At 68.0% G+C, this 54,800-nt stretch carries 60 protein-coding genes and 4 tRNA genes (2 of these 64 only partly in view); 27 read left to right on the forward strand and 37 right to left on the reverse strand.

The genetic code is table 11. The annotated features are described in order from the left end of the window. The 13 genes from ACSMFO_RS19945 to rplJ all read right to left on the reverse strand — a co-directional run. Positions 1-469 carry the 5' portion of a hypothetical protein gene (locus ACSMFO_RS19945; protein ID WP_436460029.1) on the reverse strand. 422 nt of this gene lie to the left of the window's left edge, so only the first 469 of its 891 coding nucleotides appear in the window; the start codon lies at positions 467-469; its stop codon lies beyond the left edge, outside the window. Between the two features lie 183 nt (positions 470-652). Next, positions 653-1,174: a hypothetical protein gene (locus tag ACSMFO_RS19950; protein ID WP_240595835.1), complete on the reverse strand. Its 522-nt coding sequence runs from the start codon at positions 1,172-1,174 to the stop codon at positions 653-655. A 31-nt stretch (positions 1,175-1,205) separates the two neighbouring features. Next, positions 1,206-2,471: an MCE family protein gene (locus ACSMFO_RS19955; RefSeq protein WP_436460030.1), complete on the reverse strand. Its 1,266-nt coding sequence runs from the start codon at positions 2,469-2,471 to the stop codon at positions 1,206-1,208. After that, positions 2,471-3,673 (reverse strand): MCE family protein, encoded by a 1,203-nt coding sequence (locus tag ACSMFO_RS19960; RefSeq protein ID WP_038519878.1) that lies wholly within the window; start codon positions 3,671-3,673, stop codon positions 2,471-2,473. The genes ACSMFO_RS19955 and ACSMFO_RS19960 overlap by 1 nt, the downstream gene beginning before the upstream one ends. Further along, positions 3,673-4,851 (reverse strand): MCE family protein, encoded by a 1,179-nt coding sequence (locus ACSMFO_RS19965; RefSeq protein WP_073847302.1) that lies wholly within the window; start codon positions 4,849-4,851, stop codon positions 3,673-3,675. Before ACSMFO_RS19965 ends, ACSMFO_RS19960 begins: the two co-directional genes overlap by 1 nt. Continuing rightward, positions 4,848-5,834, reverse strand: coding sequence for an MCE family protein (locus ACSMFO_RS19970; protein ID WP_436460031.1), 987 nt, complete (start codon positions 5,832-5,834; stop codon positions 4,848-4,850). The genes ACSMFO_RS19965 and ACSMFO_RS19970 overlap by 4 nt, the downstream gene beginning before the upstream one ends. Then, positions 5,831-6,862: an MCE family protein gene (locus ACSMFO_RS19975; RefSeq protein WP_350573306.1), complete on the reverse strand. Its 1,032-nt coding sequence runs from the start codon at positions 6,860-6,862 to the stop codon at positions 5,831-5,833. Before ACSMFO_RS19975 ends, ACSMFO_RS19970 begins: the two co-directional genes overlap by 4 nt. Before the next feature lie 100 nt (positions 6,863-6,962). Then, complete coding sequence (locus ACSMFO_RS19980) at positions 6,963-8,300, reverse strand: MCE family protein (RefSeq protein WP_436460032.1); 1,338 nt, start codon at positions 8,298-8,300, stop codon at positions 6,963-6,965. Then, positions 8,297-9,133, reverse strand: coding sequence for an MlaE family ABC transporter permease (locus ACSMFO_RS19985; RefSeq protein ID WP_063274319.1), 837 nt, complete (start codon positions 9,131-9,133; stop codon positions 8,297-8,299). Before ACSMFO_RS19985 ends, ACSMFO_RS19980 begins: the two co-directional genes overlap by 4 nt. A 3-nt stretch (positions 9,134-9,136) precedes the next feature. Continuing rightward, complete coding sequence (locus ACSMFO_RS19990; RefSeq protein WP_125732839.1) at positions 9,137-9,889, reverse strand: MlaE family ABC transporter permease; 753 nt, start codon at positions 9,887-9,889, stop codon at positions 9,137-9,139. 38 nt (positions 9,890-9,927) lie between these two features. Continuing rightward, on the reverse strand, positions 9,928-11,097 hold the full coding sequence (locus ACSMFO_RS19995; protein WP_436460033.1) for an ABC transporter ATP-binding protein: 1,170 nt from the start codon (positions 11,095-11,097) through the stop codon (positions 9,928-9,930). A gap of 496 nt (positions 11,098-11,593) precedes the next feature. Then, the gene (gene rplL, locus ACSMFO_RS20000) at positions 11,594-11,980 is read right to left on the reverse strand and encodes a 50S ribosomal protein L7/L12 (protein WP_037332742.1); all 387 of its coding nucleotides are present in this window, start codon (positions 11,978-11,980) and stop codon (positions 11,594-11,596) included. Positions 11,981-12,028: 48 nt separating this feature from the next. Further along, complete coding sequence (gene rplJ / locus ACSMFO_RS20005) at positions 12,029-12,580, reverse strand: 50S ribosomal protein L10 (RefSeq protein WP_034304192.1); 552 nt, start codon at positions 12,578-12,580, stop codon at positions 12,029-12,031. Positions 12,581-12,909: 329 nt separating this feature from the next. Between rplJ and ACSMFO_RS20010 the strand changes: the two genes are divergently transcribed. Next, on the forward strand, positions 12,910-13,755 hold the full coding sequence (locus tag ACSMFO_RS20010; protein WP_038519893.1) for a hypothetical protein: 846 nt from the start codon (positions 12,910-12,912) through the stop codon (positions 13,753-13,755). Between the two features lie 164 nt (positions 13,756-13,919). Here the strand turns inward: ACSMFO_RS20010 and ACSMFO_RS20015 are convergent, their stop codons facing one another. The 6 genes from ACSMFO_RS20015 to ACSMFO_RS20040 all read right to left on the reverse strand — a co-directional run bounded on the left by ACSMFO_RS20015 (position 13,920) and on the right by ACSMFO_RS20040 (position 17,555). Further along, a complete protein-coding gene (locus ACSMFO_RS20015) occupies positions 13,920-14,684 on the reverse strand; it encodes an alpha/beta fold hydrolase (protein WP_038519895.1) in 765 nt (254 codons plus the stop codon). Between the two features lie 77 nt (positions 14,685-14,761). After that, positions 14,762-15,475 carry a 50S ribosomal protein L1 gene (gene rplA / locus ACSMFO_RS20020; protein ID WP_037332749.1) on the reverse strand — a complete coding sequence of 238 codons (714 nt, stop codon included), beginning with the start codon at positions 15,473-15,475 and terminating at the stop codon, positions 14,762-14,764. A gap of 81 nt (positions 15,476-15,556) precedes the next feature. After that, positions 15,557-15,991, reverse strand: a complete 435-nt coding sequence (rplK, locus tag ACSMFO_RS20025) for a 50S ribosomal protein L11 (RefSeq protein ID WP_005152062.1) — start codon at positions 15,989-15,991, stop codon at positions 15,557-15,559. 78 nt (positions 15,992-16,069) lie between these two features. Next, positions 16,070-16,924 carry a transcription termination/antitermination protein NusG gene (gene nusG, locus ACSMFO_RS20030; protein ID WP_038519897.1) on the reverse strand — a complete coding sequence of 285 codons (855 nt, stop codon included), beginning with the start codon at positions 16,922-16,924 and terminating at the stop codon, positions 16,070-16,072. Positions 16,925-17,002: 78 nt separating this feature from the next. Beyond that, positions 17,003-17,455, reverse strand: a complete 453-nt coding sequence (secE, locus tag ACSMFO_RS20035; protein WP_037332751.1) for a preprotein translocase subunit SecE — start codon at positions 17,453-17,455, stop codon at positions 17,003-17,005. Between the two features lie 27 nt (positions 17,456-17,482). Beyond that, positions 17,483-17,555, reverse strand: a tRNA-Trp gene (locus tag ACSMFO_RS20040). A gap of 206 nt (positions 17,556-17,761) precedes the next feature. Here ACSMFO_RS20040 and ACSMFO_RS20045 point away from each other — a divergent pair. Further along, on the forward strand, positions 17,762-18,991 hold the full coding sequence (locus ACSMFO_RS20045) for a pyridoxal phosphate-dependent aminotransferase (RefSeq protein ID WP_436460034.1): 1,230 nt from the start codon (positions 17,762-17,764) through the stop codon (positions 18,989-18,991). Beyond that, a complete protein-coding gene (locus tag ACSMFO_RS20050; protein WP_436460035.1) occupies positions 18,988-19,884 on the forward strand; it encodes a TIGR03619 family F420-dependent LLM class oxidoreductase in 897 nt (298 codons plus the stop codon). Before ACSMFO_RS20045 ends, ACSMFO_RS20050 begins: the two co-directional genes overlap by 4 nt. A 37-nt stretch (positions 19,885-19,921) precedes the next feature. On the opposite strand, the gene ACSMFO_RS20055 is transcribed toward ACSMFO_RS20050, so the two are convergent. Further along, complete coding sequence (locus ACSMFO_RS20055; protein WP_037332758.1) at positions 19,922-20,137, reverse strand: hypothetical protein; 216 nt, start codon at positions 20,135-20,137, stop codon at positions 19,922-19,924. Between the two features lie 118 nt (positions 20,138-20,255). Here ACSMFO_RS20055 and ACSMFO_RS20060 point away from each other — a divergent pair, with 118 nt between their 5' ends. Next, a complete protein-coding gene (locus ACSMFO_RS20060; protein WP_436460094.1) occupies positions 20,256-21,188 on the forward strand; it encodes an SGNH/GDSL hydrolase family protein in 933 nt (310 codons plus the stop codon). Positions 21,189-21,263: 75 nt separating this feature from the next. Here the strand turns inward: ACSMFO_RS20060 and ACSMFO_RS20065 are convergent, their stop codons facing one another. The 6 genes from ACSMFO_RS20065 to ACSMFO_RS20090 all read right to left on the reverse strand — a co-directional run bounded on the left by ACSMFO_RS20065 (position 21,264) and on the right by ACSMFO_RS20090 (position 25,302). Continuing rightward, on the reverse strand, positions 21,264-21,668 hold the full coding sequence (locus ACSMFO_RS20065; RefSeq protein WP_016331051.1) for a MaoC family dehydratase: 405 nt from the start codon (positions 21,666-21,668) through the stop codon (positions 21,264-21,266). After that, entirely contained in the window at positions 21,665-22,114 is a 450-nt protein-coding gene (locus tag ACSMFO_RS20070) for a MaoC family dehydratase N-terminal domain-containing protein (RefSeq protein WP_037332761.1), read from the reverse strand. Before ACSMFO_RS20070 ends, ACSMFO_RS20065 begins: the two co-directional genes overlap by 4 nt. A gap of 88 nt (positions 22,115-22,202) precedes the next feature. After that, a complete protein-coding gene (rpmG, locus tag ACSMFO_RS20075) occupies positions 22,203-22,367 on the reverse strand; it encodes a 50S ribosomal protein L33 (protein WP_005152047.1) in 165 nt (54 codons plus the stop codon). 45 nt (positions 22,368-22,412) lie between these two features. Continuing rightward, positions 22,413-22,485, reverse strand: a tRNA-Met gene (locus ACSMFO_RS20080). A gap of 49 nt (positions 22,486-22,534) precedes the next feature. Continuing rightward, positions 22,535-22,607 (reverse strand) — tRNA-Thr (locus ACSMFO_RS20085). A 79-nt stretch (positions 22,608-22,686) separates the two neighbouring features. After that, on the reverse strand, positions 22,687-25,302 hold the full coding sequence (locus ACSMFO_RS20090) for a putative bifunctional diguanylate cyclase/phosphodiesterase (RefSeq protein ID WP_125732123.1): 2,616 nt from the start codon (positions 25,300-25,302) through the stop codon (positions 22,687-22,689). 280 nt (positions 25,303-25,582) lie between these two features. Between ACSMFO_RS20090 and ACSMFO_RS20095 the strand changes: the two genes are divergently transcribed. From ACSMFO_RS20095 to ACSMFO_RS20120, 6 genes are all read left to right on the forward strand, one after another. Then, entirely contained in the window at positions 25,583-26,521 is a 939-nt protein-coding gene (locus ACSMFO_RS20095) for a GNAT family N-acetyltransferase (RefSeq protein ID WP_436460036.1), read from the forward strand. Positions 26,522-26,540: 19 nt separating this feature from the next. After that, on the forward strand, positions 26,541-27,389 hold the full coding sequence (locus tag ACSMFO_RS20100) for an SAM-dependent methyltransferase (protein ID WP_400566790.1): 849 nt from the start codon (positions 26,541-26,543) through the stop codon (positions 27,387-27,389). Positions 27,390-27,555: 166 nt separating this feature from the next. Then, a complete protein-coding gene (lon, locus tag ACSMFO_RS20105) occupies positions 27,556-29,958 on the forward strand; it encodes an endopeptidase La (protein WP_436460037.1) in 2,403 nt (800 codons plus the stop codon). 166 nt (positions 29,959-30,124) lie between these two features. Beyond that, positions 30,125-30,325 carry a hypothetical protein gene (locus ACSMFO_RS20110; RefSeq protein ID WP_436460038.1) on the forward strand — a complete coding sequence of 67 codons (201 nt, stop codon included), beginning with the start codon at positions 30,125-30,127 and terminating at the stop codon, positions 30,323-30,325. Beyond that, a complete protein-coding gene (locus ACSMFO_RS20115) occupies positions 30,322-30,825 on the forward strand; it encodes a helix-turn-helix domain-containing protein (protein WP_436460039.1) in 504 nt (167 codons plus the stop codon). Before ACSMFO_RS20110 ends, ACSMFO_RS20115 begins: the two co-directional genes overlap by 4 nt. Continuing rightward, entirely contained in the window at positions 30,822-31,982 is a 1,161-nt protein-coding gene (locus ACSMFO_RS20120; protein ID WP_436460040.1) for an alkaline phosphatase PhoX, read from the forward strand. The genes ACSMFO_RS20115 and ACSMFO_RS20120 overlap by 4 nt, the downstream gene beginning before the upstream one ends. Positions 31,983-32,026: 44 nt before the next feature. Here the strand turns inward: ACSMFO_RS20120 and ACSMFO_RS20125 are convergent, their stop codons facing one another. Next, entirely contained in the window at positions 32,027-32,677 is a 651-nt protein-coding gene (locus ACSMFO_RS20125) for a DedA family protein (RefSeq protein ID WP_378411427.1), read from the reverse strand. 153 nt (positions 32,678-32,830) lie between these two features. Between ACSMFO_RS20125 and ACSMFO_RS20130 the strand changes: the two genes are divergently transcribed. The 4 genes from ACSMFO_RS20130 to ACSMFO_RS20145 are packed head-to-tail and all read left to right on the forward strand — an operon-like array spanning position 32,831 to position 35,319. Further along, positions 32,831-33,964: a histidine kinase gene (locus ACSMFO_RS20130; protein ID WP_436460095.1), complete on the forward strand. Its 1,134-nt coding sequence runs from the start codon at positions 32,831-32,833 to the stop codon at positions 33,962-33,964. Further along, positions 33,955-34,599: a response regulator transcription factor gene (locus ACSMFO_RS20135; RefSeq protein WP_350573276.1), complete on the forward strand. Its 645-nt coding sequence runs from the start codon at positions 33,955-33,957 to the stop codon at positions 34,597-34,599. Before ACSMFO_RS20130 ends, ACSMFO_RS20135 begins: the two co-directional genes overlap by 10 nt. Positions 34,600-34,642: 43 nt before the next feature. Then, the gene (locus ACSMFO_RS20140; RefSeq protein ID WP_073847289.1) at positions 34,643-34,933 is read left to right on the forward strand and encodes an ArsR/SmtB family transcription factor; all 291 of its coding nucleotides are present in this window, start codon (positions 34,643-34,645) and stop codon (positions 34,931-34,933) included. Further along, entirely contained in the window at positions 34,930-35,319 is a 390-nt protein-coding gene (locus ACSMFO_RS20145; protein ID WP_436460041.1) for a VOC family protein, read from the forward strand. Before ACSMFO_RS20140 ends, ACSMFO_RS20145 begins: the two co-directional genes overlap by 4 nt. A gap of 60 nt (positions 35,320-35,379) precedes the next feature. Here ACSMFO_RS20145 and ACSMFO_RS20150 read toward each other — a convergent pair whose 3' ends face one another. Further along, a complete protein-coding gene (locus ACSMFO_RS20150) occupies positions 35,380-35,760 on the reverse strand; it encodes a VOC family protein (protein ID WP_037332786.1) in 381 nt (126 codons plus the stop codon). A gap of 47 nt (positions 35,761-35,807) precedes the next feature. Next, on the reverse strand, positions 35,808-35,951 hold the full coding sequence (locus ACSMFO_RS20155) for a hypothetical protein (protein ID WP_158073309.1): 144 nt from the start codon (positions 35,949-35,951) through the stop codon (positions 35,808-35,810). 96 nt (positions 35,952-36,047) lie between these two features. Between ACSMFO_RS20155 and ACSMFO_RS20160 the strand changes: the two genes are divergently transcribed. Genes ACSMFO_RS20160 through ACSMFO_RS20170 form a run of 3 tightly spaced genes read left to right on the forward strand, consistent with a single transcriptional unit; the run spans position 36,048 to position 38,380 of the window. Continuing rightward, positions 36,048-36,686 carry a TetR/AcrR family transcriptional regulator gene (locus ACSMFO_RS20160; protein WP_037332789.1) on the forward strand — a complete coding sequence of 213 codons (639 nt, stop codon included), beginning with the start codon at positions 36,048-36,050 and terminating at the stop codon, positions 36,684-36,686. Between the two features lie 39 nt (positions 36,687-36,725). Continuing rightward, entirely contained in the window at positions 36,726-37,940 is a 1,215-nt protein-coding gene (locus tag ACSMFO_RS20165; RefSeq protein ID WP_436460042.1) for a DUF4241 domain-containing protein, read from the forward strand. Positions 37,941-37,987: 47 nt separating this feature from the next. Beyond that, the gene (locus ACSMFO_RS20170) at positions 37,988-38,380 is read left to right on the forward strand and encodes a PPOX class F420-dependent oxidoreductase (protein WP_436460096.1); all 393 of its coding nucleotides are present in this window, start codon (positions 37,988-37,990) and stop codon (positions 38,378-38,380) included. On the opposite strand, the gene ACSMFO_RS20175 is transcribed toward ACSMFO_RS20170, so the two are convergent. Then, entirely contained in the window at positions 38,365-38,880 is a 516-nt protein-coding gene (locus tag ACSMFO_RS20175; RefSeq protein ID WP_436460043.1) for a GNAT family N-acetyltransferase, read from the reverse strand. The two genes, ACSMFO_RS20170 and ACSMFO_RS20175, sit on opposite strands and share 16 nt — an antisense overlap. 40 nt (positions 38,881-38,920) lie before the next feature. Between ACSMFO_RS20175 and ACSMFO_RS20180 the strand changes: the two genes are divergently transcribed. From ACSMFO_RS20180 to ACSMFO_RS20190, 3 genes are all read left to right on the forward strand, one after another. Beyond that, positions 38,921-39,490: a dihydrofolate reductase family protein gene (locus ACSMFO_RS20180; RefSeq protein WP_436460044.1), complete on the forward strand. Its 570-nt coding sequence runs from the start codon at positions 38,921-38,923 to the stop codon at positions 39,488-39,490. A gap of 99 nt (positions 39,491-39,589) precedes the next feature. After that, positions 39,590-39,961, forward strand: coding sequence for a hypothetical protein (locus ACSMFO_RS20185; RefSeq protein ID WP_436460045.1), 372 nt, complete (start codon positions 39,590-39,592; stop codon positions 39,959-39,961). Positions 39,962-40,021: 60 nt separating this feature from the next. After that, positions 40,022-40,780 carry a class I SAM-dependent DNA methyltransferase gene (locus ACSMFO_RS20190; RefSeq protein ID WP_436460046.1) on the forward strand — a complete coding sequence of 253 codons (759 nt, stop codon included), beginning with the start codon at positions 40,022-40,024 and terminating at the stop codon, positions 40,778-40,780. Here the strand turns inward: ACSMFO_RS20190 and ACSMFO_RS20195 are convergent. From ACSMFO_RS20195 to ACSMFO_RS20205, 3 genes are all read right to left on the reverse strand, one after another. Continuing rightward, positions 40,731-42,131 (reverse strand): MFS transporter, encoded by a 1,401-nt coding sequence (locus ACSMFO_RS20195; protein ID WP_436460047.1) that lies wholly within the window; start codon positions 42,129-42,131, stop codon positions 40,731-40,733. The genes ACSMFO_RS20190 and ACSMFO_RS20195 overlap by 50 nt on opposite strands. Continuing rightward, positions 42,128-42,700 carry a TetR/AcrR family transcriptional regulator gene (locus ACSMFO_RS20200; protein WP_436460048.1) on the reverse strand — a complete coding sequence of 191 codons (573 nt, stop codon included), beginning with the start codon at positions 42,698-42,700 and terminating at the stop codon, positions 42,128-42,130. Before ACSMFO_RS20200 ends, ACSMFO_RS20195 begins: the two co-directional genes overlap by 4 nt. 93 nt (positions 42,701-42,793) lie before the next feature. Continuing rightward, positions 42,794-42,875: transfer RNA gene (locus ACSMFO_RS20205), tRNA-Tyr, on the reverse strand. 119 nt (positions 42,876-42,994) lie between these two features. Between ACSMFO_RS20205 and ACSMFO_RS20210 the strand changes: the two genes are divergently transcribed. Continuing rightward, positions 42,995-43,486, forward strand: a complete 492-nt coding sequence (locus tag ACSMFO_RS20210; RefSeq protein WP_007030975.1) for a YajQ family cyclic di-GMP-binding protein — start codon at positions 42,995-42,997, stop codon at positions 43,484-43,486. Positions 43,487-43,535: 49 nt separating this feature from the next. Here the strand turns inward: ACSMFO_RS20210 and ACSMFO_RS20215 are convergent, their stop codons facing one another. Beyond that, the gene (locus ACSMFO_RS20215; protein ID WP_436460049.1) at positions 43,536-44,210 is read right to left on the reverse strand and encodes a hypothetical protein; all 675 of its coding nucleotides are present in this window, start codon (positions 44,208-44,210) and stop codon (positions 43,536-43,538) included. 184 nt (positions 44,211-44,394) lie between these two features. Between ACSMFO_RS20215 and ACSMFO_RS20220 the strand changes: the two genes are divergently transcribed. Together ACSMFO_RS20220 and rfbA are read left to right on the forward strand one after the other, a co-directional pair. Then, positions 44,395-45,543 carry a sialidase family protein gene (locus ACSMFO_RS20220; protein ID WP_436460050.1) on the forward strand — a complete coding sequence of 383 codons (1,149 nt, stop codon included), beginning with the start codon at positions 44,395-44,397 and terminating at the stop codon, positions 45,541-45,543. 53 nt (positions 45,544-45,596) lie between these two features. Further along, positions 45,597-46,478, forward strand: a complete 882-nt coding sequence (gene rfbA, locus ACSMFO_RS20225) for a glucose-1-phosphate thymidylyltransferase RfbA (RefSeq protein ID WP_360123120.1) — start codon at positions 45,597-45,599, stop codon at positions 46,476-46,478. Here rfbA and ACSMFO_RS20230 read toward each other — a convergent pair. The 3 genes from ACSMFO_RS20230 to htpX all read right to left on the reverse strand — a co-directional run bounded on the left by ACSMFO_RS20230 (position 46,468) and on the right by htpX (position 49,909). Further along, a complete protein-coding gene (locus ACSMFO_RS20230; RefSeq protein WP_436460051.1) occupies positions 46,468-47,784 on the reverse strand; it encodes an NtaA/DmoA family FMN-dependent monooxygenase in 1,317 nt (438 codons plus the stop codon). The genes rfbA and ACSMFO_RS20230 overlap by 11 nt on opposite strands. Before the next feature lie 3 nt (positions 47,785-47,787). Then, positions 47,788-48,858: an LLM class flavin-dependent oxidoreductase gene (locus tag ACSMFO_RS20235; protein ID WP_436460097.1), complete on the reverse strand. Its 1,071-nt coding sequence runs from the start codon at positions 48,856-48,858 to the stop codon at positions 47,788-47,790. Between the two features lie 184 nt (positions 48,859-49,042). After that, positions 49,043-49,909 (reverse strand): zinc metalloprotease HtpX, encoded by an 867-nt coding sequence (htpX, locus tag ACSMFO_RS20240; protein ID WP_436460052.1) that lies wholly within the window; start codon positions 49,907-49,909, stop codon positions 49,043-49,045. A gap of 133 nt (positions 49,910-50,042) precedes the next feature. Between htpX and ACSMFO_RS20245 the strand changes: the two genes are divergently transcribed. The 4 genes from ACSMFO_RS20245 to ACSMFO_RS20260 all read left to right on the forward strand — a co-directional run. Further along, positions 50,043-51,011 (forward strand): YncE family protein, encoded by a 969-nt coding sequence (locus ACSMFO_RS20245; protein ID WP_436460053.1) that lies wholly within the window; start codon positions 50,043-50,045, stop codon positions 51,009-51,011. Between the two features lie 24 nt (positions 51,012-51,035). After that, a complete protein-coding gene (locus tag ACSMFO_RS20250) occupies positions 51,036-52,223 on the forward strand; it encodes a BtrH N-terminal domain-containing protein (RefSeq protein ID WP_436460054.1) in 1,188 nt (395 codons plus the stop codon). Positions 52,224-52,286: 63 nt separating this feature from the next. After that, positions 52,287-52,748: an acyl-CoA thioesterase gene (locus tag ACSMFO_RS20255; RefSeq protein ID WP_436460055.1), complete on the forward strand. Its 462-nt coding sequence runs from the start codon at positions 52,287-52,289 to the stop codon at positions 52,746-52,748. Between the two features lie 135 nt (positions 52,749-52,883). After that, positions 52,884-54,800, forward strand: the 5' portion of a protein-coding gene (locus ACSMFO_RS20260) for a S8 family serine peptidase (RefSeq protein WP_436460056.1). The gene runs 9 nt beyond the window's last position; 1,917 of the gene's 1,926 nt are visible here — the first part of the coding sequence; it begins with the start codon at positions 52,884-52,886; its stop codon lies beyond the right edge, outside the window.

A 54,800-nucleotide genomic window follows, 5' to 3' on the forward strand; every position in this document is an offset into this window, starting at 1 on the left:
CCTTGACCTGCGCGGTCTTCGCGACGTCCAGCAGCGCCGTGTTGTTCGTCGAGCTGGACACGTCGTCGGCCTGGATCTTGAAGAGCACCGCGGTCGCGGCCAGCAGCAACCCGACGACGACCAGCGCGCCCGCCAGGATCAGCTGCTTCGAGCCCGGCTTCTTCTCGTCCTCCGAAGATTCGTCGACCTCGGCTTCGGCCTCTTCGAGGTCGTCCGGCTTCTCCTCGGCGACCGCGCGGGCCTTCGCACGCGGGGTCGGCTTCGCGACGACCTCTTCTTCGGCAGCGTCGGGCTCTTCAGCGACCTCGGTGTCCTCAGCGGACTCAACGGCCTCAACGGCCTCAACGGCCTCAGTGTCCGAGGCGTCCTCGGCGACCTCAGGCTCCGGCTCAGGCGTGGGCTCCGGCTCAGGAACCGGAGCCGGAGCCGGACGCGGCGACGGACGGCGAACCGGCGCCGGCTTCGCCACCGGCGTCTCGTCGACCTCGACCTCCGAGGCAGGCGCCTCCGAAACATCCGAAACAGGAGCGGAAGCAGGAGACGCACCGGGCCGTCGCAGACCGGCCACCCGGGGGCGGCGCACCGGCGGAGTGCTGCGAGGGGGCTGGCGACGGGAGGGGGGCACTACGTGGCTCCGTTCTAGGTGACGCTCTTACTGACCGGCCGCGACGAGGGGCACGTTGTCGATCCCGGACAGCTTCCACTCATCGCCGACCCGGGTCATCGAGACCTCCAGGCGCAACGCCTTCGAGCTCGCCTTGTCGCCCTGGGTGACCTGGGTGGAGATGGCGGCGAGGAAGCTCGCCTTGCCCTCGTGGTCGTCGAGTTCCTCGACCGCGATGTCCTGGATGGTGGTCACGACCTTGGTCTTCGCGTCGCCGAGCGCCTTGCGGTAGGTCGGCTCCAGCTGGGCCAGCTGCTGGCTCATCTTCTCGTCGGAGACGGCCTTCTGCTTGCTGAAGAACTCGTCGAGCTTCTCGAAGTCGACCTCGGTGTACGCCTTGATCGCGGTGCCGCCCGCCTTGACCACGTCGTCCCGCGAGCGCGCCAGGTCGGCGTTGTCGTCCGACGCGGCCACGGCCCACATGACACCGAAGATCGCCGCGGCGAGGAAGGCGGCCAGCGCGAACGCCGCCGCCCCCAGTACCAGGGTCCGCGATCGAGAAGAACTCATGACACTCCAGGGTAGGTATACGGTCTCGGGCTCAGCCGGGCAGGCCCAGCAGCGTGCCGAGGGTGGGCAGGCTGACCCCGGGGCTCTGCAGGACGCTCGGCATGCCCTGTGCCGCGCGCAGGCTGGCCAGTTCCTCGGCCGAGCGGCCGGCGTTCGCCGCGACGTCGCCTTCCGACGGGATCTGCGGGACCCCGTTGTACGGCACGTTCTGCGAACCGCGCACGTTGATCGGGCTGCCCTTCGGCTCGGCGCAGTACGCGTCGTCCTTCGGCGCGCGAGGCGTCGTGTCGGTGCCTTCGCGGTACTTGTCGAGGCCGATGTAGCCCTTGGTGCACGAAGGCGGGTTGAACAGGTTGAGCGCGAGGCCCAGGTGCGCGGTGCCGTCGTTGGCGACGCTGTTCGCGCCCGCGGCCAGCATCGGGTACGTCACCAGGCCCTGTTCGAGCCCGTCGAGCCGGGTCACCAGCAGGTTCGACGTCGTGAGCAGGTTCGCGGTCAGCGCGCCCAGCCCCGGTCCGGATTCGGCGAGCACCGAGCTGATCTGGTTCGCCACCTGCGGCGTGATCCCGATCAGCTTCCGGATGTCGGCGTCGGAGTTCTTCAGCGTGCCGGAGAGCTTGTTGAGGTCCGCGCTGAACGACTTCATGGAGCTCGACATCTCGTTCTGCGTTTCGAGGACCTGCCCGCCCTTTTCCAGCAGCTGGATCGTCTGCGGCAGGTACTCCTGCGCGGTCGTGGTGAAGCTCCGCGCGGTGTCGAGCAGCCGCTGCAGGTCCGGGCCGGTGCCGTTGAAGGCGTTGTACGACTCGTCGACGACCTTGCGCAGCGAGTCGGTCGGCACCGAGGCCGCGAGGCTGTCGAGGTCGCCGATGAGCTGCTCGGTGGGCACCGGCGTCTTGACCTTGTCGGCCGGGATGACCGAACCCGCGTTGAGGTACGGCCCCTTCTCGCCCTTGGGCCGCAGGTCGACGAACTGCTCGCCGACCGCCGACCGGTTCGCGACCACGGCGTCCAGATCGGCGGGCACCTGCGGGGCGTCCGGCGCGATGTTGAGGTCGGCTTCCAGCCCGGTCTTGGTCAAGCGCAGCTCGCCGACCCGGCCGATGTTGAAGCCGCGGTAGGTGACCTCGGCGTTGGTGAAGATGCCGCCGGATTGCTTGAGCTGCAGCTTCACCGTGTAGCCCTCGTCGCCGAAGACCTGGCCGAGCCCGGCGAACCGGATCAGCGCGTACACGATGGCGACCACGGAGATGATCGCGAACGCGACCAGCTGGATCTTCGTCCTACGGACCAGCATCAGCCTGCACCTCCCGAAAGCACGCCGAAGATACCGGCGGGTCCGGTCTGTTGCGGCTGCCCGCCACCCTGCGGCGCGCTCGCCTGGCCGCCGGCGACACCGCCGACGCTGTCCGGGATCGGCAGCGGCGGATTCGCCCCCGGTCCCTCCGTCCCGCCGGTGAGACCCGGCACCGGGATGACGTCCTGGAGCGGGTTCTGACGGCTGCGGCCGAGGTTCTTGAGGATCTCGTTCAGGTTCAGGTCGATCTTCGCGAACAGGTTGAAGTAGTCGCCCTTGACGCCGTCGTAGGCGGCGTCGCTGAACGGGAAGGTCAGCAGGATCTCCAGCGCCTTCGGCAGATCCGCGCCAGCTTCGCCCAGCTTCTGCAGCGTCGGCTGCAATGCCTTGAGGTCGGCGACGAGGTCTTCCTTGCTCTTGTTCACCGTGTCGACGGCGACACCGGAGAGGTGGTTGAGCGCGTTCAGCATGGTCACCAGCTGACCGCGCTGCTGCTCCAGGACACCGAGCCCGGGGCCGAGGTTGTCGACCGCGCCGACCAGCTTGTCCTTCTGGCCGTTCAGCGTGAGCGAGAGCCGGTTCAGCCCGTCGAGCGCCCGCGTGATGTTCGCGGACTGCTTGTCGAGGTTCGTGACCAGCTCGTTGGTGTTGTTCAGCAGCGCCTTGAGCTCCGGCGAGCGGCCGGTGGTGGCGTTGTTGAGTTCCTTGGTGATGGTGTTGAGCTGTTCCACCCCACCACCGTTGAGCAGCAGCGAAAGCGCGCCGAGCAGTTCTTCGACCTCGACGCTGCGGTTCGTGCGGGCCAGCGGGATCACCGCGTTGTCGGCGAGCTTGCCCTGTCCGTCGGGGGGTGCGGCCAGTTCGACGTACTTCTCGCCGAGGAGGCTCGACTGCTTGACGTTGGCGAGCGCGTTCGCCGGCAGTTTCACGTCGCCGTTGACCCGCAGGGTGACCTCGGCGTTCCAGCCGTCCTGGGTCAGGCCGATCGCTTCGACGCGACCGATGGCGACCTCGTTGACCTTCACCCCGGCCTGCGGGGTCAGGTCGAGGACGTCGCGGAACTGCACTTTGACGGTGTACGGGTGGTCGCCGAGCTCGGCGCCACCGGGCAGCGGGACGTCGTAGATCCCGCTGAACCCGCAGCCGCTCAACGTCAGCGCCGCGACGGTCCCGACGGCAACGAGGGCAAGTTTCCTGTTCATCACTTCGCCGCCGTTCCGTAGAGCTGACCCGCGATCGGGAGCGGCAGCGGCGGCAGCTGGCCCGCCTGCGACGACTGGATCACCTGCGCGATGGACGGCAACGGAACCAGCCCGTCGACCAGCCCGGCGACGCCCTTGCACGCGTCGCCCAGCGCGTCGAGCGCGTCCGGGGTCTGCTTGAGCAGGTTGCACACCATCACCAGCGGCGGCTGGGTGAGCTCGTTGAGGTTGGCCCGCGCGTCGAGCGTGCCCGACGAGGCGTTGTAGGTGTTGACCAGGTTCCCGAGGCCGACCGGGGCGACGTCGAGGATCTCGGCGAGCGCGCCGCGCTGGTCCACGAGCACCTTGGTGACGCTGGCCAGCTTGTCCACATTGGACTTGAGCCGGTCGCGGTTCTTCTCGATGAACGCCTGCACCGCGGTGAGCGTGTCCGACAGCTGCTTCACCGTCGCCGAGAGGTTTTCCCGCTCCCCCGCGAGGAATCCGCTGACGTCGGCGAGCTGCCGCTCGAAGTCGCGGACCTGCTTGTCGCTGTTCACCAGCGTCTTCGAGAAGGAGCCGAGGTTCTCGACGGTCTTGAACAGGTCGTCCTTGTTGCCCGACAACGTGCCCGCGGCCTGGCCGAGCTTCGTGATCGTGTCGTGCAGCGCCTGCCCGTTGCCGTCGAAGTTCTTCGCGGCGGTGTCGAGCAGGTTCGACAGCGAACCGTTCTTGTTGGCGCCGTTGGGCCCGAGCGACTTGCTGACCCGGGAGAGGCTGGCGGCGAGCTCGTCGACCTCCAGCGGCACCTCGGTGCGGTCGAGGCCGATGACGGCGCCGTCGGCGATCCGCGGGCCGCCCTTGTACGCCGGGGCGAGCTGCACGTAGCGGTCGCTGACCAGCGACGGCGACACGATGATCGCCTTCGCGTCCGCGGGCACCGCCACCGAACGGTCGTATTCGAGTTCGACGCGGACCTGGTTGCCCATCGGCTGGATCTTGGTGACCGTGCCCATGTCCACGCCGAGCATGCGGACACTGTTGCCTTCGTAGAGGCCGACGGTGCCCGCGAAGTACGCGGTCACGTGATTGCGGCCGGCGTCCTTGAGCGTCCACCACAGCGCGCCGGCGACGACCAGCGCGAGCACGATCGCGATGGTGAAGCCGCGCGCGAGGCTGGAACCGAGACGGGTACTCATTTCTCGTAGCACCCCTTGTCGTTGATCGGCCCGAACGACGGCAGGACCAGTCCGCAGATGTAGTTGTCGAACCAGCGGCCGTTGCCGATCGTGTTCGTGAACACCCGGATGAACGGCGCGAACCGCGCGATGCCCTGGCCGAGGGCGTCCTGGTTGCGCTGCAACATCGAGGTCAGCTGGTCGAGCTGGGCGAGCACCGGGTCGAGCTGCGCGTCGTTGTCGTCGACCAGGCCCTTGAGCTGGGTCGCGAGATTGCGCGAGCCGTCCAGCAGCGCGGAGATCGCCTCCTTGCGCTTGGCCACCTCGCCGAGCAGCTTGTTGCCGTCGGCCAGCAGCTTCTGGAACTCGGCGTCCCGGTCGACGAGCGTCTGCGAGACCTGCCGTGTGTTCGCGAGCAGGCTCGACAGCTGCGAGTCCCGTTTGGCGATGGTGTCCGAGAGGCGGGAAAGGCCCGTCAGGGCGCCCTTCACGTCGGCCGGGGTGTCGGCGAAGGTCTCCGTGATGACGTCGAAGCTCTTCGCCAGCTGCGTCGTGTCGATGTCGTCGACGGTCTGCGAAAGACCGCGGAAGGCGTCGAGGACGTCGAACGGCGACATCGTGCGCTCACGCGGGATGGTCGCGCTCGGGTCGAGCGTGCGCTGCCCCTGCGGATCGAGCGCCAGGTACTTCTGGCCGAGGACGGTCTTGATCTTGATCGCCGCGCTGGTCTTGTCGCCCAGCCAGGCGTCCTTGACCTTGAACGAGATCCGGACCTTGTCGCCGTCGAGCTTGATCTCGGAGATCTTCCCGACCTTCACACCGGCGACCCGGACGTCGTTGTCCTCCTGCAGGCCCGAAGCCTCGCTGAAGTCCGCGGTGTAGGTCGTCCCGCCGCCGATGACCGGCAGGTCCTCGGAGTTCAGCGCGGCGATGAAACCGAGCAGCAGCACCGAGATACCGACCAGCGCGATCGGGATCGGATTGCGTTTCCGGAACGACTTCATGCCGTGCACCTCGCCCGGTTCACCGGCAGCAGCGGCAGGTTGATCGGCTCGTTGATCAGCGGAGGCAGGGCGACGGCTCCCGTCATCTCACAGGCGAAGAAGTTGAACCAGGAGCCATAGTCGGCGGTGCGGGTCAGCGCCGTCACCTTCTGCGGCAGGAACTGGATGAAATGCTCGACGATCGGCTGGCTGTCGTTGAGGTTCTTCGTCAGCGTGCCGAGCGCGGCGATGTCCTGCTTGAGCGGCTCACGGGCTTCACCGAGCAGACCGGAGGTCGTCTTGGCGAGGGTGCCGAGCGAGTCGATGGCGTCGCCGATCGGCTCGCGGTCCGCGGCCAGCCCGGAGACCAGCTGCTGCAGCTTGACGATCAGGTCGTTCAGCTGCGGCGTGTGCGCGTTGACCGTGTCGAGCACCGAGTTCAGGTTGTCGATGACCTGGCCGATCACCTTGTCCTTGTCGGAGATCGTGGTGGCCAGCGACGCGGTGTGCTTCAACAGGCTTTCGACCGTGCCGCCCTCGCCCTGCAGGACCTGGATGACCTCGTAGGACAGCTTGTTGATGTCGTCCGGGTTGAGCGCGGTGAACAGCGGCTTGAACCCGTTGAACAGCTGCGTCAGGTCGAGCGCGGGCGTGGTCCGCTCCAGCGGGATGTTCCCGCCTGGCTCCAGGTTCTTGCCGGAGGAGTCGGTGCCCTGCCCGAGCGAGACGTAGCGCTGGCCGACCAGGTTCCGGAACTTGATCTGCGCGGTGACCCCGGCGGGCAGCTTGCGCCCGGCGTCCACTTCGAACTCGACCTCGGCCTGGCGGCGGTCGACGATGCGGACGTCCTTGACCTGCCCGACCCGGACGCCGGCGATGCGGACGTCGTCGTTGGGCAGCAACAGGGTGGCGTCGCTGAACCGCGCCTTGTAGGCGTTGGTGCTGGTGGTGTTCACGTTGGCGATGCTGATCCCGAGGATGGTCGTGAACAGCACGGTGACCACGATGAAGGCGCAGAGCTTGATCAGCGGAGCGAGCAATCCCCTCATGCCTTCCCCCCGTCCGCGCGCGATCGCGATAGCGAGGCCTTCGGCCGGGGCGCGCGCGTGTCGATCACCTTTTCGCAGCGGGGCGCGAGAACCAATCCCCTCACTGGACGTGCACCTCCGCTCCCCGATAGAGCGGACCGACGAGCAGCGATCCCCAGCCGGGCACGTCCGAGGCGGACATGCCGACCTGCGGCGCGACCAGCTGCGCGAGGAAGTCCGATTCGGACGCGCTGTAGGACGGGCTACCGCCAGGCGCACCTCCGCCGTTGTAACCGCCGATGTTCGCGAAGCCGTTCGACGGCGAAAGGCCGTCGTTCGCCGAGCGTGCCGGCTGTTTGACCGTGCTGCCGTCCTTGATCGGACCGTCCGGAGGGTACTGCGGGAACGGGTCCGGGAACTGCTTCAGGTCGTAGCAGCGCGGACCGCGTTTGTCCTCGAACCGCGGCTCGTCCTTGCCCGGCAGGTACGGCCCGCGGTTGACGGTGACCTCGATGGTCGCGTGCAGACCGGGCCGGTCGGTGCCCTTGCCGAGCGCCTTGTCGATCTTCGGCAGGTTGGCCGCCATCTGCCCGATCACGCACGGGTATTCCGGCGCGTACTTCGCGAGCAGCTCCGCCGTCGGGCGGGCCGTGTCGGCGAGCCGGATCAGGTTGTCGGCGTTGTTCTGCAGGAACGTCTGCAGATCGACCGAAGCCTGCGTGACGCTGCCGTAGAGGTTCGCCAGGTTCATCTTCTGGTCCACCACGGTGCGGGTGGTGGTGCTCAGGTTGTCCAAGGTCTGCACCAGGTCCGGGGCGACGGCGTTGAGGTTGTCCGAGAACTTCGCGAGCTCTTTGAGGTTCTGCTGGAGCTTCGGCTCGTGCGGGTTCAGCTGCCCGACGTAGTCACCGAGCTGCGCGAGGGTGTCGCCGAGCTGGTCACCGCGGCCGTTGAGGGCGGTGGAGATCGCCGAAAGCGTGCTCGACAGCTTCTGCGGCTGGACCGCCTGCAAGACCGGCATCAGATGAGCGAAGGCCTGCTCCAGCTCGACCGCGCCGGACGTACGGTCCTGAGTGATCACGTCGCCTTCGGCGATCGTCTTCTCCGACGGCGCGTCCGGGATCTCCAGGGAAACGAAACGCTCACCGAACAACGTCTTCGGCAGGAATCGCGCCGAAACGTTCTGCGGGATCAGTTTCGCCGACTCGGGATTCAGCGCGAGCGTGAGCTCGGCACCGTCCGGCGTCGCGGCGATGTCCTGGACCGAACCGACGATGAGGCCGCGGACCTTCACATCGGACTGCTTCAGCAACTGGTTCCCGATGTTGCCCGACTGGAGCTTCACGCTGACGACGGGCGTGAACGCCCTTTGGTACAGCGCGATGCTCAGCGCCACTCCGCCGATGAGCACGGCGACCAGAAGCAGGCCCAGTAGCCTGCGCCGGACTGTCGCGATCATCCTGCGATCCTCACCGTGACGTCGGTTCCCCAGATCGCGAAACCGATGAAGAAGTTCATGATGGACACCGTGACGATGCTCAGCCGGACCGCTTTACCGACGGCCACGCCGACACCGGCGGGGCCACCGGAGGCCCGGTATCCGAAATAGCAATGGGACAGGATGATCAAGACGCTGAACAACAGCACCTTGATGAACGAATACAACACATCCTGTGGTGGTAGGAACAGGTCGAAATAATGGTCGTAGGTACCCGCTGACTGGTTGTAGATGTAGATAACGACCAACCGCGACGCGAGATACGAACTCAGCAGGCCGATGACGTACAGCGGGATGACCGCGACGAAACCGGCGATGATCCGCGTCGTCACCAGGTACGGCAGGCTCGGCACGCCCATGACCTCGAGCGCGTCGATCTCCTCCGAGATCCGCATGGCGCCCAGCTGGGCGGTGAAGCCCGCGCCGACGGTCGCCGAAAGCGCGAGGCCGGCGACCAGCGGGGCGATCTCGCGGGTGTTGAAGAACGCGGTCAGGAAGCCGGTGAAGGCCGAGGTGCCGATCGAGTTCAGCGCCGAGTAGCCCTGGAGACCGACGAGGACACCGGTGAACAGGGTCAAGCCGACCATCACGCCGACCGTGCCGCCGATGACGGCGAGCGAGCCGGAACCGAAGCTCACTTCGGCGAGCAGCCTCAGGACTTCTTTCATGTAGCGGCGAAGCGTCCTCGGCGTCCACAGCAACGCGCGGCCGTAGAACGACATCTGGTCACCGAGGTTGTCCAGTGTCTGCAAAGGACGGTTGGCAACCCCCTTGGCGCGTGTAAGGAAGGTCATGCGTCAGTCCAGCTTTCCGGGCACGATCTGCAGGTAGATCAGCGTGATCACGAAGTTCACCACGAACAGCATGAGGAACGTGATGACGACCGACTGGTTCACCGCGTCGCCGACACCCTTCGGGCCGCCGGACGGGTTCAGTCCCCGGTAGGAGGCGACGACCGCGGCGATGAAGCCGAAGATCAGCGCCTTCAGCTCGCCGACCCAGAGGTCCGGCAGCTGGGCCAGCGCGGAGAAGCTCGCCAGGTACGCACCCGGCGTCCCGCCCTGGAGGACGACGTTGAAGAAGTACCCGCCGAGCACGCCGATGACGCTGACCATGCCGTTCAGCAGGAGCGCCACCAGCATCATCGCGAGCACACGCGGCACGATCAGCCGCTGCACCGCGGAGACGCCGAGCACCTCCATGGCGTCGATCTCCTCGCGGATGGTCCGCGCGCCGATGTCCGCGCAGACCGCGCTACCGCCGGCGCCCGCGACCAGCAGCGCCGTGACCAGCGGACTGGCCTGCTGCACGGTGGCGAGCACCGACCCGGCGCCCGTGTAGGACTGGGCGCCGAGCTGGCGGGCGAGCGAACCGAACTGCAGCGAGATGACCGCGCCGAACGGGATCGCGACGAGCGCCGTCGGCAGGATCGTGACGCTCGCGATGAACCAGGCCTGCTGGATGAACTCCCGCAGCTGGAACGGGCGCTGGAAGATGCCACGAACGATGTCGAGGCCGAGAGCGAACAGGTTCCCGGTCTCGCGCACCATGCCGATTCCGGGGATCTTCGCCGATGAAGCGGGAGAGCTCACGCGCCACCTGACCCCGGATCTTGTGGCCGCAAGCGGTGGTTGCCCGCTCTCCCGGGATGCGGGATGTGGGCGACCTGGTCGTCGGGCAGCTGGCCCTGGTGGTGGTTCGGGATCGAGCTGTCGACCGGCGCCGACCGGTGGCCGACGGTGGCGAGACGCTGCGGGCGGACGCCGTAGCGCTGCTGCTCCTCCGGGGAAAGCGACTCGATGATGCTCTGCTGCGCCTCGGGCGGGAGACCGTGCAGGATCTGCATGACGCGGTCCTTGCGGCGGACCGCGCCCATCCGGGTCGGCACGCCGGGCGTCGGCTGCATCTGCGGCGGCACCCCGCTGACGTCCTCGACACCGCCCGAGTGGTGACCGGCCTCGAACATCGCGCGCTCCGCGGCGAGCTGGGCCGAGTCCTTCTCCTCGCTCATGCCGATGGGGCCGTCCATCTTGCCGTTGAGGAACTGCTTGACGACCGGCTCCTCGCTGGTCAGCAGCACCTCGCGCGGACCGAACATGACCAGTTCCTTGCGGAAGAGCATGCCCAGGTTGTCCGGGACGGTGCGGGCGAGGTTGATGTTGTGCGTGACGATCAGGAACGTCGCGTCGATCTGCGCGTTGACGTCGAGGAAGAGCTGGGAGATGTAGGTGGTGCGGACCGGGTCGAGACCGGAGTCCGGCTCGTCGACCAGGATGATCTGCGGGTCCAGCACCAGCGCGCGGGCGAGACCGGCGCGTTTGCGCATACCGCCGGAGATCTCGCCGGGCAGCTTCTTGTCGGCGCCGTTGAGACCGGTCATCTCGAGCTTCTCGAGCACGATCCGGCGGACCTCGGTCTCCGACTTCTTCGTGTGCTCCCGCAAGGGGAAGGCCACGTTGTCGTAGAGGTTCATCGAACCGAACAGCGCGCCGTCCTGGAAAAGGACGCCGAAGAGCTTGCGCACCTCGTAGAGCTGGTGTTCGGAGCACGTCACGATGTCGACGCCGTTGATCATGCACCGGCCCTTGTCGGGCTTGAGCAGACCGATCATCGACTTCAAGAAGACGGACTTACCGGTTCCGGACGGACCGAGCATCGCCGAGACCTCGCCCGGAGGCAGGGTCAGCGTGACGTCCCGCCAGATGGCCTGCTTACCGAAGGACTTGGAAAGACCTTCGATGACCACCTCGGCACCCATCGCACCTCCAGGAGCTGTTCCGCGTCGTCGCGCACTGCCTTCCCGTGCCACTGGCCCGAGAGGACGCATGCGTTCGCGCAGCGATACCCGCGTCAACCAGGTGCAACGAGCTGAGTGCGAACAGGTTACTCACCAGTTTTCTTTTCTGGCCAGACCCGCGGGTAACTTTTCGCACAGCCCGCCGCCTGCCCGTGCACCGCTTGCAGCACCGTAGTGCACGTCACTCCCACGCGCAGATCCACGACCAGCCCCGCCCAGGCCGGATCGCGTTTAGGGGGCTAAACGCAGGTCAGGCCTCCAGGGCACCTCCGCGCCACACGGATCGCGTTTCGCGGGCTAAACGCGATCCGGTGCCCTGACGCACCCGAATGCTTAGCCTTGCTACGCGTCGCGATTAGGGGGCTAAACGCAGGTCGTGGGGACAGCGAAGGGGCGGGCACCCGTGTGGATGCCCGCCCCTTCGACGGTGCTGCGGTAGGCGCTGACGCGCCCGAGATCACTTGATGGCGATCTTGGCGCCCGCGGCCTCGAGCTTCTCCTTGGCGGCCTCGGCGGCCTCCTTGTCGACCTTCTCCAGGAGAGCCTTGGGAGCGGCCTCGACCAGCTCCTTGGCCTCCTTCAGGCCCAGACCCGAGACGACCTCACGGACGACCTTGATGACCTGGATCTTCTTGTCACCGGCGGACTCGAGAACGACGTCGAACTCGTCCTGCTCCTCGGCGGCCGCGGCGGGGGCGGCACCCGGGGCGGCGGCGACGACGGCAGCCGGGGCGGCCGCGGTCACGTCGAAGGTGGTCTCGAATTCCTTGACGAACTCGGACAGCTCAAGAAGGGTGAGCTCCTTGAAAGCGTCGATCAGCTCGGCGGTGCTCAGCTTCGCCATGGTGGCTTTCCTCTCTGAAACGAACTAAAAGTTCGGGGTGGGGGGTGTTCAGCTCTCGGCGGGTGCTTCGGCTGCTTCGGTACCGGCGTTGCGCTGCTTCTCCTCCAGCGCGGCAGCCAGGCGAGCGACCTGGGACGCCGGCGCCTGGAACAGCGCGGCGGCCTGGGACAGCTTCGCCTTGAACGCGCCCGCCGCCTTGGCGAGCAGGACCTCACGGCTGTCGAGATCGGCGATCTTGGTGATCTCGTCCACGGACAGCGTCTTGCCGTCCATGTAGCCGCCCTTGATCACAAGCGCGTTGTTGTCCTTCGCGAAGTCGCGAAGCGCCTTCGCGGCGTCAACAGCTTCACCTTCGACGAAGGCGATCGCGGTCGGGCCGACGAACAGGTCCTCGAGACCCTCGATGCCGGCGTCCGTGGCGGCACGCTTGACGAGGGTGTTCTTCGCGACCCGGTACTTGGCATTGGTGCCGAGAGCGCGGCGCAGCTGGGACAGCTGGGACACGGAGAGGCCGGTGTACTGGGTAACGACTGTGGCCGAGCTGCTGCGGAAGCTCTCCGCGATCTCGGCGACGGCCGCCTCCTTGTCGGGCTTCGCCATGGTCGCCTCCTCTCTTGGCTAGTGGTCCACTGGCCTTGAGAGCCCTGAAACGACGAAACGCCCCGGCGCAGACAGGCGCGGGGCGTCAGGGCACACGACGACGTGCGTCGTGGACGAGCCTCGTTCCTCCTGCGCGGGTCGCCCGCCCTAGCGGGGCCTTCGTTCTCCAGGCCGTATGACCAGGAGAAGACCAGCGGTCTTCGGTAGAACCTTGACAAGAGTACGTGACCCTCTTCCGCCCTCCGCACGGACCCCCTTCCGGAGCGCGTTTAGCGGGCTAAACGCGACCGGCGGAGTGCGCGGGAGGCCTCGCGAGGCATCATGGTGACGTGGCGGAGCAGCGTGATGACGGAAAGCCGGGTAGCGAGCCCGGCACGGACATCGAGCCCAAGGCGGGAGGTCAGCCCGCGCCCCGGCTGGATGAGGAGCAACTGCGCCAGTTCCAGCAGTTTCAGCAGTTCCAGGACTATCTGAAGTTCACCGAGGCGCAGCAGCAGGGCCTCGTGCCGTCACAGACCACGCAGCCCGTGACCCAGCACTACGGCGGGCAGCCACCGGCACCTCCGGGACCGCCGCCCGGCGAACTCGTGCACGCCCCTCGCCCGCGCATGCCGCGCTGGCTGCGACGTCTGGGCGGGAAACTTCTCGCCTGGATCATCGTGATCGTGCTGCTCTGCGTCGGCGCCACCATCGTCTATCGGCAGATCTTCCCGAGCGACGCCGGGCAGGACACGGCGACGTTCGTCCAGGGCGGCGGCGGCAAGCACCACACCAACCAGGTGCTCTCGACCAATCCTTGGGAAGCCGTGCGGGCCATCTACGACACGATCGGCAAGCCGTACCCGCCCGCTACCCGCGTCGAAAAGGTCTGCCTGTCGATGAGCGAACAGGCGCAGGCCCAGTTCGCCCGCGACCTCGGCTATCCGGACTGCGCGACCGCCGTGCCGGCGCTGAACGCCAAGGTCACCGACATCACGCCGTACATCTACGCGGTGCGCCCGATGTCGAGCGTGGTCCCACGGCAGAACCTGACGATCCACTCGTGCTGGTACAACATCCGCGGTGGCCCTCTGCTGGGCAGCTTCACCCTGCAGGAAGTCGAGATGGGCCAGTGGCTGATCACCGGCCACGCGAACTCTCCCGACCCCTGCCCCGCCCCACCCACCGGCAACTGACCTGCACGTCTTCCCCCCAGATCGCGTTTAGCCCGCTAAAGGCGACGCGCCCGCCAGGTCGCGATTAGCCCGCGAAACGCAGGTCCGCACCCCAGATCGCGATTAGCCCGCGAAACGCAGGTGCGGGCGCCGGATCGCGATTAGGGGGCTAAACGCAGGTCGCGTCAGAGGTCGTGCGAAGTCAGGAAGCCGGTAAGGGCGGAGCCGAAGGCGGGGTGCATGACGGCGGCCATGTGATCGCCGGGGACGCGCACGAGGCGGGCGCCGGCGATGGCGGCGGCCAGGCGTTCGGGTTCCGCGGCCAGCGGGTCGGTGTCCCCGGCGAGGATCAGGGTCGGCACGGCGATCGCCGTCAGGTCCAGTTTCGGATTCGCCGTCCCGCGCGCGACGGCCGCCAGCGCGATCCGGTCCGCCCGCAACGCGTCGGCCAGCGCCCGGAAAGGCGCCGAAGACGGCGGAAGCGTCGAAGGGTCCGAAGCGAGCAGCGCCTCGCTGATCGCCTCAGGCGTGACGACGCGGGTGTCGACGCCGCCGAAGTCGACGATCCCCGACCCGACCCCGCCGATCGCGAGGCACCGGATCCGCGGGTCCGCGGCCACCGCGCCGAGTGCGATCATCGCGCCCATCGAGTAGCCGACCATCGACACCTCGTCGAGCCCCAGGGAGTCGAGCAGCGCCGACACGTCACGCACCATCGCGTCATCGCCGTAGCTCGCCTCGTCGTGCGGTTTCGCCGACCGCCCGTGGCCGCGCGCGTCCAGGCTGATCACGGTCAGCCCCGCGTCCTGGAGGGTGTCGACGACGCCGGGAGCGATCCAGTTGGCGTTCGTGTCCGCGGCGAAGCCGTGTTGCAGCAGTACCGGGCGCCCACGGCCTTCCCACACGGTGTAGCTCAGCTGAAGCCCGTCGAAGGACGCGAAGGTAGGCATGCCCTCCAGCAAACACGAAAAGGGGGCGGCCCCGCCGTAGCGGGACCGCCCCCTTCTCAGTGATGTCTAACTCAGACTCACGCGTCCTCGGAGAGGAGGTTGCGGGTGCGGGCCGGGTCGACCGGGACACCCGGGCCCATCGTCGTGGAGATCGTGACCTTCTTCAGGTAGCGACCCTTCGCCGACGAGGGCTTGGCACGCAGGATCTCGTCCAGCGCGGCCGCGTAGTTCTCCACCAGCTTGTCGGTGTCGAACGAGGCCTTGCCGATGACGAAGTGCAGGTTGGCCTGCTTGTCCACGCGGAAGTTGATCTTACCGCCCTTGATGTCCGAGACGGCCTTCGCGACCGCGGGGGTCACGGTGCCGGTCTTCGGGTTCGGCATCAGGCCACGCGGGCCGAGGATGCGGGCGATACGGCCGACCTTGGCCATCTGGTCCGGCGTCGCGATCGCGGCGTCGAACTCGAGCCAGCCACCCTGGATGCGCTCGATCAGTTCGTCCGTGCCGACCACGTCCGCGCCGGCGGCCTCGGCCTCAGCGGCCTTGTCGCCAACGGCGAAAACGATGACGCGGGCGGTCTTACCGGTGCCGTGCGGCAGGTTCACGGTGCCGCGGACCATCTGGTCGGCCTTGCGAGGGTCGACACCGAGGCGCATGGCGACCTCGACGGTGGCGTCCATCTTCTTGGAGGAGGTCTCCTTGGCCAGCTTCGCAGCCTCGAGCGGGGCGTAGAGCCGCTCGCGGTCCACCAGCTCAAGAGCCTGACGGTAGGCCTTGCTGTGCTTGGGCATTGCTTCTGTCCTTAACTCTTCAACGGATCAGTGTGGTGTTGGAGCCAGCACTGGCTCTCCCACGGTGGTGCTGGGTGGAACTCAGTCGACGACCGTGATGCCCATCGAACGGGCGGTGCCGGCGATGATCTTCGCGGCCTGGTCGATGTCGTGCGCGTTCAGGTCGGATTCCTTGGTCTTCGCGATGTCGCGGACCTGGTCCCAGGTGACCTTGGCGACCTTGGTCTTGTGCGGCTCGCCGGAACCCTTCTCCACGCCCGCGGCCTTCAGCAGCAGCTTCGCGGCCGGCGGCGTCTTGAGCTTGAAGTCGAACGTGCGGTCTTCGTACACGGAGATCTCGACCGGGACGACGTCCCCGCGCTGCGACTCGGTCGCGGCGTTGTAGGCCTTGCAGAACTCCATGATGTTGACGCCGTGCTGACCCAGCGCGGGGCCGACCGGCGGCGCGGGGTTGGCCGCACCCGCCTTGATCTGCAGCTTGATGATCGCCGCAAGCTTCTTCTTCTTGGGTGGCATTTCGTTTGTTCCTTCTTACTGACTTGAGTCCCCCGCACACCTGCCAGTACGCGGGGACTGCCGGCCGTCTGGCGGCCGTCAGATCTTGGAGACCTGGTTGAACGACAGCTCGACCGGGGTCTCCCGGCCGAAGATCGACACCAGGACCTTCAGCTTCTGTCCGTCCACGTTGACCTCGGAGATCGTCGCGGGCAGCGTCGCGAACGGGCCGTCCATGACGGTGACCGACTCGCCGACCTCGAAGTCCACCTCGACCGCGGGGGCACCCAGCTGCGACTCGGCGGAAGCGGCCTCGCCCTTGCCGGGCTTGGCGGGGGCGGCCGTCTCGACCTTGGGCGCGAGGAACTTGAGCACCTCGTCCACGGTCAGCGGCGACGGACGCGACGTGGCGCCGACGAACCCGGTGACACCCGGCGTGTTGCGCACCGCGCTCCACGAGGCGTCGTTCAGGTCCATGCGGACCAGGATGTAGCCGGGCAGCACCTTGCGCTGCACCTGCTTGCGCTGGCCGTTCTTGATCTCGGTGACCTCTTCGGTCGGGACCTCGATCTGGAAGATGTAGTCCTCGACGTCCAGCGTCTGGGTCCGGGTCTCGAGGTTGGTCTTCACCTTGTTCTCGTAACCCGCGTACGAGTGCACGACGTACCACTCACCGGGAGCGGCGTTGAGTTCCGCGCGCAGTTTGGCGACCGGGTCGACGTCCTCGTCGGCCTCGGGCGCGGCGGCGGTGTCGTCGTCCTCGGTGTCGTCGGTCTCGACGGACGCCTCGTCGGCCTCCGCGACATCTCCGGCTTCGTCGACCTCGTCGCCTGCGGCGGGCACCTCGACGGAGTCCAGGTGCTCGGACTGCTCGTCGCCGAGTGCCGCGTGCACCTGCTCGTCGGAAAGCTCGGTCAGCTCATGACCGGCTGCTGTGCCGTTCTCGGAGGTCACGTTCCGTCCTCTCAGTTGATCGGTTGCCGTGGCGCAGAGGCCACCGTGCGGCGCCCTCAGACACCGCGAACGGCTGCCTCAGCTGCCGAAGACGGCACCGACGACCTCTTTGAAGGCCAGGTCGAGGCCGCTCACCAGCGCCACCATGAACACCACGAAGACCAGCACCACCGCGGTGTAGGTGACCATCTGCTTGCGGTTCGGCCAGATGACCTTGCGCAGCTCGGCCCAGACCTCACGGATGAAGCGCATGAGCCGGGCGAAGATCGACGCCTGCTTCGGCTTGCGGTCGCGCTTCGGGGTCGCCGTGCCTTTGGCGTCCTTGGACTTCTCGGTCTTGTCCCCGGCCTTCGCCTTGCCGGCGGGGCGGGTCTTGTCGTCCGACTTGGCGTCGGCCTTACCGGACGGGCGCGCGGACGCACGGCGCTCACGCCGGGCAGCGGCGGTCACCGGGCGGGACTGCTCGTCGGGCTTCTGCCCGGCGTCGTCCTGCGCCTTCTCACCGCTGGCGTCGCTGTCGCTCACGACCACTCCTCCGCCTTCACCAGTTCGCTTACGCAGGGGTGACAGGACTTGAACCTGCAACCTGCGGTTTTGGAGACCGCTGCTCTGCCAATTGAGCTACACCCCTTTGGAACCCCGATGCTCTGGAGCTCCCGAGGACGCATTCCATCGTCCCCACCGCCGTGGCGGGGATGACCGTAGTGCGTTCCGAGACCAGAAGTCTACGGCAACCCCCGAACAGCTTCGCAACCGCGCCCCTCAAAGCGGCGCGGAGCAGCCTTCCGCGGGGAAACTCCCCCACGGCCGACCCCATGATCGTGCCACGATGTCGCCATGAGCGCTCCCGCACCCTCGCCTTCGCCCGCCGCTCGCGTTTCGGCCCGCATCGGCGGCATCACGCCGTCGGCCACGCTGGCCGTCGACGCGAAGGCCCGGGAGCTCAAGGCGCAGGGCCGTCCCGTGATCGGGTTCGGCGCGGGGCAGCCGGACTTCCCCACCCCGGCCAACGTGCTCGAAGCCGCCGAAGCGGCGGTCCGCGACAAGGTCAATCACGGCTACACCGCCGCGGGAGGGCTGCCGGAGCTGCGCGAGGCGATCGCGGCGAAGACCGTTCGCGACTCCGGGTTCGAGGTCGACCCCGGCCGCGTCCTGGTGACCAACGGCGGCAAGCAGGCGGTCTACTCGGCGTTCGCGACGCTGCTCGACCCCGGCGACGAGGTGCTGCTGCCCTCGCCGTACTGGACCACGTACCCGGAGTCGATCGCCCTCGCCGGCGGCGTCCCGGTGCAGGTCACGGCGGACGAGACGACGGGCTACCTGGTCACCGTCGAGCAGCTCGAAGCCGCCAGGACGCCGCGCACGAAGGTGCTGCTGTTCGTGTCGCCGTCGAACCCGACCGGCGCGGTCTGCCCGCGCGAGCAGGTCGAGGCAATCGGGCGCTGGGCGCACGAAAACGGCCTCTGGGTGATCACCGACGAGATTTACGAACACCTGGTCTACGACGGCGCCGAAGCGCCCTCGATGCCGGTCTTGGTCCCGGAACTCGCCGACCGCACCATCGTCCTCAACGGCGTCGCGAAGACGTACTCGATGACCGGCTGGCGGGTGGGCTGGCTGCTCGGCCCGCAGGACGTGGTCAAGGCGGCGACCGCGTACCAATCCCACTTGTGCGGCAACGTTTCGAACGTCGCGCAGCGCGCGGCGCTGGCCGCGGTGAGCGGGCCGCTCGACGCAGTTTTCGCCATGCGCGAAGCGTTCGACGCCCGGCGGAAGAAGGCGCTGTCCCTGCTTTCCGAGATCCCGGGAGTCGAGACTCCGGTGCCCCTCGGTGCTTTCTACGTTTATCCGTCGGTGAAAGCGTTGCTGGGCAAGGAGATTCGCGGCGAACGTCCGGCCGACACGGTGGCGCTGGCCGATCTGATCCTGCGCGAGGCCGAGGTCGCCGTGGTGCCGGGCGAGGCGTTCGGGACACCGGGCTACTTCCGGATTTCCTATGCCCTGGACGAAAACGATCTCGCCGAGGGGATCGCCAGGATGGGCCGCCTGCTCGCGGAAGCACGGTGACCGTGGTGCGCTTGGGAATCGCTCTTCCGCAGTACGGTCCCCTGGCGTCGATGGACGCCGTCACCGGTTTCGCCGCGGCGACCGAAGAGCTCGGCTACGAGTCCTTGTGGGTCGGGGATCGGGTGCTGGCGCCGGTCTCGCCGTCGGATTTCTACCCCGGCGGCACACCGGAACGGCCGTACCCGCCCGAATTCGTCACGTTCGCCGATCCGCTGATCCTGCTGACCGTCGCCGCGAGCGTCACGAACAAGGTCCGGCTGGGCACCAGCACGCTCACCGGGACGGTGTACCCGGCCGTGGTGCTCGCCAGGATGCTCACTTCACTGGATCAAGTGAGCGGTGGCCGTCTGGACGTCGGGCTGGGCATCGGCTGGCTTCGCGACGAGTACACGGCGACAGGCACACCCTGGAAGGGGCGCGGCGGGCAGCTGGAGGAGCTTCTCGACGTCCTCCGGAAGTTCTGGACCGGCGACCCGGTCGAGCACGAAGGCGAACGCTGGCGGATCCCGGCGTCGAAAGTGGGGTTGCGACCGGCTCAGCGCCCTCATCCGCCGGTGTTGCTCGGCGGGCTGTCCCCCGTTGCCCTGGATCGTGTCGGCCGTCGCGCGGACGGCTGGCTCCCGGCGGGACTGCCCGCGCCGTATCTCGCGAAGCTCTGGGGAACCGTGGTGACCGCGGCCGAGAAGGCGGGCCGCGACCCCGGCACGCTGCGCCGGGTGCTGCGGATCAACCCGAAGCCGGGGACGGATCTCAAGGACGTCACGGCCCAGCTGGAAGCGGCCGCCGAAACCGGGATCACCGAAGCCTTCGTCGACCCGCACTACCTCGCGCGGGACGTCACGCACGCCCTCGATCTCGCCGCCGAACTGCGCGACCTCGTCCCGAACGGCTGAAGGCCCTCCCCGTTCGCCGGGAAGGGCCTTCAGAAGGTCAGGATTCGCCGTCGGCGAGCTGGACGAGCGCGTGGGCCTTCGCGGCGTACTTCCAGTTGCCGAGATCCCGGATGGTCTTGATCTTGAGCTCGGCGAGGAGTTCGTCGTGCTTCTTGGTCAGGCCTTCGAGCGCGGACGGCGGCGCGTCCAGCAGCTCACCGATGCCCTTGTCCTCCCATGCCTTGTCCACCAGCTTGTTCAAGTTCAGGCTCACGGTTTTCCGCCTTTCCTCGGGGCAGGTACGCGCTCCACCCTGAACGTGATCCACGTCTCAGGCAACCGGAGATCACCCGTTCACGCTCAGTTCACCGACGGTCGGACCGATGACAAACGTGACCCAGGTCGCGTACAACGAACGGGTGACGCAGCGGAGAACGGGCGGCGGCTGCCTCTTCCTGGTGATCGTGCTGTCCGTCCTGGGGATCGCTTACCACCTTTGGGAGCGTGGAACGGCGGTGACTCCGCCGGGGGTCACCACTTCGGACGGCGCGGGCCGGTACGTGGCGCTGGGCGACTCCTACACGGCCTCGCCGGGCACCGGACGGCCCGCGGGCGCGCCGGCGGGCTGCGATCGCTCGGACAACAACTACCCGAGCCTGCTCGCCGCGAAGCTGCGTCCGGCCGAGTTCGTCGACGTCAGCTGCGGCGGCGCCACGATCGAGCATCTCACCGGCGAGCAGAAGACCCGTGACGGCACGAACGCTCCCCAGCTCGACGCCGTCGACGGCGACACGACGCTGGTGACCGTCGGGATCGGCGGCAACGACGTGGGCTTCGTCGGCTTCGCGAGCCAGTGCGCGACGCAGGTGCAGACCGCTTCGCCCTGCAAGACCCAGCTGACCGCGGGCGGACGCGACCAGCTCGCCGAACGGATCACCGCCGCGGCGGACCGGCTCGGCGGGATCCTGGACCAGATCCGCGCGAAGGCCTCTTCGGCGCGCATCGTGGTCGTGGGGTACCCGACGGTGCTTCCGGACGACGACGCCGGTTGCTGGCCCGTCCTGCCGGTCGGTGCGGGGGACGTGGCGTACTTCCGCGACTCGCTCGAACGGCTCAACACGGCCTTGCAGGACACCGCGAAGGCGCACGAAGCGGGCTTCGCCGACATGTCGACCGCGAGCAAGGGGCGGGACATGTGCAGCGCCGCGAACCGGCGCTGGGTCGAAGGCCCCGCGCCGTCGGTACCCGCGGCGCCGCTGCACCCGAACGCCCGAGGTGCGGCGGGGATGGCGGAAGTCCTCGAGAAGCTGCTCAAGCTCGCGTAGAGCAAGGGACCTTTGCTACCACTTACTTAGGCACGCTAAGCGAGTGGTAGCAAAGGTCCCTTGCTCCCCTGAGCGTCAGTTGCGGACGACCGCCTGCGCCTTGCCGAGAACGGCCTTGCCCTCGAACTTGGCGGTGATGTCGACGCGGGCGGTGCCGTCGTCGTTGACCACGGCGACCTTCCCGGTGAACTCGATCGTCGCCGCGCCCTCGTTCGGCACGACCACAGGACGCGTGAAACGCGCGAAGTAGTCGACGAGGCGTCCGGGGTCGCCGAGCCAGTCGGTGACGAGTCGCGCGCCGAGCGCCATGGTCAGCATCCCGTGCGCGATGACGTCGGGAAGGCCGACCTCCTTGGCGAAGGCCTCGTTCCAGTGGATGGGGTTGAAGTCGAGCGACGCGCCGGCGTAGCGCACCAGCTGGTCACGGGTGACGTCGATGGTCAGCGGCGTCAGTTCTTCCCCGACGGTGAACGTGCTCACGCGTCCTCCCCTCGGACCACGAGCTGGGCGTTCGTGGTGGCGATCAGGCCGCCGTCGGCGCCGGAGATCTCGGCGCGCAGGTTGATGAAGTCGTTCCCGGCGCGGGCCATGATGTTGTCGATATGCGTGGTGAGCGACAGGACGTCGCCCGCGTGCACCGGCCGCGTGTAGGTGAACCGCTGATCGCCGTGGACCATCCGCGAGTAGTCGAGACCCAGCTCGGGGTCCGAGACGATCGCGTTGATCGAGGCGAGGTTGATGATCGTCAGGAACGTCGGCGGCGCGATGACGTCGGGGTAGCCGGCCGCCTTCGCCGCTTCGGGGTCGCGGTAGAGCGGGTTCGTGTCGCCGAGCGCGTCGGCGAACTCCCGGATCTTCTCGCGACTCACTTCATAGGTACTGGTCGGCGGGTACACCCGCCCGGTGAACGACTGGTCCAAGGCCACCCGAGCAGGCTACCGAACCCGAAAAATACCCGAAGCCGCCCTGGTGACCAGGGCGGCTTCGGGTAAGACAGGTAGAACCGCTAGACGCTCAGCGGGTCTCTTTGTGAGTCCGGTGCGTACCGCAGTTCGGGCAGAACTTCTTCATCTCCAGGCGATCCGGGTTGTTGCGCCGGTTCTTCTTGGTGATGTAGTTGCGGTGCTTGCACTCCTCACACGCGAGCGTGATCTTCGGTCGCACGTCAGTGGCAGCCACAGCATTTCCTTCTCTACTAGGCCTGGGATACCCAGGATTACCGCGTAGCGGTGGCCGGACTTGAACCGGCGACACAGCGATTATGAGCCGCTTGCTCTGCCAGCTGAGCTACACCGCCTTACATGAACCTGGCCGCGACACGCTTGCGTGACGCGGCTGAGGTTCTGAGCCCCTTTACGGAATCGAACCGTAGACCTTTTCCTTACCATGGAAACGCTCTGCCGACTGAGCTAAAGGGGCCTGGCCTCTCGCGAGGACTTGGAAAGATTAGCAAGTCCTCGCGCGGGCCTGAAACAGGGGGGTACGTTACCGCGAAACCTCAGGTCAGCAGGGTAAGGACGGTCTCGGAGTGGCGTCCGGGCGAACGCGCCGTGCGGGCCTGCAGCCACGCCTCGAGGCGGTCCTCCGGCAGCGGCCGCGAGATGAGGTAGCCCTGCGCGACGTCACAGCCCATCGCTTCGAGCTGATCCCGCGCGACGTCCTCCTCGACACCCTCCGCCACGACCGTGAGGCCGAGCGAGTGGCCCAGCTCGACGATGGAGCGCACGACGGCGAGGTCGCCGAGGTCGGTGCCCATGCCGAGGACGAAGCTCTTGTCGATCTTGACCTGGTCGACCGGGAGCTGCCGCAGGTACGCCAGCGACGAGTAGCCGGTGCCGAAGTCGTCGACGGCGAGCACGATGCCCAGCGAGTGCAGCTCCCGCAGGATCGGCAGCGCCTTCTGCGGGTCGGACATCACACCGGACTCGGTCAGCTCGAAGGTGAGCAGCTCGGGCGGGATGCCGAAGCGGTCGAGCTCGCGCGCGACCTTCGTCGGGAAGTCCTCGTCGGCCAGGTTCCGCACGGACAGGTTCACCGCGGCGGAGATGCGCAGGCCCTCGTCGAGCCACTTGCGCACGCGCTTCAACGACTCTTCGAGCACGAACGACGTCAGGACGCCGATGAGGCCGGCGGCTTCGATCGCCGGGACGAACTCGTCCGGGCCGAGCCTGCCGAACTCCGGGTGAACCCAGCGCACGAGCGCCTCGACACCTTGGATCTGCCGGTTCGGCAAGGTGATCTTCGGCTGGTAGTGGACGCTCAGCTGGCCTTCTTCGAGCGACTGCCGGAACTGCGTGACCATCTGGAACCGGCGCATGAAGATCTGGCCCATGCTGGCCATGTAGCCACGGACCTCTTCGCCGCCCTTGGTCGCGCGGACGGCGACGTCGGCGCGCTGCAGGAGCCCGTCGACGTCGACCTGCTCGTCGTCTTCCGCCGAAGAGGTGGCGTAGCCGATCATCGCGTTGGCTTCGACGGAGAGCCGGTCGACCGGGTACGGGGCGACGAGTTCCGCGCGAAGCAGTTCCGCGGCGGCCTGGGCGCGTTCCGGCGCGCAGCCGACGAGGAGTGCCGCGAACGACGCGCCTTCGAGCCTGGCGAGCGGGACGTCGGGGCCGAGCGCGTCGCGGATCCGGCGGCCCGCGGCGATGACCATCCGGTCGGCCCAGACGTAGCCGAGTGCGTCGCTGACGGTGGAGAAGACGTCCAAGTCGACCCGGAGCACGACCGCGTCGACCTGTTCCCGCAACGGTTCCTTGGCGACCTGGCGGAAGCCCGGCCGGTTGAGCAGACCGGTCAGCGGATCGTGGTACGCGTCGTGGCGCAGGGTCGCGAGCAGGCGCCGGTTGTCCAGCGACGTCGCGAGGTGGCTGGCCATCGTGCCGAGCAGTTGGACGTCGTACTTGCCGAACCCACGCCAGCGGCTCAGCCTGTCGTGCGCTTCGACGACGCCGAGGAGCTGGTTCGCGCTGCGCAGCGGGACGACCAGCGCCTCCTGCGCGCCGCGGTCGAGCAACGCGGAGCGGACGTCGGGATTGGCTTCGGTGATCCGGAAGTGGCGGACGTGCGCGCCGGGCAGGCGCAGCAGCGGGTCGTCGGCGGCCGGGTCGACAGGCGGCAGTTCGTCGCCCGCGACGACCATCCGCATGGTGTCCTTCGGCTCCAGTCGAAGCCTCAGCACGACGCGGCCGGCGGCGAGCTGGTCCTTGATGCGTTCGGCGATGGTCGCCCACTCGCGGACATCGACGCCGCCGACGAGTTCGTCCGCGCGCCCCGCGGGCCGTGCGGCGGCCTGCTGACCGGACCGCGCGACCATCAGGCTGACGTCGGACAACGCTTCCATGTCGCGTTGCTCGCGCAGCAGATCCGAGTACGCCCAGTACAACGCGGTGAGCCCGAGGAAGACGGCGAGCACGAGCGGCCAGGCCTTCGGCGTCCCGGAAATGACCAAATAACCGGAAAGACCGACCGAGGCGTTGACGAAGCCGACGACGAGGATGCGGCCGGTCAGCCGGATCGCGGTGCTGACGCGCATGCGGCGGCGCAGCACGCGGACGGCGGCGAGCGCGAGCAACGTACTGACCAGCGGCGCGGTCAAAGTCCCGGCCAGCGCGGCGATCCAGGTCATGTCGTGGGCGCCGGAGGCCTGTTTCACCAGTCCTGCCACGGCGAACGCGCCGGTGATCTCCAGCAGGAAGGCTCCGGCGTTGTAAAGCACGCGTCCGGCGACCTTGCGGGCAAGCAAGGTCCCGATCCCCGCCGCGAGATGCGCGGCGAGCACGACTTCGAAGGGAGCGACGAAGAAACCGATGACCAGCGGGATCTCGGTGAACGAGATCGTCCACGAGATGCCGCTGCGGACATCGACGTTGATGCCGAGCTGTTCGGCGAGCAGGAACGCGAGGGCGAGGATCGGCCCGATCCACAGCAGATCGTCCGATGCCTCGAAGTCCAGCCAGAGGCTGACCGCGGCCGCGGCGGCGATGCCCATGGTGAGTACCGCGAAGGTGTAGACGCGGAACCGTCGCTCGTCGGTACGAGCCTCCGTAACGGCGCCTCCCTTGCCCGCTGCCGCCTGTGCGGCGCTCCCGGGCCTGCCGTTCGTGTCCGGCATCCGACCTTCCTTCCCGGCTGCCCAACCGGTCTTGTCCTACCGCGACCTCGGGGACGAGGGCAATACAGTACCCCGGAGGGCGTACCCAAGTCCCATTCGAGACAGTATGAGATCACCCCAGGGTTAACAATGGGCGCGTCGCGCTGACCTGCGTGGACCAAGGGGTGAAATGGGAGCGTTATTCGCGTTCCTTCCGACTACCGGAAGTCACCTGGCGCCACGCTCCGGCCAATCTCGTGAAGTTCCCGGCGGACCCGTCAGTAGGGGCTTGAATAGCCCTATGAATAGCCACGCCATCGCCGCCGGGCACGCCGAGCGGCTCGCCACCGTGGACGCCCTGCTCCCCGAAATGCCTGCACTGGAGCCTGTCGAGGGCTCCGTGTCACTCTCCGCGACGGCAGGCGACTCGGCCGCCGCCGGATTGTCGGTACGGACCGAGGCGGGTCCCGATTCCGTTGACTCTCCGTGGCGGGCCCTCGTCGAGCATCGCCTCGAAGCCCGCCTCACCGGACCCCGCCCGGAAGCCGCCCTCGACGCATTACTCACCCGATGGGATGAACATCTGAAGTCTGTGGCTCCACCTGGGGATGTCGAGACGGCGGCGACCGTGGTGCGGCCCAGCCGGGACTCCCCCGGCTCGGCCGAATTGCTGCGCCGCGGCTTCGCGCCGGTGCTGGTGATCGCGGTCCGCCCGGCCGACCGGCTCGCCGTGACCGGACCGCCCGCCACTCCCGGGGTGCACATCCGGCCCGCCGAAGCGGATGATCTCGAAACCGCCGTCGGGCTCGAACTGGAATTGCAGCGTTATGACGCGCAGTTCGGTTCTGTCACTTTGCGCGAGGGCGCGGAGGAAACGATCACGGCGGACCTGTCGAAACAGTTGGGCCGGGAAAATCCGACGTTGTGGATCGCCGAGCTGTACGGCCGTCCGCTGGGCATGGTGCGGGTGCAGTTCCCCGGCGACACGGCGTGGATCCGGGGCCGGGTCGCGGCCGAGAAGGTCGGCTACCTGTCGTCGCTGGCGGTGGCGGAACAGGCGCGGTCGAGCGGGGTGGGGACGGCGCTCGCCGCGCACGCGCACCAGGTCTTCGACGAATGCGGCACCGACGCCGTGCTGCTGCACCACGCGCTGGCCAATCCGCGCTCGACGCCGTTCTGGTACGCGCAGGGCTACCGGCCGCTGTGGACGTACTGGCAGCGGCGACCCGCGGTGCCTTGATCCGGATAGGCTCGTTCTCGTGAAGAGGGACGATGACGCGGCCCCGGTGGCGCCGACCGGGGTCGACACCGAAAAGCCGTCCGCGGCGAGGATCTACGACTGGTTCCTCGGCGGGACCCACAACTGGGCGGTCGACCGCGAGTTCGCCCGCGCGCTGGAAAAGCAGTGGCGCTGGGTCAAACCGGGCGCGCGGCACAACCGCGAGTTCATGAACCGGGTCGTGCGCGCGGCGCTGGACGCGGGGATCCGGCAGTTCATCGATCTGGGCTCCGGTGTCCCGACGGCCGGGAACGTGCACGAGATCGTGCAGGAAGAACTGGAGCCGGGCGAGACGGCGAAGGTCGTGTACGTCGACTACGAGCCGGTGGCGGTGGCGCACGCGGAGCTGATCCTCGAACGCCACGAGGCGACCGACTGGGCGGGGATCGTCCATGCGGACATGCGGCGGCCGAAGGACGTCCTGCGGCATCCGGAGACGCTGCGGCTGATCGATTTCGACCAGCCGGTGTGCCTGATGATGATGGCCGTCCTGCATTTCGCCGGCCCGCACGACGATCCGCCCGCGCTGGTCGCGACGTACCGGAACGCGCTCGCGCCGGGCAGCTGGCTGGGGCTGTCGCACATGAGCTTCGGCGGCCAGACCGGCGAGGACGCCGACGGGCTGCACTGGATGGTCGAGCAGTACCGGAAGACGAGCAACCCGGTGTGGATGCGGGACCGCGAAGAGATCGAGCCGCTCTTCGGGGACTGGCCGCTGCTGGAACCCGGCGTCGTCCACCTGCCCGACTGGCGGCCCGTGCGGGAGCTGCGGCGGGACGAGGAAGGCGCCCGCCCGTTCGCCTGGTGCGGGGTCTCGGTGCACCCCTGACCTCCGACCTCTCGCCGGTTCGCGTCGCGTTTAGGGGGCTAAAGGCGACGCGAACCGAGCAGAGGTCGGATGAATGGGTGATCGCTGACGGCGAACGCGGAAAGGAAACAAACAGGTCGATCGGAGAGTTGAGCTAGACAGACTCAACTAACCGAGGAGTGCACAGATGACCGACAACCGCCTCCTGCCCGTCCTCCCGCTCGATGACGACGTCGTGCTGCCGGGCATGATCGTCCCGCTCGACCTCGCCGACACGGAGACGCGCGCCGCGGTGGAGTCCGCCCAGGCCAACACGCCTGCCCAGGCTTCCTTCCCGGGGATCCGGTCCAGCGCCGCCACCAAGGCCGAAGTGCTGATCGTCCCCCGCGTCCACGGCGAGTACGCCGAACTCGGCACCATCGCGACCGTCGAGCGCATCGGGCGCGTGCCCGGCGGCAAGACCGCAGTACTGTTGCGCGGTACCCGCCGCGCAGTCGTCGGCCGCATCGCCGACGGTCCCGGCGCCGCTCGCTGGGTCCACGCCGAGGTCGCCACCGAGACCACCGACGACAACTCCGCGAAGCTCGCGTCCGAGTACAAGAGCGTCGTCCTCGCGATCCTCCAGCAGCGTGGCGGCTGGCAGATGATCGACGCGGTCCAGGAGGTCGAGGACCCGTCCGCGCTCGCCGACCTGGCGGGCAACTCGTCGTACCTCAAGACCGAGCAGAAACTCGAACTGCTCTCCGCCCTCGACGTCTCGGCGCGGCTCGAGAAGGCCCTCGAATGGAGCCGCGAGCAGCTGGCCGAGCTCGAAGTCACCGACACCATCCGCAAGGACGTCCAGGAGGGCATGGAGAAGCAGCAGAAGGAGTTCCTGCTGCGCCGCCAGCTCGAAGCGATCCGCAAGGAGCTGGGCGAGCTCGACGGCACGGCCAACGACGACGACTACCGCGCCCGCGTCGAGGCCGCAGAGCTGCCGGACACGGTCAAGAAGGCCGCACTGTCCGAAGTGGACAAACTGGAGCGCACCTCCGACCAGTCCCCCGAGGGCGGCTGGATCCGCACTTGGCTGGACACGGTCCTCGAACTGCCGTGGAACGAGCGCACCACCGACGTCCACGACATCGCCGCCGCGCGCGACATCCTCGACGCCGACCACGCCGGCCTCGACGATGTGAAGGAACGCATCATCGAGTACCTGGCCGTGCGCAAGCGTCGTGCGGAGTCGGGGCTCGGCCCGGTCGGCGGACAGCGTTCGGGCGCGGTGCTCGCGCTCGCCGGTCCTCCGGGGGTCGGCAAGACCTCGCTCGGCGAGTCCGTGGCGAAGGCGATGGGCCGCAAGTTCGTCCGCGTCGCGCTCGGCGGCATCCGTGACGAGGCGGAGATCCGCGGTCACCGCCGCACGTACGTCGGCGCGCTGCCCGGCCGGATCGTCCGCGCCATCAAGGAAGCGGGTTCGATGAACCCGGTCGTGCTGCTCGACGAGATCGACAAGGTCGGCGCCGACTACCGCGGCGATCCGACGGCGGCGTTGCTGGAGGTGCTGGACCCGGAGCAGAACCACACGTTCCGCGACCACTACCTCGAGGTCGAGCTGGACCTGTCCGACGTCGTGTTCCTGGCGACGGCGAACGCGCTCGAGACCATTCCCGGCCCGCTGCTGGACCGGATGGAGCTGGTCACCCTCGACGGCTACACCGAGCACGAGAAGGTCACCATCGCCCGCGACCACCTGCTCCCCCGTGAGCTGGAGCGCGCCGGTCTCGGCAAGGACGACGTCACGCTGACCGACGGCGCGTTCAGCCGCATCGCCGCCGAGTACACGCGGGAGGCCGGGGTGCGCAACGCGAACCGGACCATCGCGAAGGTACTGCGCAAGGTGGCGACCAAGGTCGCGCTGGACGAGGTCGCGCTGCCGCTGACGATCGACGCCCACGGGCTGGAGACCTACCTCGGCCGCCCACGGCACCTGCCGGAGTCCTCGCTGCCCGCGTCGACCCAGCGCACGTCGACCCCGGGCGTGGCCACCGGGCTGGCGGTGACCGGCGCCGGCGGTGACGTCCTCTACATCGAGGCGTCACTGGCGGATCCGGAGTCCGGCTCCACCGGGCTTCAGCTGACCGGCCAGCTGGGCGAAGTGATGAAGGAGTCGGTGCAGATCGCGTTGTCGTACCTGCGTTCGCACGGCGCGGAGCTGGAACTCCCGGTCGGTGACCTGAAGGATCGCGGCATCCACGTGCACGTCCCCGCGGGCGCGGTGCCCAAGGACGGGCCGAGCGCGGGCATCACGATGACGACGGCGCTGGCGTCCCTGCTTTCGGGCCGGGTCGTGAAGTCGGACGTCGCGATGACCGGTGAGGTGTCGCTGACCGGGCGCGTACTGCCGATCGGCGGGGTCAAGCAGAAGCTGCTGGCCGCGCACCGGGCCGGGATGAAGACGGTGATCATCCCGCAGCGCAACGAGCCCGATCTGGACGACGTCCCGGCCGAAGTGCTGGCACAGCTGGACGTCCACGCCGTGGCGAACGTCCGCGACGTGCTGGACATCGCGCTGGCCCCGGCGACGGCTCCGGTCGCCCAAGCGGCGTAACGGCGCGAGGCCGAAGCCCCGGATCCCTTCGTGGGTCCGGGGCTTTCGGCTTTCCGAGATCCGGACGAACCCGGACATTGACTCGCCTTAAACTCCCTATCACGTTTTGATAACGTACATTGCGTGCCACCCAGCCGGGGTGCGTGATCCTTGAGAGGGCAAGGTCATGAGTCAAGGAATTCTTTCCCCGTTGCGGCCGAGGCGCAGGTGCGTTTCGGCCGGTCAGATCGTCTGTCTGAGCATTCTCACCGGATTCACCGCGACGCTGACCTTCGCGGGCACCAGCGCCACTATCGCCGCGGGGATCGCCATCACCCTGTTCGGCGCCGTTCTCCGTCACTCCGCGCCCGCCAAGGCACCCCGATGAACACGGAAACGGAGTTCATGGCGCGACTGCGCGAACTCCGTGACCGAAGCGGCCTCAGCATCCGCGCGCTGGCCGCCGCGACCGGCTGGTCCCGCAGCACCTTGGCCGACCTGTTGGCGCGGAACACCTTGCCCGGCAACGAAAACCAGATGCGAGTCCTGTTGCGCGCCCTGCTCCGGACGGTCCCCGACGAGCGCGGGGTCGACGAGTATCTCGCCGACTGGCGTCACCTGATCGGACGTCGCCACCACCGCAATGGCGGATGCGCACCGCTCGACCGGTTACTCGTCGCACTGGAAATCGCGGCACAGCGCGGCGGCTCCGACGCACCGGGCCTACGCAAAGCGAAAGAAATAGTGCTGCACGAAGGTTCCCTACGAAAGTTCCCTCCTCGCGGTGAATACGCCGCGAATTCACCTGGATGTCCCGTTCCGCCCGTACTCTCCGACCCGCTCCATCCCGCACCACCACATCAGCGGATGTCTCGGAGGCACGAGTGAAGCGACGGAATTTCCTGCGCGCGGCCGTGGTCGGCGCCGGTGTCACGGCGTTCGGCAACAGGCTCTCGGGAGCGGCTCTCGCCGCGCCCGCCCAGAACGGCCCCAGCCCGTACGGCGCGCTCCAGGCCGCCGACGCGAACGGGATCCAGCTGCCGGCGGGATTCACCAGCCGTGTCATCGCCAGGTCCGGCCAGAAGGTCGCGAGCACCGGGTACACCTGGCACAGCGCCCCGGACGGCGGCGCGGTGTTCGCCGACGGCAGCGGCTGGATCTACGTGTCGAACTCGGAGATCACCCCCGGCGGGGGCGCGAGCGCGGTCAAATTCGACGCGAGCGGGAACATCACCGGCGCCCACCGCATCCTTGCGAACACCCGCCAGAACTGTGCGGGCGGCAAGACTCCTTGGAACACCTGGCTTTCGTGCGAGGAGACCGACCTCGGGTTCGTCTACGAATGTCAGCCGAACGGCCCGGCCACGGCCGCCGTCCAGCGGCCCGCGATGGGGAAGTTCAAGCACGAGGCCGCGGCGGCCGACCCCGTGCGCAAGGTCGTCTACCTGACCGAAGACACCTCCGACGGCTGCTTCTACCGCTTCGTCCCGACGACCTGGGGCGACCTCTCCGCCGGGACGTTGCAGGTGCTCAAGGCGGGCACGGCGACCTCGGGCAGCTTCACCTGGGCGAACGTGCCCGACCCCGACGGTTCCCCCACCGCCACCCGCAACCAGGTGTCCGGTGCGAAGCGGTTCAACGGCGGCGAAGGACTGCATTACGCCAACGACTCCGCGTGGTTCACCACCAAGGGCGACAACCGCGTCTGGCAGCTCAACCTGACGAACAGCACCTACGAGCTGGCCTACGACGACTCGCTGGTCAGCCCCGGCTCGGCCCCGCTGACGGGTGTCGACAACGTCACCGGGACCTCGTCGGGTGACCTGTACGTCGCCGAAGACGGCGGCAATATGGAGATCTGCATCATCACGCCGAACGACATCGTGGCCCCCTTCCTGCGGATCAACGGCCAGAGCTCGTCTGAGATCTGCGGCCCCGCGTTCACTCCGGCGGGGAACCGGCTGTACTTCTCCTCGCAACGCGGTACCTCCGGTTCGTCCTCGGGCGGGATCACCTACGAGGTGACCGGCCCCTTCCGTTCCTGAAACCGGCGTGCGGGGGCGTCGCCGGCCCGGCGCCCCCGCACGGCTCAGGCGTTGGTGCGGTTCTTCTCCCGCAGCCGGTTCACCACGAAGAGGGTCAGGGCGATCGCGACGGCGGCGATCACGAAGTATTGGAAGAACCCGGCGTATTCCTCGACCAGATGCCAGCTCTCCCCGAGGGCGTAGCCCGCCAGGACGAACACCGTGTTCCAGATCAGGCTGCCCAGCGTGGTCAGGGCCAGGAACCGCCAGAACGGCATGCGTTCGATTCCGGCGGGCAGGGAGATGAGGCTGCGGAAGATCGGCACCATCCTGCCGAAGAACACCGCCTTGGTGCCGTGTTTCTTGAACCAGGCTTCGGTCTTGTCGAAGTCGGACGCCTTGACCAGCGGGATCTTCGCCATCCAGCGCCGTGTTCGGTCGCGGCCCAGCAACAGGCCGAGGTAGTACACGATGATCGCGCCCGCGACCGAGCCGAACGTCGTCCACACCAGTGCCTCCATCAGCGTGAACGTGCCCTGGCTGGCGGAGAACCCGGCCAGCGGGAGCACCAGTTCGCTGGGGATCGGTGGGAAGAGGTTGTCCAGGCCGACGATGATCGCGGCTCCAGGACCGCCCAGCGCGTCCATCAGTGACACCGCCCAGCCGGCGAGTCCTCCCATCGGTTCACTGGCGGTTTGGGCGAGGAGGAGGTTCATGGCGGCCTTTCGTGGTCGTCTGCGGATGTCAACGAACGTACGAATCGCCCGGGTTCCGCACACTGGGGTGAAGCGGCACAAATCACTGCGGTAAACCGCAGTACCCATTTCCGGCTACCCCGCTAACCTCGCGTTATGCCCATTCCGCCCGCGATGCGCCGCTACCTGCGCAGAGCACTCCGCGGCACACTCGGTCTGGCGATCGGCGCCATGACCGCGGTCGCGGAGTTCTTCTATGTGCTTTTCGGCGGCCTCGCGCTCACGGTTCCCGCGCTACGGCAGCCTGTCCTGGCCGGTGCGCGTGTGCTGTCCGAAGTGGAACGGCGACGGCTGGAGAAGTACTTCGGCGACGAGAACGCCACGAACTACACCGATCGCCGTGCGATGGCCTACCTCGTCCCGCGGTGCGTCATCGGACTGCTCTGCGCCGCGATCTTCGTCCTGATCCTGCTGGGCGCCGGATCCGGGGTGATCATCGCCGCTCAGCTCTTCGAGGGTCGGTCGCCCGGAGGAGGAGCACCGGCCGACTGGTACGACCCGGTCACCACCGCCCTCTTCGGCGGGTTGCTTGTTTTCCTTGCCTTGCAAGGACTTATCGGAGCCGCGACGCTGGACGCCAGGCTGGCGAAGCGCTTTTTCGGTCCCAGCAAGAGCGAACAGTTGCGCCGGAGGCTCTCCGAACTCACGACCAGCCGGGCGGAAGTGGTCAAGGCGGTCAACGGTGAGCGCCGCCGGATCGAACGTGACCTGCACGACGGCGTCCAGCAGCGGCTCGTCGCGCTCGGGATGCTGCTCGGCCGGGCCCGTCGCGCGACCGACCCGGAACACGCGTCGGATCTGCTCCGGCAAGCGCACGAGGAATCCCAGCGCGCCCTGGTGGACCTGCGAGAGGTCTCGTGGCGGGTGTATCCGATCGCGCTGGATTCGGACGGGCTGCATCCCGCGCTGGAGGCGCTGGCGGAACGCTCGGGCATCCCGGTCCACCTGCGGGTCGACCTGCCGGAACGGCCACCGGCGGCCATCGAGACCGTTGTCTACTTCGTCGCTTCCGAGGCGGTCACCAATACGATCAAGCACGCCGCGGCGACGCGGATCGACATCGAAGTGGAGCGGGACGGGGGCAGGGTGCGGGTACGGATCACCGATGACGGCACAGGCGGGGCGAGGGAGTCGGGCGGCGGGCTTTCCGGCCTCGCGATGCGCGTCGCGGCGGCGGACGGACGGTTCACAGTGGACAGTCCGCTCGGCGGCCCGACCGTGGTGACCGCGGTGCTGCCGTGCGAGTGATCCTCGCGGAGGACTCGACCCTTCTGCGCGAAGGGCTGGTCCGGCTGCTGGTCGAAGAGGGACACGAGGTCGTGGCCTCGGTCGGCGACGGCGACGCGCTCCTCTCGACGACGGCCGCCTACCGGCCGGACGTGATCGTCACCGACGTCCGGATGCCGCCGACCCACACCGACGAGGGCCTTCGCGCGGCGCTCGAGATCCGGAAACGCTGGCCGGAGATCGGGGTTCTGGTGCTCTCGCAATACGTCGAGAAGCGCTACGCCACCGAACTGATCACCGGTGACAGCGAACGCGTCGGTTATCTCCTGAAGGACAGGGTCGCCCAGGTGGGCGAATTCCTGGACGCGCTCGAACGGGTCGCCGCAGGAGGTGCCGCGTTCGATCCGGAGGTGGTGCGACGGCTGCTCGCGCGGACCACGCACACCGATCCGCTCGCGAAACTGACCGTCCGCGAACGTGAAGTGCTGGAAAAGATGGCGCAGGGACACACGAATCCTGGAATCGCCGAGTCGTTGTTCATCTCGCTGAGCGCTGTCGAGAAGCACGTGAACGCCCTCTTCGACAAGCTCGAACTGGCCAACACCGCCGGCTACAGCCGTCGGGTCCTGGCCATCCTGCGCTACCTCGGGTCCTGATCCCGAGTTGACAGGCAAGTGACGGCTTGCCTATAACTGGGTCGTGGACGGCGACCTATTCAAGGCGATCGGCGACGCGACGCGACGCACCATCCTGGACGAGCTGACCGAAAAGGACGGTCAGACCCTGTTCGAGATCTGCGGCAGGCTGACCATGAAGCATGGCTTGACCTCGTCACGGCAGGCCATCTCGCAGCATCTCGCGATGCTCGAACAGGCGGGCCTGGTGCGCACCCGGCGACAGGGCCGCTACAAGTTCCACCACATCGACACGAGCCCACTGCGGTCGATCGTCGAGCGGTGGCCCATCGACCGAGAGGAACCGAACCCTTGATCCGGATCAACATCACCAGCGTCTTCGTCGACGACCAGGCCAAGGCCCTCGACTTCTACACCGAAAAGCTGGGATTCATCAAGAAGAACGACGTACCCGCCGGGGACGCCCGCTGGCTCACCGTGGTCTCCCCGGCCAATCCCGACGGCGTCGAACTGCTGCTGGAACCGGACGGGCACCCCGCGGCGAAGCCGTTCAAGAAGGCGCTGGCCGACGACGGCATCCCGTTCACCCAGTTCGCCGTCGACGACGTGTACGCCGAGGTCGAGCGGCTCAAGGGGCTCGGCGTCGAGTTCACCCAGGACCCCGTGGACATGGGCCCCGTGGTCACCGCCGTCTTCGACGACACCTGCGGCAACTTGATCCAGCTCGCCACGATGAAGTAGACCCGGCGAGGCAAAGCGGGGCTTGGCCCACTGTGGACCAAGCCCCGCTTTGACGTTTCCCTACTGCTGCACCCACTCCACGAGCTCCACGGGCACGCCGTTCGGGTCGGTGACCATGAAGAGACGCTCTCCCCACGGTTCTTCCCGCAGCGGCAACGTGATCTCGACACCTTCGTCGCGCAGGCGCTTCTCCTCGGCCTCGAGGTTCTCGACCGTGAAGGCCACGATCACGCCGGACGCGCGCTGCTGCCGCAGGTTCTCCGGCAAGACCTCGATCCCCGCCTGAAGCAGGACGATGCTCACCTTCGCGGTTTCGTGCCCGAGTGAGACGAAACCCTCCGCGGCCATCTGCTCGGTGAAACCGAAGTGCTCGGTGAAGAAACGGCTGGACGCGGTGACGTCGTCGACGGTCAACGAGATGGTGGAGGCAAGGACGTTCATGGGCTATCCCCTTCGGTCGGCGTTGAGTTTTCGGACGAGCAGAGCGGTCAGTACGACCGGCGGCGCGGGACGCCGATCGAGCGGCGCACCGGCATCGAGCGGCCGGGGAACGGCTGCTGATGACGGCGGTCGTTCCGGCGGACCTGGGCGCGGTTGGTGCCTTCGTTGCCTTGGGGGATTCGAGCGGTCAAGGAGCCTCTTCTCTCGTGGTCGGTAGTACCGACGTAAGTTTACACCCGACCTACCGGAAGTCAAGGATATTTTTACGACGGTGGTAAACTTCGCTCATGACCAGCGCGGATGTGGGCCTTCGGGAGCTCAAGAAGCAGGAGACACGGCAGCTGATCTCCGACCAGGCGACGCTTCTCTTCATCGAGAAGGGCTTCGAGGAGACGACGATCGCCGAGATCGCCGCCGCGGCGAGAGTCGCGAAGAAGACCGTCACCAACTACTTCGCGCGCAAGGAGGACCTGGCGCTCGACCAGCACGAGGAGTTCACGAACGGGTTGGCGAACGCCGTCCGCGACCGGAAGCCGGGTGAGTCGGCGCTGGCCGCGCTACGGCGAACCTTCCTGGACGCGGTGGCGGAGCACTCTCCCGTGATCGGCTTCACCGGGCCGGTCTTCGCGAAAATGGTGCTGGAGAGCCCGACCCTGACCGCACGGCTGCGTGAACTGCACGAACTGCGCGAAGCCGCGCTCGCCGAACTGCTCGCGACCGAGACCGGAGCCGACGCGGACGACGTCACGCCGGTCATGGCCGCCGCCGAGCTCAACGCGATCGACCGCGTCCTCTTTCGCGAGGTCCTCCGGCGTTCCCACGCCGGCGAGAGCAACGACGAGATCGCCGAGGCGCTGACGAAGGCGACCAAGCGAGCTTTCGAGCTGCTGGAGCCCGCCTTCGGCGACTACGCGATCCGCGAATAGCCCTGGGTTTTGTCGGGGGTAACCGCTAGGTTTCGCCTCATGTCTGAGGGGACCTTGCTCGACGTCGTCTACTGCGAAGGCTGGGACCCGGCCGCCCGCGCGCTGATCGGAAGGTTCTCCCCCGGAATCGCGCGGGAACGCGACGCCTCCGGGGAGCAGTACGCCGTCGCGTTGGTGCGTCCCGGTTCCGAAGTTCCGTTGGTACTGGTCGAAGTCGCTTGGAAGCACCACTTCGCCCGCTCCGCGCACTTCGACGAGCGGAGCAGACGCCGTGGGTTGTTCGAGTTCCGTGTGCTCGAAGACGGCTCGCTGTTCCTCGTGAAGGTCGAACAGTGGACCTACCATTTCGATGACCAGGAGGAATTCGACGAGCAGAACGCCGGCCGTGTCGAGCTGTCCTTCGGCCCCGACGGCGACGGCTGGATGCACAAGGCTCCTCGGGGTTACGGCGGCGGTTCCAGCAGCGGCCGCGTGCGAAAGCCTTTGTCCGAGCTGAGGATGCCGAAGCCCGCCTTCGGCGACTGGGAGCCCTTCACGAATTCGAAAGAGATGACCCTGCGGGCGCCGGACACCCCGGTCACGGATCCACCGCTTCCGGTCGAGGAACGCCCTTGGCGACCCTCCGTTCCCTTGCGCCCCTTCGGTATCGACGAGATGTTCACGGCGGGCACGCGCTTCTCCCTGAGCGGCGGCCACGGCGTCGTCGAGATCGGGCTTCGGGACGCCGGGACCCTCCGCATGACGAGCGGCAGGCTCGTCGCGGCGGATCCGGCCTTCCTGGATTCGGACGCCGCGCACTTCACGGTCACCGTGCCTCCCGGCGAGTACCGGGTGACGGTCTCGGTGATCCGGTTCGTCGACGAGCCGTCCCACGAACGGGTCGTGGCCGCGAAACTCGTCGTCGCCGACGTCCCCGTCACCACCTGGGAAGCGGCGCTCTGGCCAGGGCAGAACGCGCTTTTCCTCGGCGACGGGGAGTTCTACGGCTACGGCGTGGACAGCGGCACAGGCTGCTTCGCCGACGCCGACGCCCTCCCCGAGGAGATGGACGACGACCTGCTGGAGAGGTTCGAGGAGGTGGACCCGCATATCGACGTCACCCCGGACGGCGCCGACGGCAACATCATCGCGTTCACCACCGGCTGGGGAGACGGCAGCTATCCGACCTGGATCGGCCGGGCCGCCGACGGCACGCCGGTCTGCTTCGTCACCGACATGCTGATCCTGAACCGTGCCCGGATCCTCACGGCCTGAGCGGGGATCATGGCGCCATGACCTTCACCGGAGAATAGATCGCGTACCTGCGCTCGCAACCGTTGGCCCGCTTCGCGACCCTGTCGGAGGACGGTGAACAGCCCGACGTCGTCCCCTTGGCGTTCGAATTCGACGGAACGGATTTCTGGGTTGGCGGCGCGGGCGCATCGGTCCTGGCGACCCGGAAGTTCCGCAATATCCAAGCGGGACAACGCAAAGTCGCCTTGCTCGTCGACGACATCGTCTCGCTCGACCCGTTCATCGCGCGCGGTGTCCGGATCTACGGAGAGGCCGCCGACCCGGTCGAACGGATGGGAATCGTCGGCCAGGGCATCTACTCGCGCGTGACGCCGAAGGTGTCGTGGAGCTGGAACATGGCGGGCGAACCCGCGGGCGAGGCTTGGTATCCGTCGAGGCGAGCGGTTCACGGCGACGCATAGAGGAGCATGTCCTTCAGGACGCCGCCGATCTCGTGATGGGCGGGCAGAAGTCCTTCGCAGCGGAATCCCGCCTTCTCGGCCGCGCGCCGGGAACCGCGGTTCCACGGCTCGATGTACAGCTCGATCCGTTCGACGCCGGACACGGTCCAGGCGAACTCGGTGATCGCCTTGAGCGCGTCGGTCGCGTAGCCGCGCCGCCGGCGCTCGGGCGAGATCGAATAGCCCAAGATCCCGATACCCTCGGACAGCTTTCGCAGCCAGAGTCCGATCGTGCCGACGGCGGTTCCGTCCGCGACGATCACGAAGGGGAAGCCCCGCCCCTCTGCCCTGCTGCTTCGCTGCCGCCGCACCCATTCCTCGGCTTGTTGCCGGGTCGGATGCGCGGGAAGGCCACCGATGAGCGGGATGTAGGGATCTTCGCCGAGTTCCAGGGCGAGCCGGACATCGGCGTCGGTGAACTCGCGAAGGACGACGGATCCGTGAGCGGGCGGCTCGGTCATCGGTCCATTCTTGTCGGTGGGTGGCGGTACCTTCGAATCCATGCGGGAGCTGATCGTCACCGAGAACTGCACGATCGACGGCGTGATCGAACTGGCGAGCGACTGGTTCAGCCCGGGCGACACCGATCCGGACGTGGACCGGTCCGACGTTCTTGCCACGCTCCGGGAACAACGTGAGAATGCCGACGCATTCCTGCTCGGACGCGTCACCTTCGAAGACATGCGCGGGTATTGGCCGCACCAAACCGAAGACACGACAGGCATTTCCGCTTATCTCAACACCGTGAACAAGTACGTCGTCTCCAGCACGCTCACAGAGCCGGAGTGGGAGAACACCACTGTGCTCTCCGGTGAGCTGCGCTCGGAGATCGAGAATCTGAAGGCCGGTGAGGGCAAGGACATCGTGACCACCGGCAGCGTCTCGCTGGTGCGATCGCTCATCGCCGAGGGGCTCGTCGACGAGTACCGGTTGTTCGTCTATCCCGTCGTGGTCGGCGAAGGCCGTCGACTGTTCGAGGGCGCCACCGGTGTCCCGAAGCTTCGGCTGGTGGAGGAGAGGTCGTTCGCTTCGGGAATCGTGCTACTGCGCTACCGGGCGGCGTCGAACTGACGGCTTCACCGGGTCGTGCGGCGGGAATTCCCTGCTCACCCGCTGCTGGGTAGGGTCGTGCTCCGGTTCGGCGACGGGAGAACGACGGAGGTGGCGCGCATGGCCGACGCGTCGAAGTTCACGGCGGAGGTGTTCCGTCGCGCGTCGGAACGGCCTGAGGTCCCACCGAGGCTGGCCCGGGCGGCGACCTGCGTCCGGGAAGGCAAGTTCACTTGGGAGGAGGTCGCTACAGGGAATTGCGAGCACCCGCTCGCGCAGGCGTTGTTCGCGCCCAGAGCCCAGGAGAAGCTGTGGCCGCTGCTGGCCGAGGTCGCCGCCGAACTGGAGTCGGAGCCTCCGCCCGCCGAACCCCGGCGCGCGCGACGAGCACCGACGACGGACGACGACTTCAGTGAGTACACCTACCTCGAAGACCTGGCCGACCCGAACACGCGTCCCGCATGGCCGCAAAAGCGGGGGCGTGGCCGGTGAGCGTCCCCCGTAAGAAAACCGGATGAGGAGCGCACGGTCCCGCGCGTAGCGTCGGCGACCGTGATCGGTGAGACGGGCACAGGAGACGACCCTTCGGACGGCTGGTTCCCCGAGAGCGTGGCCGCGAACTACGACGAGCCGGGCGGAGCGAACGCACCCGACGTGGTGACGCCCGCGGTGGACGTCCTCGAAGACCTGGCCGACGGCCCGGTGCTCGAGTTCGCCGTCGGAACCGGACGGATCGCGATCCCGCTGGCCGCGCGTGGCGTGCCGGTGAGCGGTATCGAACTGAGCCGGGCGATGGCGGCACGGATCGCGGGCAAGCCGGGTGGCGGCGCGGTCGGCGTCACGATCGGAGACATGACGGAAACGCGGGTGGACGGCGAGTTCTCGTTGGTCTACCTGGTGTTCAACACGATCGGCAACGTGACCACCCAGGACGGGCAGGTCGACGTCTTCCGCAACGCGGCGGCGCATTTGCGGCCGGGCGGGCTGTTCCTCGTCGAGGTGGGCCTGCCCGCTCTGCGCCGCCTGCCGCCCGGACAGGACACCGTCCCGTTCGCGATGGCGCCGGGCTATGTCGGTTTCGACCAGTACGACGTGGTCACGCAGGAGTTCACGTCGAACCATGTCACCGTGGCACCGGATGGAAGGGGGCGGTTCCGCCGCATCCCCTTCCGGTACGTCTGGCCTGCCGAACTGGACCTCATGGCACGCATCGCCGGGATGCGCCTGAAGCGCCGTTGGGCGGACTGGGACCGCTCGGAGTTCACTGCCGAGAGCACGAAGCACGTGTCGGTCTGGGAGCGCGGTTCGTGAGGATGATGGCCGCGCTGACGGCGAGGAGAGGCAAAGCCCACAGTGCCGTCGTGAGGTAGCCGGCCCGGGAAGGGAGCAACGTGCCGTCCGGGGTGGCGGCGGCGAGCAGGAGACCGGCGAGAGCACTGCCCACGGCCATCCCGATGCTGCGGGCGATCTGGTTGATCGAGAGCACGCTGGCCGTTTCCCCTTGGGGCACACCGGCCAGAACGAGTTTGGGCATCACCGCGAAGACACCTCCGACGGCGCAACCGAGCAGGGCGATCGCGACGAGGACGAGAAGGAACGACCGGTTGCCGATGGCGAACAGCAGCGCGCTCGCCACGGCGATCACGACCGCGAACGCGTAGGTCCACCGTTCGGTGAGGCGTGCGATGAGCCGCGGGATCGCTTTTCCCGCAACGAACCCGAGCAATGAGAACGGGATCAACGCCGCACCCGCGGCGACTCCAGGAAGCGCGAAACCGTAGTGGGCGCCGGATGGCGTCTGCACGTAACGGGTGAACAAGCTGAACAGCAGGTACAAACCCGCACCGGCCACGAGAATCGCCAGGTTCGCGCGGAGGATGCCACCTTGGCCGAGCAACCGGAGGTTCACCAGCGGCGCCGTGGTGCGCAGTTCGATGAACGCCCACACGGCCAGGACCGCGACGGACCCGGCGAGAACACCGGAGCCCAGCCACGCGGTCGTCCAGATCGAGGGCTCGGCGATGACCAGGAGGATCCCGAGCGTGCCGAGTGCGAGCAACAGCGTGCCGGGAACGTCGATCCGAGGAAGCTCGCCGGGTGCTTCGGCGGGCAGGAACCGCCAGGCGATGACGAACGCGACAGCGGAAAGGAGGAAGCCGAAGCCGTATGCGACACGTAGTCCCGCGAGCTGGTCGAGAAGGCTGACCACCGGGTAGCCGACGCCGATGCCGACCGTCGACGCGACCGAAAGGGCGGCGATCGTCGATGTCGCGCGCTCAGGCGGCAGGTGTGCGCGGGCGACGCTCATCAACAGCGCCCCGGCCGCGACCCCGAGGCCCTGCATGCCGCGTCCGATCAACAGCGCCGCGTACGGGAGCGGGAGCACCGTCAGCAACCCACCCGTCATGACCAGGGCCAGGGTGCCCAGGATCGTGGCGCGGCGGTACGGGCCGCTGCCGAGCCTGCCCAGCACCGGGCCCGCGATCGCGCCGCTGAACAACGTCACCGTCAAGGTCCACTGCGCGGCGTCCAGCGAGACGTGCATGCCCGTGGCGACCGGAGTGATCAGGGGCGCCCCGACGCTGCCGATCACCGCGCCCGCCAACGCCGTGCACACCAGCGCGGGGCTCAGCCGCTCGTCGTGCCGGACGGGGACACTCATCGGTTCGTCTCGGTCGTGATGTGGGTGAACAGCCCAGGCTGGATCCGGGTGCGGACGCCTTCGGCCCAGGCGTCGCCGACCTGCTCGACGTCCATCGCGGCGCCGGTGTTGAGCAGCATTCCGAAGGCGAGGAACGTCTTCACGGTCACCGGGTCGAGCCCGGTGCCGTCCTCAGCCGTGCCCCACATCCGCGCGAAACAAGACCGCACCGTGTCCCGCACCTCCGGGTCACCACACGCGGCGAAGCCCTGAAGCTGCAACAACAACCCGGTCCGGTCGGCCAGCAGGTCGTAGTACTGCGCGCCCATCGCTGAGAGCGCGTCCAGGCCGGTCTTCCCGTCGCCCGCGTCTCGCATAGCGTCGCTGAGCCGCTCGAACGCGGCTCGGACCAGCTCCAGGAACAGGGCCTTCTTCGTCCCGAACATCCGGAAGACGTACGCCTGCGTGATCCCCGCCGTCTTCGCGATCGCTTCCGTCGACGCCCCGTGCAGCCCGTGTTCCGCGAACTCCTCCGCGGCGATGGCCAGTACTTGGGCACGTCGTTCGGGTCCGCTCATCCGTCCAGCCATCCCTCTAAGTTACTGGTTACTAACCACTAACTAAAGGTGTCCCGCACAACAAACAAAGCGGCCCCGTGACTGGGTCACGGGGCCGCTCTGGTGTGGCGAGTGAGGGATTCGAACCCCCGAAGGCTGTGCCGTCTGATTTACAGTCAGATCCCTTTGGCCGCTCGGGCAACTCGCCGTGGCCGGGTGTCCCCGGCCGAGACGAAAGAATACCCAATGCCGTGGCGGGCCGGTCAACCGGGTTCCGCAGGGCTAGGGTGGAAGCTCCTGACAAGCGAGTACGAGGTGTGAGAACACGTGGCGGATCCCTCTTTCGACGTGGTGAGCAAGGTCGATCGCCAGGAGGTGGACAACGCCCTGAACCAGGCCAGCAAGGAACTCGGTACACGGTTCGACTTCCGGGGTACCGGGACCAAGATCGACTGGTCCGGCGAGGAGGCGATCGCGATCGAGTCCGAGACCGAGGAGCGGGCGCTGGCGGCGGTCGAGGTGTTCAAGGAGAAGCTGATCAAACGCGGCATCTCCCTGAAGGCCTTCGAGGCGGACGAGCCGGCGTTGTCCGGCAAGATCTACAAGATCGGCGGCAAGATCCTGCAGGGGATCGCGTCGGACAAGGCGAAGCAGATCGCCAAGTTCATCCGCGACGAAGGCCCCAAGGGCGTCCAGGCGCAGATCCAGGGCGACCAGCTGCGGGTGTCCGGCAAGAAGAAGGACCAGCTGCAGGACGTGATCGCCTTGCTGAAGGGCAAGGACTTCGAGATCGCGCTGCAGTTCACGAACTACCGCTGAGCACGGCGACGACGAGGCCACCTTCGGCAGAAGGTGGCCTTCGTCATGTCTAGGACGCGGTGACCGTCCAGCTCCCGTCGCCTTCCACCGACACGAAGGCCGGTCCGGACACGGGAACGCTGCCCTTGTAGTCGCCGAGCTGGTTCACCGGGAGCTCCGAGTAGTCGCCGCTGTGCACCCACACCGCCGTGCGACCGCTGTTCTTGGTCGTGATGGCGACCGCCGAGACGCCATCAGGCGCGGCGAAGACCGCTTCGCTCTTGCCCGACAGGGGCTTGCCCAGCGTGAGTACGGGCAGGCCGCTTTCGTCGGTGATGGTCAGCGTCCAGGCGGCGTTGGCCTTGACGGTGAACGTCTTCGCCTGACGGCCGGGCATGTCGTTGATCCACTGCGTGCCCTTGTACGGGCCGATGTCGTTGACGATCAGCTCGTTCTCGGTGTTGACCGCGACGTGCCCGGAGCACTTCGGACACTCGAAGGTCACGAAGCCGATGCGCGACGGCCAGGCCATGGGGACCGACGCGTTCCCCTTCCCCGAGTGCTTCTCCTCCGGCTGCGGGCCGGGCTTCGGGGTGGTGGTCGGCGTGGGCGTCGTCGATGGTGAACGCAGCCCTTCCGGGGCGGCCGCCCGCGGGACGACACGGCCCAGAGCCGGCGGCGAGCAGGCCACCAGGCCCGCGGTCAGCAGCACGGCACTCGCGGCCGCGCACAAGCGCCTGATCACGTGTTTCCCCCTAGTCGAACCCGTCATCCGATCTTCGCCGACCGATAGCCCAGCGTTACCGGATCACTCGGCCGAGCGATTCAGGCCACTCGGACGTGGGTTTCCGCCGCAACGCCTCCGCGAGAGTCCGAAAGGGACAAAAGCCCGTGTTGTAATCCGGCGATCGCGTTCGAGGAAGGTCACGATGAGACGCCGTTTCAGCTCCGCACTCGCCTTCGCGCTGTCACTCACGGTGATCGCGTCCCTGTTCACGTCCGCGCAGGCCGCGGAGCGCCAACAGCTCGTGCCCGGCTACGGCTCATACCCGCGGCTGATCCGCCTGGAGCATTCCCCGATCGGCCGCGGCCGCATCCTCTCGTCGCTGACCAGCGAAGACGCGAGCGGCAAGTTCACCCCGATCATGGAGAGCACCGACGAAGGCCAGACCTTCCACAAGATCGGCGAGGTCCGCGATCGCGACGGTCGCCGCGGCATGTGCTGCGGAACGCTGTACGAACTGCCGCAGCGGGTCGGCAGGCTGCGCGCCGGCACCCTGCTGTGGGCCGCGAGCTACCGGCAGGACGCCGGTCCGCAACGGCGGATCGGCATCAGGATCTGGTACAGCCGCGACGCCGGCCGTTCGTGGGCCTTCCTGTCCGAGGCCGCGCGCTCGCACAACCACGACGGCATCTGGGAGCCGGAGTTCGTCGTCGACGCGGGCGGCACGCTCTGGCTGCACTACGCCGACGAGACCGAGGCGCCGCAGTTCGCGCAGGTGATGAACCGGGTCGCTTCCACCGACGGGGTGAACTGGGGCACCAAGCAGCGCACGATGGCCATCCCGCCGCATCGGGTGCGGCCCGGGATGCCCATCATCCGCCGCCTCCCCGACGGCCGGTACTACCTGGCCTACGAGATCTGCAACTACCGCGATCGCTACTGCGATCCGTACTTCAAGATCTCCCCCGACGGCGCCAACTGGGGCGATCCCCTCGACCCCGGGACCCGCGTCACCACCGCCAGCGGCAACTACTTCCAGCACGCGCAGACGATCACGTTGTTCCCGGGTGGCCCGAACGGGGTGCGGCTGGTGATGGTCGGGCAGATCTACACCAACGCCGCCGGGGTCCCGCAGGCCAAGAACGGCCAGGTCCTGCTGGCCAACGACAACTTCGGTGCCGGGCACTGGTACGAACTGCCCGCGCCGGTGCATGTCGTCGGGATCCACAACAACTTCTGCCCCAACTACAGCTCGACGCTGCTGCCGGTCGACGGCGGCAAGAACGTGTTGCAGATCTCCACCGAGTACAACCTCGGCTGCAAGGCGTATTTCGCGAAGGGCCCGGCGTTCTGAGCCACCCGGTAGTGTGAGGTCCCGAGCGATCGGCTACGAAGCGGGGGCATCGCATGAAGGGCATCGTGCTGGCCGGGGGCAGTGGGACGCGTCTGCATCCCATCACCCAGGCGATCTCGAAACAGCTGCTACCGGTCTACGACAAACCGATGATCTACTACCCGATCTCGGTGCTGATGTTCGCCGGGATCCGCGAGATCCTGATCATCTCGACCCCCGTCGACCTGCCGCATTTCCGGCGCCTGCTCGGCGACGGCAGCCAGTTCGGGCTCAGCTTCAGCTACGCCGAGCAGGCCGCCCCGAACGGGCTGGCCGAGGCGTTCGTCATCGGCGCGGACTTCGTCGGCGACGACGACGTCGCGCTCGTGCTGGGCGACAACATCTTCTACGGCCAGGGGTTCTCCAGCAGGCTGCAGGCGGCGGCGTCCGCGCTCGACGGCTGTGTGCTGTTCGGGTACCCGGTCAAGGACCCGCAGCGGTACGGCGTCGGGGAGATCGACGCCGACGGCAAGCTCCTCTCCATCGAGGAGAAGCCCGAGAAGCCGAAGTCGAACAAGGCCATCACCGGCCTGTACTTCTACGACAACCAGGTCGTAGAGATCGCCCGTGACCTCAAGCCCTCCCCACGCGGCGAACTGGAGATCACGGACGTCAACCTCACTTACCTGCGGCAGGACCGCGCGACCCTGGTCGACCTCGGCCGCGGGTTCGCCTGGCTCGACACCGGAACGCACGACTCGCTGCTGGAGGCGGGCCAGTTCGTGCAGGTCCTCGAGCACCGGACGGGTGTCCGGATCGCCTGTCTCGAAGAAGTCGCGCTGCGCATGGGCTTCATCGACGCGGAACAGTGCTTCGCGCTCGGGGCGAAGCTGGCGAAGTCCGGCTACGGCGAATATCTGATGAACGTCGCGCGCACCCAGGGTGCTACCGGCTGAACAGGTGTTCCCGCAGGGTGTCGCCGGTGTAATCGGTCCGGAAGACACCCCGTTCCTGAAGCCGCGGGACGACGTCGTCGACGAACGCGTCCAGCCCACCCGGGGTCAGATGCGGCACCAGCACGAAGCCGTCGGCGGCGTCACTCTGGACGTACTCGTCGATCGATTCCGCGACCTGCCGGGCGGTGCCGACGAACTGCTGGCGCGCGGTCACCTCGATGACCAGTTCGCGGATGGACAGCTTCTTCTCCTCCGCGATCGCTCGCCATTTCGCGGCCACGGCCAGCGGATCCTTCTCGTGCCGGACACGGCCCCAGGTCAGCGGCTCGGCGTCGGGGTCCGGGTCGATCTCGGGGAGCGGGCCGTCGGCGTCGTAGGCGGAGAGGTCGCGGCTCCAGACCTGTTCGAGGAACTGGATCGCGGTCGCCGGCCGCACCTGCTGATAGCGGATCTCGCGGGCCTGCTCGTGCGCGTCCTCCTCGGTGTCGCCGAGGACGAAAGTGGCGGCGGGCATGATCAGCAGCTCGCCGGGCTCGCGGCCATAGGCGGGTAGCCGTCGCTTGACGTCGGCGAAGAATTCCTTGCCGCTCTCGAGTGAACCGTGCCGGCTGAAGATGACGTCGGCGGTCTTGGCGGCGAACTCCCTGCCCTCGTCGGAGTCCCCTGCTTGGATGACGATCGGCTGCCCCTGCGGGGTCCTCGGCACGGTGAACTCGCCGCGGATGTCGAACTGCGGTCCCCTGTGGACAAAGCGCTCGATGCCGCGGGCGAAGACGCCGTTCTCCTTGTCCCCCACCACCGCGTCGGGCGCCCAGCTGTCCCAGAGTTCGCGCACGGTGGCGAGGAACTCTTCGGCGCGGCGGTAGCGGTCCTCGCGTTTCAGGAAGCCCCCGCGGCGGAAGTTCTGGCCCGTCCACGCGTCCGGTGACGTGACGACGTTCCACGCGGCGCGGCCGCCGGAGAGATGGTCGATGCTCGCGACCTGCCGCGCGACCTCGTACGGCTCGTTGAAGGTGGACGACAGCGTGCCCGCGAGGCCGAGCCGGGTGGTGACCGCGGAGAGCGCGGCCAGCACGGTGGTGGTGTTCGGCCGCCCGACGACGTCCGAATCGAGGATCTTGCCCGCGTGTTCGCGCAGACGCAGGCCCTCGGCGAGGAACAGGAAGTCGAACTTGCCCCGCTCGGCCGTGCGCGCGAGGTGTTCGAAGGACGAAAAGTCGATTTGACTACCCGAACGCGGGTCACTCCACACGGTCGTGTTGTTGACGCCGGGGAAGTGCGCGGCGAGTTTGACCTGTTTGGGCATTTGTCACGCCTCCGCGTACTGGTTGGCGGCGACCCCGAGGCCGAGATGGTCGCGCAGGGTGGCGCCGGTGTAGGTCTGCCGGAACGCGCCCGCCGCCTGGAGCGCGGGCACGGTCTCGGCGGTGAAGAGCGCCAGGTCGTCGGGCAGGATCGCGGGCCGGATGTGGAAGCCGTCGAGACTGTTGGACGCCGCGAGGCGGGGCAGCTCGGTGGCGAGGTCGGCGGGAGTTCCGGTGAAGCTCGGGCCCGGCGAGAAGGGCGCGTAGGCCTCCAGCGCCCGGCGGCGTTCGATGGCCGCCTGCTCGGTCTCGGCGAGCACGATCGACAGGCCGGCGAGGAGTTTCGCGTCCGGGAAGCGCTCGCGGGCGCCGCGGATCTCGTCGACCAGGACGACGTCGGCGCCGTGCGCGTACGGCGAGTCGCCGTAAACCGCGACGACGGGGTGGCCCTGCGGCGGACGTGGTGTGATCGAAGGGCCCTTGATGCTGAAGAAGCGGCCTTCGAAGTCGACATAGTGCAGCTTCTCGCGGTCGATGAAGCGGCCGGTCGGCTCGTCGCGGATGATCGCGCCGTCCTCCCAGCTGTCCCAGAGGCGGGCGATGACGTCGACGACCTCGGCGTTCTCCGCTTCGGCGTCCACCTCGGTCGGCAAGGTGCGCCTGCCGAAGTGCGCGACCTCGGCTTCGGTGCGCGAAGGCACCGCGAGGACGCCTGCGCGGCCGCGGCTCGCGAAGTCGAGCGAAGCGACGGCCGTCGAGATGTGGAACGGCTCGGTGTGCGTGGTGGTGACCGTGGGAACGAGGCCGATTCCGCTCGTCACGGGGGCGAGCGCGGCGAAGGTGAGGAGCGCGTCCAGTCGGCCTCGAACAACTTCCTCGCCTCCTGGTTGGAGCGCGAGTGTGTCGTCGAGGGTGACGAAGTCGAGCGAAGCCGCTTCGGCAAGCTTCGCGTGGGCGAGGTAGTGGGCGGCGGTGAACAACGCGGACGGGCGGACGTCGGAGACCCGCCAGGCGGCCGGATGCTGCCCGGCCCCGTCGAGCGCGACCCCGAGGTGCAACTGCTGTGCGGAACCCATGCCCGGGGAACTCACGCGCCCGGCCCTCGATTCCCGCTCCCACGACGTGAGATCTCCGGCCCGACCTGCGTTTCGCGGGCTAATCGCGATCCGGAGGGGCGCGCGTCGCGATTAGCCCGCGAAACGCGATCTGGGGGGCCACCTGCAGTTAGCGGGCTAAACGCGGTCTGGGGGGGGGACGGGGTCAGTAGGGGCGGCGCGCCATGTCTTCCAGGCGCCGGATGCGTTCGGCCATGGGCGGATGGGTCGAGAAGAGCTTCGAGAGGCCTTCGCCGGGACGGAAGGGGTTCGCGATCATCAGGTGCGACTGCGAGACCAGCTTCGGCTCCGGCACGAGCGGCGCCGCGCGCGTCCCGCTGTCAAGTTTTCGCAGGGCGGACGCCAGGCCGAGCGGGTCGCCGGTGAGTTCCGCGCCCGACGCGTCGGCCTGGAACTCCCGCGAGCGGCTCACCCCGAGCTTCACGACGGCCGCCGCGATCGGCCCGATCAGCACCAGCAGCAGCCCGACCAGCGGACTGTCGCCGTCCTCGCGGTCGCCGCCGCCGAAGACGCTGGTGAACATCGCGATGTTGGCGATCACGCTGATCACGCTCGCCAGCGCGCCCGCGACGCACGAGATGAGGATGTCGCGGTTGTAGACATGGGACAGTTCGTGCCCGAGCACCGCCCGCAGTTCGCGTTCGTCGAGCAGGTCGAGGATGCCGGTCGTGCAGCACACCGCCGCGTGCCGCGGGCTGCGGCCGGTGGCGAAGGCGTTCGGGGCGACGGTGGGGCTGATGTAGAGCCGCGGCATCGGCTGCCGCGCCGTGGTCGCCAGCTCCCGCACGATCCGGTACATCGCAGGCTGCTCGGCCTCGGACACCGGCCGCGCGCGCATGGCCCGCAGCGCCAGCTTGCCGGAGTTGAAGTAGGCGTACGCGTTGACGCCGAGCGCCACCACCAGGCCGATGACCAGCGCGCCCCGCCCGAAGAAACCGCTGATCCCGACGATCAGCGCGGACAGCAGGCCGAGCAGGACGACGGTCTTCAGCCCGTTCTGGTGCTTGTGCACGGCGTCCTGCTCCTTTCTTTCTCAGGGTGGGGGTTACTCATCGGAAACAACGCGATCGGGGGACGCGAAGTTCCTTCGCGTGCTCGGATCGCGGGTTATCGTCGAAGCCGGGAACGATCATCGGGAGGCGCCTGTGCGAGGACCCGAACTGAGCCGCCGAGCCCTGCTCACGCTGGCCGCGGCCGGCGCCTCCGCGGTCGCCTTCGCACCGGCGGCCAGAGCCGAAAAAGTGCTCCTCGTCGAGGTCGGGGGCGCCCCGGAGGCGGTCGCGGTGAATTCCGTCACCGGCTTCGCCTACGTCTCGGACCCGTCCACCGGCACGGTCGTCGTCCTCGACTCGCGGTCCGGCACGGTCGGTGACGTGATCCCGGTCGGCGGCGAACCCGCCGGGCTGGCCGTGGACGCGGTGACCAACCGGGTCTTCGTGGCGAATCCGCCCGCCGGGACCGTCCTCGTCCTGGACGGGCGGACCAACGACGTCGTCAGCGTGGTGCCAGCAGGCCCTGGCGCGTCCAGTGTCGACGTCGACGAGCAGGCGAACCGCATCTACGCGGTCAGTGATCTCACCGGGACGCTCGCCGTCATCGACGGCGTGAGCTGCCGCCTGCTGGACCTGGTCCCGGGCCCGACACGGGGGTTGTCCTCCACAGCGGTCGACAGCGGGCGCAAGCTCGCCTACTGCACCAGCACCGCCACCGATTCGCTGGAGGTCTTCGACATCGGCGCGGGCGAGTTCACCGGCAGGATCCCGGTCGGCAAGTCGCCGACCGGCGTGGCCGTGCACGGCGCCACCGGCACGGTGTTCGTCGCGAATTCGGCCATCCATCATCTGTCCATCGTGGACACGGGCACACGCAAGGAAAAGGCGACCGTGCTGCTGCGCTCGGAGTCTTCGGCGCTCGCGGTCCACGAAGGATCGAACACCGTTTACGCCAACGGCGGCCCCAACGGCATCGCCAGGATCGACGGCAGGACGAGCCTGCTCACCGGCGACCTGTCACTCGGTGTGAACCCCGGCGCGGTCGCGATCGACCAGCGCACCAGGACGGTGTACGTGGCGGATCCCTTACGCGGCAGGGTTTCCCTCATCAGGGACTTCTGACGCTGGAACGGGCATGATGGCGGGGTGAGCGAGTACGCATTGCGTGGCGGGCTGCAACCCGACGTCTCGGCGGTCACCGCCGTATTGACCCATCACGGTGTCGAAGGGCCGGACGGTCAGGCACCCGGCGAAGCGCTGGTCTTCGCCGCGTCCGGTGGGATCGGCGCCGGCTACATCCTGTGGGACTTCGCGCACGAGACGACGTCGACGATCGTGTTCGGCTTCCGCGCGCGCTGGCAGTATCCGCAGGAATGGCTCAAGTCCACAGTGGACCGCCTTGGGCTCGCCGCCGACATCCACACCACCGGCGGCAAACGTGCCGCCGCGAAACGGCTTTCCGCGAATCTCGAAGCGGGACGGCCGTCGATCGTCCTCCCCGACCGCGAATCACTCGGCTACTGGCGGCTGCCGCCGGAGATGTCCGGCGGTGGCGGCCACTTCGTCGTCGCGTACGGCGAAGAGGACGGCCGGGTGCTGGTCGACGACCGGAACCTCGCCCCGCTGACGGTCGACCGGAAGACGTTCGACGCCGCGCGGGGCCGGGTCGGCTCGTACAAGAACCTGCTCGCCACGATCGAGCCCGGTGAGGTCCCCGACTGGCGGGCGGCCGTGCGTGGCGGGCTGACGGACTGCGCACGAAACCTCTCGGAGCCGTCGAAGTCGTTCTCGCTCCCCGCCTGGGGGCGCTGGGCGAAGGCGATGACCGACGAACGTGACCCCAAGGGCTGGCCGCGCGCGTTCGGTGAGCGGCGCGGGCTCGTCGGAGCGCTGTTCACCGTGTGGGAGAGCGTCACTCCGGCGGGGATGGAGGGCGGGCATCTGCGCGGGCTGTTCGCCGACGCGCTCACCGAGGCCGCCGCCCTGCTCGAACTCCCGGCGCTGGCCGAACAGGCGTCGACCTGGCGCGGGATCGCCGAGCGCTGGGCGGAGCTGGCCGAGGCGGCCGTTCCGGTGGCGAACGCCGAATTCGCCTGGATGCGCGGGCTCGTCAGCGCGGTTTCAGCGGGTGTCCGCGAGGGCGACGCGGGGCAGGAAGCCGCGGCGGCCGCCGGCGAGGAAATGTGGAAATTGCGCGCGCACTACAACGACGAAACACCGTTCACCGACGTCGAAGCCCGTGAGCTTTTCAGCACGATGGGCACCCTGCTCCGGGACATCCATACCGCTGAGACCGCCGCGATCCGCGAGCTCTCCGAAGCCCTGATGGAGTGAACCGGGCCGGTGTCCGTTGCGCCGCGCGGCCGGAACACCACGCGATCATTCAAGATCCACTTCGTGCACGCACATCCGCTGGGGACGACCAGTGCGCGTCCCGCTCCCGAGATCCACCTCCACCGCCATCGCCTGCGTGTCGCCGACCTGGACCATCTCGGCCACGTCGGGAATGTGCGGTTGCTCGACTATTTCCAGGAAGCCCAGGTCGCGATGCTCGACCCGCGGCGTGAGCACGTCTTCCAGGCCAAGGGACCGGCGTATCTCATCGCGAAGCACAACGTCAGCTACCTGCGCAGGCTGACCTTCCGCGACAGCCCGGTCGAGGTGGAGACCGTGGTCGGCCGGATCGGGACCTGCGACGTCGTGGTGAACAGCAGGCTGCGTGACGAGCGGGCCGTTTACGCGCGCTGCCGCACCATCTGGGTCGCGTGCGTCCTGCCCGAAGGCAGCACGCGAAGACTCGGCGACGAGGAACGCGAGCGGTTGACGCGGTTCAGCGGGGCGATCGACGAGCTCTCCTGAATCAGTTTTTAACCGTTTATGCTCCATTTCCCGCAGCACCGGAAAACGGCTGGGCCGTTCAGCGGCTGATCATCCCGCTTTTCGGCCGGTACCTTCGGAAGACCTCTCCCCTGCAGAGCTCCCCGGAGGTATTTCATGCCACGGTCGAAGTCTGTCCGCTTTCTCGCGCCCTTGGTCGGCGCGATGCTCCTGACGAGCGGGGTGGCCGTCGCCGCCCCGGCCGCCGAAGACCCCCAGTTCATCCGCCTGGCCAGCAGGACCTTCGATCCGCTCAGCCAGCGCACGGCCGCGAGCCAGGACTGGAAGGGCGCCTACCTGCTCCAGGTCCGGAGCGCGCTGACCGACGAACAGCGTGGGCGATTGCGTTCACTCGGCGTGCGGATCGGGACCTACATTCCCGATTTCGCCTACGTGGTCCGGCTGAAGCCGGAGAACCGCGAATCGGTCGCGAAATTGAATTTCGTCCGCTGGCTCGGCGAATACCGGGCGGACGACAAGGTGGAGATCTCATCGGCCGCGACGGGCGGCTACCTGGTGACGCTGGTCGAATCGGACGCGCGGGATCAGCGCGCGGTGGCCGAGCGGATCCTGCGGCTCGGCGGCGGCATCGAGGCGATCTCGCAGAGCGGGCAGCACATCGTGGCGAAGCTCGGCCCCGGTCAGGCCGCCACCGTGGCGCAGGGGGCCGAGGTGCTCGCGGTCGGCGCGATCACCGCGCCCGAGACCGACATGGCCAACGCCAGGGAGAGCGGCGGCGCGAACTACATCGAGAGTGTCGGCGGCTACCGCGGCCAGGGCGTGCGCGGCGAGGTGATGGACGGCGGACTGCGTGTCACGCACCAGGAGTTCAAGGCTCGGCCGACGGTGATGCACGGGTCGAACTCCACCAGCACCAGCCACGGGACTTCCACGTACGGCCAGATCTTCGCGTCGGGGGTGAGCGCGCCGCAGCGGGGGCTGCTGCCCGAGGCGCAGGGGATCTTCGCGACCTACAACAAGCCGGACCGCTACGCCCACACCAAGGAACTGGTCGACCCGGCCGGCAAGTACCGCGCGGTGTTCCAGAGCAACAGCTGGGGCGGCGGGCTGACCACGGCCTACAACTCGGTCTCCGCCGAGCTCGACAAGATCGTCTTCGATCACGACCTGCTGATCTGCCAGTCGCAGAGCAACGCGGGCACCCAGCAGTCGCGGCCGCAGGCCTGGTCGAAGAACGTGCTCTCGGTCGGCGGGCAGTACCACTACAACACGCTCGGCCGCACCGACGACAAGTGGAACGGCGGCGCCAGCATCGGCCCGGCCGCCGACGGCCGGATCAAACCGGAACTGTCGAACTACTACGACCGGATCGACACCACGTCGTCCGGCAGTGACACCTCGTACACGACGTCGTTCGGCGGCACGAGCGGGGCGACGCCGATCACCTGCGGAAACGCCGGGCTGCTGTTCCAGATGTGGGCCGACGGCGTGTTCGACGGCGGCCCTGGGAAGGGCCGCGACGTCTTCGCGAGCCGCCCGCACGCCGCGACCGCGAAGGCGCTGCTGATCAACGGGGCCGACCAGTTCACGTTCAGCGGCACCTCGCACGACATGACCCGGACGCATCAGGGCTGGGGCACCGCGAACGTGCGGTACCTGCACGAACAGGCCAAGGCGAACGGGTGGAAGCTGCCGGTGCTGGTGAACGAGACCGACCTGCTGGGCACCGGGCAGTCGAAGAAGTACACGGTCACGGTGAACGGGACCAAGCAGTTCAAGGCCACGCTGGCCTACACCGACCCGGCGGGCTCGCCGAGCGCGTCGGTCACCAGGGTCAACGACCTGACGCTGAAGGTCACCGCGCCGAACGGGACCGTCTACTACGGCAACAACGGCCTGAAGGCGGGCAACTTCTCGACCGCGGGCGGGTCGCCGAACACCGTCGACACGGTGGAGAACGTCATCCTCGAGAAGCCGGCCGCCGGTACGTGGACGGTGGAGGTCGTGGCGACCCAGGTGAACGCCGACGGTCACCCGGAGACCTCGGCGACCGATGCGGACTACGCGTTGGTG

It is taken from the genome of Amycolatopsis sp. w19 (assembly GCF_051373225.1).
GTDB classification, from domain to species: Bacteria; Actinomycetota; Actinomycetes; order Mycobacteriales; family Pseudonocardiaceae; genus Amycolatopsis; species Amycolatopsis japonica.

Excerpts from the sequence above, each read along its gene's own strand:
- ACSMFO_RS19950 (WP_240595835.1), bottom strand. The coding sequence starts at position 1,174 with ATGAGTTCTTCTCGATCGCGGACCCTGGTACTGGGGGCGGCGGCGTTC.
- ACSMFO_RS19955 (WP_436460030.1), bottom strand. The coding sequence starts at position 2,471 with ATGCTGGTCCGTAGGACGAAGATCCAGCTGGTCGCGTTCGCGATCATC.
- ACSMFO_RS19960 (WP_038519878.1), bottom strand. The coding sequence starts at position 3,673 with ATGAACAGGAAACTTGCCCTCGTTGCCGTCGGGACCGTCGCGGCGCTG.
- ACSMFO_RS19965 (WP_073847302.1), bottom strand. The coding sequence starts at position 4,851 with ATGAGTACCCGTCTCGGTTCCAGCCTCGCGCGCGGCTTCACCATCGCG.
- ACSMFO_RS19970 (WP_436460031.1), bottom strand. The coding sequence starts at position 5,834 with ATGAAGTCGTTCCGGAAACGCAATCCGATCCCGATCGCGCTGGTCGGT.
- ACSMFO_RS19975 (WP_350573306.1), bottom strand. The coding sequence starts at position 6,862 with ATGAGGGGATTGCTCGCTCCGCTGATCAAGCTCTGCGCCTTCATCGTG.
- ACSMFO_RS19980 (WP_436460032.1), bottom strand. The coding sequence starts at position 8,300 with ATGATCGCGACAGTCCGGCGCAGGCTACTGGGCCTGCTTCTGGTCGCC.
- ACSMFO_RS19985 (WP_063274319.1), bottom strand. The coding sequence starts at position 9,133 with ATGACCTTCCTTACACGCGCCAAGGGGGTTGCCAACCGTCCTTTGCAG.
- ACSMFO_RS19990 (WP_125732839.1), bottom strand. The coding sequence starts at position 9,889 with ATGGTGCGCGAGACCGGGAACCTGTTCGCTCTCGGCCTCGACATCGTT.
- ACSMFO_RS19995 (WP_436460033.1), bottom strand. The coding sequence starts at position 11,097 with ATGGGTGCCGAGGTGGTCATCGAAGGTCTTTCCAAGTCCTTCGGTAAG.
- rplL (WP_037332742.1), bottom strand. The coding sequence starts at position 11,980 with ATGGCGAAGCTGAGCACCGCCGAGCTGATCGACGCTTTCAAGGAGCTC.
- rplJ (WP_034304192.1), bottom strand. The coding sequence starts at position 12,580 with ATGGCGAAGCCCGACAAGGAGGCGGCCGTCGCCGAGATCGCGGAGAGC.
- ACSMFO_RS20015 (WP_038519895.1), bottom strand. The coding sequence starts at position 14,684 with ATGCCTACCTTCGCGTCCTTCGACGGGCTTCAGCTGAGCTACACCGTG.
- rplA (WP_037332749.1), bottom strand. The coding sequence starts at position 15,475 with ATGCCCAAGCACAGCAAGGCCTACCGTCAGGCTCTTGAGCTGGTGGAC.
- rplK (WP_005152062.1), bottom strand. The coding sequence starts at position 15,991 with ATGCCACCCAAGAAGAAGAAGCTTGCGGCGATCATCAAGCTGCAGATC.
- ACSMFO_RS20045 (WP_436460034.1), top strand. The coding sequence starts at position 17,762 with ATGAGCGCTCCCGCACCCTCGCCTTCGCCCGCCGCTCGCGTTTCGGCC.
- ACSMFO_RS20090 (WP_125732123.1), bottom strand. The coding sequence starts at position 25,302 with ATGCCGGACACGAACGGCAGGCCCGGGAGCGCCGCACAGGCGGCAGCG.
- ACSMFO_RS20095 (WP_436460036.1), top strand. The coding sequence starts at position 25,583 with ATGAATAGCCACGCCATCGCCGCCGGGCACGCCGAGCGGCTCGCCACC.
- lon (WP_436460037.1), top strand. The coding sequence starts at position 27,556 with ATGACCGACAACCGCCTCCTGCCCGTCCTCCCGCTCGATGACGACGTC.
- ACSMFO_RS20110 (WP_436460038.1), top strand. The coding sequence starts at position 30,125 with ATGAGTCAAGGAATTCTTTCCCCGTTGCGGCCGAGGCGCAGGTGCGTT.
- ACSMFO_RS20115 (WP_436460039.1), top strand. The coding sequence starts at position 30,322 with ATGAACACGGAAACGGAGTTCATGGCGCGACTGCGCGAACTCCGTGAC.
- ACSMFO_RS20125 (WP_378411427.1), bottom strand. The coding sequence starts at position 32,677 with ATGAACCTCCTCCTCGCCCAAACCGCCAGTGAACCGATGGGAGGACTC.
- ACSMFO_RS20130 (WP_436460095.1), top strand. The coding sequence starts at position 32,831 with ATGCGCCGCTACCTGCGCAGAGCACTCCGCGGCACACTCGGTCTGGCG.
- ACSMFO_RS20150 (WP_037332786.1), bottom strand. The coding sequence starts at position 35,760 with ATGAACGTCCTTGCCTCCACCATCTCGTTGACCGTCGACGACGTCACC.
- ACSMFO_RS20160 (WP_037332789.1), top strand. The coding sequence starts at position 36,048 with ATGACCAGCGCGGATGTGGGCCTTCGGGAGCTCAAGAAGCAGGAGACA.
- ACSMFO_RS20165 (WP_436460042.1), top strand. The coding sequence starts at position 36,726 with ATGTCTGAGGGGACCTTGCTCGACGTCGTCTACTGCGAAGGCTGGGAC.
- ACSMFO_RS20175 (WP_436460043.1), bottom strand. The coding sequence starts at position 38,880 with ATGACCGAGCCGCCCGCTCACGGATCCGTCGTCCTTCGCGAGTTCACC.
- ACSMFO_RS20180 (WP_436460044.1), top strand. The coding sequence starts at position 38,921 with ATGCGGGAGCTGATCGTCACCGAGAACTGCACGATCGACGGCGTGATC.
- ACSMFO_RS20185 (WP_436460045.1), top strand. The coding sequence starts at position 39,590 with ATGGCCGACGCGTCGAAGTTCACGGCGGAGGTGTTCCGTCGCGCGTCG.
- ACSMFO_RS20195 (WP_436460047.1), bottom strand. The coding sequence starts at position 42,131 with ATGAGTGTCCCCGTCCGGCACGACGAGCGGCTGAGCCCCGCGCTGGTG.
- ACSMFO_RS20200 (WP_436460048.1), bottom strand. The coding sequence starts at position 42,700 with ATGGCTGGACGGATGAGCGGACCCGAACGACGTGCCCAAGTACTGGCC.
- ACSMFO_RS20220 (WP_436460050.1), top strand. The coding sequence starts at position 44,395 with ATGAGACGCCGTTTCAGCTCCGCACTCGCCTTCGCGCTGTCACTCACG.
- rfbA (WP_360123120.1), top strand. The coding sequence starts at position 45,597 with ATGAAGGGCATCGTGCTGGCCGGGGGCAGTGGGACGCGTCTGCATCCC.
- ACSMFO_RS20230 (WP_436460051.1), bottom strand. The coding sequence starts at position 47,784 with ATGCCCAAACAGGTCAAACTCGCCGCGCACTTCCCCGGCGTCAACAAC.
- ACSMFO_RS20235 (WP_436460097.1), bottom strand. The coding sequence starts at position 48,858 with ATGGGTTCCGCACAGCAGTTGCACCTCGGGGTCGCGCTCGACGGGGCC.